52 protein-coding genes are annotated in these 53851 nt (G+C 65.1%); 18 read left to right on the top strand and 34 right to left on the bottom strand.

Features of this window, described 5'->3' with window-relative positions; genetic code table 11:
* The first annotated feature begins 80 nt into the window (after positions 1-80).
* On the top strand, positions 81-620 hold the full coding sequence (locus HNW77_RS09675) for a Spy/CpxP family protein refolding chaperone (RefSeq protein WP_172157276.1): 540 nt from the start codon (positions 81-83) through the stop codon (positions 618-620).
* 147 nt (positions 621-767) lie between these two features.
* On the opposite strand, the gene zwf is transcribed toward HNW77_RS09675, so the two are convergent.
* Complete coding sequence (gene zwf / locus HNW77_RS09670; RefSeq protein WP_172157275.1) at positions 768-2312, bottom strand: glucose-6-phosphate dehydrogenase; 1545 nt, start codon at positions 2310-2312, stop codon at positions 768-770.
* A 281-nt stretch (positions 2313-2593) separates the two neighbouring features.
* On the opposite strand from zwf, the gene HNW77_RS09665 reads away from it, so the two are divergent.
* The 6 genes from HNW77_RS09665 to HNW77_RS09640 all read left to right on the top strand — a co-directional run bounded on the left by HNW77_RS09665 (position 2594) and on the right by HNW77_RS09640 (position 8158).
* Entirely contained in the window at positions 2594-3613 is a 1020-nt protein-coding gene (locus HNW77_RS09665; protein WP_172157274.1) for an aspartate-semialdehyde dehydrogenase, read from the top strand.
* Positions 3614-3856: 243 nt separating this feature from the next.
* Positions 3857-4249 (top strand): succinate dehydrogenase, cytochrome b556 subunit, encoded by a 393-nt coding sequence (gene sdhC, locus HNW77_RS09660; RefSeq protein WP_078525751.1) that lies wholly within the window; start codon positions 3857-3859, stop codon positions 4247-4249.
* 2 nt (positions 4250-4251) lie between these two features.
* Complete coding sequence (gene sdhD, locus HNW77_RS09655; RefSeq protein WP_172157272.1) at positions 4252-4683, top strand: succinate dehydrogenase, hydrophobic membrane anchor protein; 432 nt, start codon at positions 4252-4254, stop codon at positions 4681-4683.
* A 97-nt stretch (positions 4684-4780) separates the two neighbouring features.
* The gene (gene sdhA, locus HNW77_RS09650; RefSeq protein WP_172157271.1) at positions 4781-6592 is read left to right on the top strand and encodes a succinate dehydrogenase flavoprotein subunit; all 1812 of its coding nucleotides are present in this window, start codon (positions 4781-4783) and stop codon (positions 6590-6592) included.
* 26 nt (positions 6593-6618) lie between these two features.
* Positions 6619-7401, top strand: a complete 783-nt coding sequence (locus HNW77_RS09645) for a succinate dehydrogenase iron-sulfur subunit (protein WP_130731862.1) — start codon at positions 6619-6621, stop codon at positions 7399-7401.
* Positions 7402-7495: 94 nt separating this feature from the next.
* Entirely contained in the window at positions 7496-8158 is a 663-nt protein-coding gene (locus tag HNW77_RS09640; RefSeq protein ID WP_172157270.1) for a tyrosine-protein phosphatase, read from the top strand.
* 12 nt (positions 8159-8170) lie between these two features.
* Here the strand turns inward: HNW77_RS09640 and HNW77_RS09635 are convergent, their stop codons facing one another.
* From HNW77_RS09635 to HNW77_RS09615, 5 genes are all read right to left on the bottom strand, one after another.
* Entirely contained in the window at positions 8171-8614 is a 444-nt protein-coding gene (locus HNW77_RS09635; protein WP_172157269.1) for a helix-turn-helix domain-containing protein, read from the bottom strand.
* A 268-nt stretch (positions 8615-8882) separates the two neighbouring features.
* Positions 8883-10421 (bottom strand): apolipoprotein N-acyltransferase, encoded by a 1539-nt coding sequence (lnt, locus tag HNW77_RS09630; protein WP_172157268.1) that lies wholly within the window; start codon positions 10419-10421, stop codon positions 8883-8885.
* Positions 10422-10457: 36 nt separating this feature from the next.
* Positions 10458-11303 carry a GNAT family N-acetyltransferase gene (locus HNW77_RS09625; protein ID WP_172157267.1) on the bottom strand — a complete coding sequence of 282 codons (846 nt, stop codon included), beginning with the start codon at positions 11301-11303 and terminating at the stop codon, positions 10458-10460.
* Positions 11300-11791, bottom strand: coding sequence for a Fur family transcriptional regulator (locus HNW77_RS09620; RefSeq protein WP_172157265.1), 492 nt, complete (start codon positions 11789-11791; stop codon positions 11300-11302). The genes HNW77_RS09625 and HNW77_RS09620 overlap by 4 nt, the downstream gene beginning before the upstream one ends.
* Before the next feature lie 57 nt (positions 11792-11848).
* The gene (locus tag HNW77_RS09615) at positions 11849-12256 is read right to left on the bottom strand and encodes a MucR family transcriptional regulator (RefSeq protein ID WP_172157263.1); all 408 of its coding nucleotides are present in this window, start codon (positions 12254-12256) and stop codon (positions 11849-11851) included.
* A gap of 93 nt (positions 12257-12349) precedes the next feature.
* On the opposite strand from HNW77_RS09615, the gene HNW77_RS09610 reads away from it, so the two are divergent.
* The gene (locus HNW77_RS09610; RefSeq protein WP_172157261.1) at positions 12350-12598 is read left to right on the top strand and encodes a sulfurtransferase TusA family protein; all 249 of its coding nucleotides are present in this window, start codon (positions 12350-12352) and stop codon (positions 12596-12598) included.
* On the opposite strand, the gene rimI is transcribed toward HNW77_RS09610, so the two are convergent.
* The 13 genes from rimI to hrcA form a co-directional block, all read right to left on the bottom strand.
* Positions 12579-13022, bottom strand: a complete 444-nt coding sequence (gene rimI / locus HNW77_RS09605) for a ribosomal protein S18-alanine N-acetyltransferase (RefSeq protein ID WP_172157260.1) — start codon at positions 13020-13022, stop codon at positions 12579-12581. The genes HNW77_RS09610 and rimI overlap by 20 nt on opposite strands.
* On the bottom strand, positions 13012-13728 hold the full coding sequence (gene tsaB / locus HNW77_RS09600) for a tRNA (adenosine(37)-N6)-threonylcarbamoyltransferase complex dimerization subunit type 1 TsaB (protein ID WP_172157259.1): 717 nt from the start codon (positions 13726-13728) through the stop codon (positions 13012-13014). Before tsaB ends, rimI begins: the two co-directional genes overlap by 11 nt.
* Positions 13729-13731: 3 nt before the next feature.
* Positions 13732-14316 carry a malonic semialdehyde reductase gene (locus HNW77_RS09595; RefSeq protein ID WP_172157258.1) on the bottom strand — a complete coding sequence of 195 codons (585 nt, stop codon included), beginning with the start codon at positions 14314-14316 and terminating at the stop codon, positions 13732-13734.
* Between the two features lie 35 nt (positions 14317-14351).
* Positions 14352-14915, bottom strand: coding sequence for a NifU family protein (locus HNW77_RS09590; RefSeq protein ID WP_172157257.1), 564 nt, complete (start codon positions 14913-14915; stop codon positions 14352-14354).
* Between the two features lie 132 nt (positions 14916-15047).
* The gene (locus HNW77_RS09585) at positions 15048-16319 is read right to left on the bottom strand and encodes an ATP-binding protein (protein ID WP_241694387.1); all 1272 of its coding nucleotides are present in this window, start codon (positions 16317-16319) and stop codon (positions 15048-15050) included.
* A gap of 97 nt (positions 16320-16416) precedes the next feature.
* Positions 16417-17190, bottom strand: a complete 774-nt coding sequence (locus HNW77_RS09580) for a response regulator (RefSeq protein WP_172157255.1) — start codon at positions 17188-17190, stop codon at positions 16417-16419.
* Between the two features lie 239 nt (positions 17191-17429).
* Positions 17430-18653, bottom strand: a complete 1224-nt coding sequence (locus tag HNW77_RS09575) for a tetratricopeptide repeat protein (protein WP_408886811.1) — start codon at positions 18651-18653, stop codon at positions 17430-17432.
* Between the two features lie 197 nt (positions 18654-18850).
* Positions 18851-19618 (bottom strand): MotA/TolQ/ExbB proton channel family protein, encoded by a 768-nt coding sequence (locus HNW77_RS09570; RefSeq protein ID WP_172157254.1) that lies wholly within the window; start codon positions 19616-19618, stop codon positions 18851-18853.
* Positions 19619-19726: 108 nt separating this feature from the next.
* Complete coding sequence (locus tag HNW77_RS09565) at positions 19727-20056, bottom strand: hypothetical protein (protein WP_241694384.1); 330 nt, start codon at positions 20054-20056, stop codon at positions 19727-19729.
* Positions 20057-20277: 221 nt separating this feature from the next.
* Positions 20278-21409, bottom strand: a protein-coding gene (gene prfB / locus HNW77_RS09560) for a peptide chain release factor 2 (protein ID WP_172157253.1) whose coding sequence is annotated in 2 segments (ribosomal slippage) — positions 20278-21339 and positions 21341-21409 — 1131 coding nt in all. Because the reading frame shifts where the segments join, the coding sequence is not laid out codon by codon here.
* Positions 21410-21477: 68 nt separating this feature from the next.
* The gene (locus HNW77_RS09555) at positions 21478-24042 is read right to left on the bottom strand and encodes a penicillin-binding protein 1A (RefSeq protein WP_172157252.1); all 2565 of its coding nucleotides are present in this window, start codon (positions 24040-24042) and stop codon (positions 21478-21480) included.
* Between the two features lie 120 nt (positions 24043-24162).
* Entirely contained in the window at positions 24163-25050 is an 888-nt protein-coding gene (locus tag HNW77_RS09550) for an aldo/keto reductase (protein WP_172157251.1), read from the bottom strand.
* 111 nt (positions 25051-25161) lie between these two features.
* Positions 25162-26241, bottom strand: coding sequence for a heat-inducible transcriptional repressor HrcA (gene hrcA / locus HNW77_RS09545; RefSeq protein WP_172157249.1), 1080 nt, complete (start codon positions 26239-26241; stop codon positions 25162-25164).
* A 127-nt stretch (positions 26242-26368) separates the two neighbouring features.
* On the opposite strand from hrcA, the gene rph reads away from it, so the two are divergent.
* Positions 26369-27097, top strand: a complete 729-nt coding sequence (gene rph, locus HNW77_RS09540) for a ribonuclease PH (protein WP_172157247.1) — start codon at positions 26369-26371, stop codon at positions 27095-27097.
* A complete protein-coding gene (gene rdgB, locus HNW77_RS09535) occupies positions 27094-27708 on the top strand; it encodes an RdgB/HAM1 family non-canonical purine NTP pyrophosphatase (RefSeq protein WP_172157245.1) in 615 nt (204 codons plus the stop codon). The genes rph and rdgB overlap by 4 nt, the downstream gene beginning before the upstream one ends.
* Before the next feature lie 137 nt (positions 27709-27845).
* Here rdgB and HNW77_RS09530 read toward each other — a convergent pair whose 3' ends face one another.
* The 4 genes from HNW77_RS09530 to truB form a co-directional block, all read right to left on the bottom strand.
* The gene (locus HNW77_RS09530) at positions 27846-29264 is read right to left on the bottom strand and encodes an NAD(P)H-dependent flavin oxidoreductase (RefSeq protein ID WP_172157243.1); all 1419 of its coding nucleotides are present in this window, start codon (positions 29262-29264) and stop codon (positions 27846-27848) included.
* Positions 29265-29357: 93 nt separating this feature from the next.
* A complete protein-coding gene (pnp, locus tag HNW77_RS09525; RefSeq protein ID WP_172157241.1) occupies positions 29358-31496 on the bottom strand; it encodes a polyribonucleotide nucleotidyltransferase in 2139 nt (712 codons plus the stop codon).
* 304 nt (positions 31497-31800) lie between these two features.
* A complete protein-coding gene (gene rpsO / locus HNW77_RS09520; RefSeq protein ID WP_159263630.1) occupies positions 31801-32070 on the bottom strand; it encodes a 30S ribosomal protein S15 in 270 nt (89 codons plus the stop codon).
* 24 nt (positions 32071-32094) lie between these two features.
* Positions 32095-33015, bottom strand: coding sequence for a tRNA pseudouridine(55) synthase TruB (gene truB, locus HNW77_RS09515; protein WP_172157239.1), 921 nt, complete (start codon positions 33013-33015; stop codon positions 32095-32097).
* A gap of 253 nt (positions 33016-33268) precedes the next feature.
* Here truB and HNW77_RS09510 point away from each other — a divergent pair, with 253 nt between their 5' ends.
* Positions 33269-34240, top strand: coding sequence for an MlaD family protein (locus tag HNW77_RS09510; protein ID WP_172157237.1), 972 nt, complete (start codon positions 33269-33271; stop codon positions 34238-34240).
* An 87-nt stretch (positions 34241-34327) separates the two neighbouring features.
* On the opposite strand, the gene HNW77_RS09505 is transcribed toward HNW77_RS09510, so the two are convergent.
* The 6 genes from HNW77_RS09505 to rimP all read right to left on the bottom strand — a co-directional run bounded on the left by HNW77_RS09505 (position 34328) and on the right by rimP (position 40922).
* Positions 34328-34804: a hypothetical protein gene (locus HNW77_RS09505; protein ID WP_172157235.1), complete on the bottom strand. Its 477-nt coding sequence runs from the start codon at positions 34802-34804 to the stop codon at positions 34328-34330.
* Positions 34805-34939: 135 nt separating this feature from the next.
* Positions 34940-35359: a 30S ribosome-binding factor RbfA gene (gene rbfA, locus HNW77_RS09500; protein WP_172157279.1), complete on the bottom strand. Its 420-nt coding sequence runs from the start codon at positions 35357-35359 to the stop codon at positions 34940-34942.
* 23 nt (positions 35360-35382) lie between these two features.
* Entirely contained in the window at positions 35383-38079 is a 2697-nt protein-coding gene (gene infB, locus HNW77_RS09495; RefSeq protein WP_172157233.1) for a translation initiation factor IF-2, read from the bottom strand.
* Positions 38076-38708: an RNA-binding protein gene (locus tag HNW77_RS09490; RefSeq protein ID WP_172157231.1), complete on the bottom strand. Its 633-nt coding sequence runs from the start codon at positions 38706-38708 to the stop codon at positions 38076-38078. The genes infB and HNW77_RS09490 overlap by 4 nt, the downstream gene beginning before the upstream one ends.
* 34 nt (positions 38709-38742) lie before the next feature.
* Positions 38743-40281, bottom strand: coding sequence for a transcription termination factor NusA (nusA, locus tag HNW77_RS09485; RefSeq protein WP_172157229.1), 1539 nt, complete (start codon positions 40279-40281; stop codon positions 38743-38745).
* A gap of 20 nt (positions 40282-40301) precedes the next feature.
* Positions 40302-40922 (bottom strand): ribosome maturation factor RimP, encoded by a 621-nt coding sequence (rimP, locus tag HNW77_RS09480; protein WP_408886806.1) that lies wholly within the window; start codon positions 40920-40922, stop codon positions 40302-40304.
* A 175-nt stretch (positions 40923-41097) separates the two neighbouring features.
* Here rimP and HNW77_RS09475 point away from each other — a divergent pair, with 175 nt between their 5' ends.
* The 3 genes from HNW77_RS09475 (at position 41098) to HNW77_RS09465 (ending at position 44012) form a co-directional block, all read left to right on the top strand.
* Positions 41098-41736: a hypothetical protein gene (locus HNW77_RS09475; RefSeq protein WP_172157225.1), complete on the top strand. Its 639-nt coding sequence runs from the start codon at positions 41098-41100 to the stop codon at positions 41734-41736.
* Positions 41733-43004: an AAA family ATPase gene (locus tag HNW77_RS09470; protein WP_172157223.1), complete on the top strand. Its 1272-nt coding sequence runs from the start codon at positions 41733-41735 to the stop codon at positions 43002-43004. Before HNW77_RS09475 ends, HNW77_RS09470 begins: the two co-directional genes overlap by 4 nt.
* A gap of 66 nt (positions 43005-43070) precedes the next feature.
* Positions 43071-44012, top strand: a complete 942-nt coding sequence (locus HNW77_RS09465; RefSeq protein WP_172157221.1) for a hypothetical protein — start codon at positions 43071-43073, stop codon at positions 44010-44012.
* 110 nt (positions 44013-44122) lie between these two features.
* On the opposite strand, the gene HNW77_RS09460 is transcribed toward HNW77_RS09465, so the two are convergent.
* Both HNW77_RS09460 and acnA read right to left on the bottom strand, forming a co-directional pair.
* Positions 44123-45019 (bottom strand): LysR family transcriptional regulator, encoded by an 897-nt coding sequence (locus HNW77_RS09460; protein WP_172157219.1) that lies wholly within the window; start codon positions 45017-45019, stop codon positions 44123-44125.
* 225 nt (positions 45020-45244) lie between these two features.
* On the bottom strand, positions 45245-47938 hold the full coding sequence (acnA, locus tag HNW77_RS09455) for an aconitate hydratase AcnA (RefSeq protein ID WP_172157217.1): 2694 nt from the start codon (positions 47936-47938) through the stop codon (positions 45245-45247).
* A 282-nt stretch (positions 47939-48220) separates the two neighbouring features.
* Between acnA and ccmA the strand changes: the two genes are divergently transcribed.
* Together ccmA and ccmB are read left to right on the top strand one after the other, a co-directional pair.
* The gene (gene ccmA, locus HNW77_RS09450) at positions 48221-48865 is read left to right on the top strand and encodes a heme ABC exporter ATP-binding protein CcmA (RefSeq protein WP_172157278.1); all 645 of its coding nucleotides are present in this window, start codon (positions 48221-48223) and stop codon (positions 48863-48865) included.
* Positions 48862-49542, top strand: coding sequence for a heme exporter protein CcmB (gene ccmB, locus HNW77_RS09445; protein ID WP_172157215.1), 681 nt, complete (start codon positions 48862-48864; stop codon positions 49540-49542). The genes ccmA and ccmB overlap by 4 nt, the downstream gene beginning before the upstream one ends.
* A 13-nt stretch (positions 49543-49555) precedes the next feature.
* Here ccmB and HNW77_RS09440 read toward each other — a convergent pair whose 3' ends face one another.
* Together HNW77_RS09440 and HNW77_RS09435 are read right to left on the bottom strand one after the other, a co-directional pair.
* A complete protein-coding gene (locus tag HNW77_RS09440; protein ID WP_276592084.1) occupies positions 49556-49951 on the bottom strand; it encodes a copper resistance CopC family protein in 396 nt (131 codons plus the stop codon).
* Between the two features lie 123 nt (positions 49952-50074).
* Entirely contained in the window at positions 50075-51205 is a 1131-nt protein-coding gene (locus tag HNW77_RS09435; RefSeq protein WP_172157213.1) for a type III PLP-dependent enzyme, read from the bottom strand.
* 385 nt (positions 51206-51590) lie between these two features.
* On the opposite strand from HNW77_RS09435, the gene HNW77_RS09430 reads away from it, so the two are divergent.
* Positions 51591-52523, top strand: coding sequence for a YihY/virulence factor BrkB family protein (locus HNW77_RS09430; RefSeq protein ID WP_408886810.1), 933 nt, complete (start codon positions 51591-51593; stop codon positions 52521-52523).
* A gap of 26 nt (positions 52524-52549) precedes the next feature.
* Here the strand turns inward: HNW77_RS09430 and HNW77_RS09425 are convergent, their stop codons facing one another.
* A complete protein-coding gene (locus tag HNW77_RS09425) occupies positions 52550-53092 on the bottom strand; it encodes a septal ring lytic transglycosylase RlpA family protein (protein WP_172157209.1) in 543 nt (180 codons plus the stop codon).
* Positions 53093-53225: 133 nt separating this feature from the next.
* Here HNW77_RS09425 and aroQ point away from each other — a divergent pair, with 133 nt between their 5' ends.
* Positions 53226-53681, top strand: a complete 456-nt coding sequence (gene aroQ / locus HNW77_RS09420) for a type II 3-dehydroquinate dehydratase (RefSeq protein WP_129551555.1) — start codon at positions 53226-53228, stop codon at positions 53679-53681.
* Positions 53682-53851 lie beyond the last annotated feature (170 nt).

The raw sequence follows: 53851 nt of genomic DNA, 5'->3' as shown, positions 1-53851 counted from the left end.
CCTATTACCCCTATGGCGGCGGCTACTGACCGCCTGACATCCCACGCATCCACACCCACCCGCGAAGGAAAAGACACAACATGATGTTCCGCCGGTTTCTCCCTGCTGCCGCCCTCATGATGCTGCCCGCCATGGCCATGGCGGCCGACCCGCAGGCCCCTGCTCCTGCGGCCCCCGCAGCGCAGGGTGCGCCCAACTCCACCGCATCGCTCGCCCACACGCCCCACGACCCGGCCCCCGATGAGGTCGAGGCCCACATCAAGGCCCTGCATGACGAGCTGGGCATTACCAAGAAGCAGGAAACCCTCTGGACGCCGTTCGCGCAGGACATGATGGACAACGCCCAGCGCCTGCATGACGCCATCGAGGCCCGCCGCGACAAGCTGCCCAAGATGAACGCGGTGGAGAACATGCAGTCCTATGCCGACCTCGTGGCCGAGCGCGCGCATGACATGCAGACGCTCAACAGCGCGTTCGCGCCGCTTTATGGCAGCTTCTCCAAAAAGCAGCGCAAGCATGCCGATACCCTGTTCGTGCAGGGTGACAACGAACACGCCGAGAAGCAGCAGGAACGGGCCGCCGCAGCCCAAGGCGCAACAGCCGCCCCCGCCGCGCAGTAAGATCGCCTGCACGCCCGCAAAAAGCCCGCGCCATGATGGCGCGGGCTTTTTTGTCAAATGCAAAAGTTTTTGGTGAAGCTTTTTTCAAAAAGCTTTGAAAGAACATCGCTTTTTTAAAAAAAGGCGGCACCCGGCAACTTCGTTCCCTCAGGCTTTGTCCAGCGGGTACCAGGCCCGTCCGTCACGTGCCAGCAACGCATCCGCGCCCTTGGGGCCGGTCGTGCCTGCCTCGTACAGTTCGGGGCCGGTGCTGTCCTGCGCCCAGGCCTGCAGGACGGGATCGACCGCCTTCCAGGCCGCCTCGATGTTGTCGGCGCGCTGGAACAGGGTCTCATCGCCCATCAGGCAGTCATAGAGCAGGGTCTCGTAGCCTACATTGGGTGAGCTGGTGAACACGTCCTCGTAGCGGAAGCGGGCCTGCACATCGGTCAGGTCCATTTCCGGCCCCGGCTTTTTTGCGCCGAGTTCCACCGTCAGCCCCTGGGCGGGCTGGATGTTGAGAATGATGCGGTTGGGTGGCAGGTCCTCGGTCTCGGTACCGCGGAACATGAGCATCGGCGGCTTGCGGAACTGCACCACCACCTCCGTGCGCCGACCGCCCAGCCCCTTGCCGGTGCGCAGGTAGAACGGCACGCCCGCCCAGCGCCAGTTCTCGACATGCAACTTGAGCGCCACATAGGTCTCGGTATTGCTGTGGGGCGCAACACCCGGGCTTTCGCGGTAGCCCACCATGGGCTTGCCCTCCACCGTGCCGGCTGCGTACTGGCCACGCACGGCATCACGCGGGTCGATGGGGGTGACGGCCTCGAACAGCTGTTCCTTGGCGTTGCGCACGCTCTCGGCATCAAAGGTGTTGGGCGGCTCCATCGCCACCATGGCAAAAAGCTGGAACAGGTGGTTGGGCACCATGTCGCGCAGCGCGCCGGTGGGTTCATAGAACGCGCCGCGCTGCTCCACGCCAATGGTCTCGGCGGCGGTGATCTCGATATGATCGACATATTCATTGCGCCATAGCGGCTCGAAGATCAGGTTGCCGAATCGCATGGCCAGAATGTTCTGCACCGTCTCCTTGCCCAGGAAATGGTCGATGCGGAACACCTGCGACTCGTCCAGCACCGAGAGCACGCGGCGGTTGAGTTCCTTCGCGGAGGCGAGATCCGAGCCAAACGGCTTTTCAATCACCACGCGGCGGAAAGCGCCGTCCTTCTGCGCCACGACTCCGGCGGCCCCCAGCGTTTCCACCACGGTGGCGAAAAAGCGCGAGGGAATGGCGAGGTAGAAGATGGCATTGGCAGGCAGCCCTGCGCCAAGCGCGCGGATGGCCGCCACATCGCTGAAATCCGCCTTCACGTATTCCAGCCGCTGCGCCAGCCAGTCCCACTGCGCGGCATCGATGCTGGCGGGGTGGAATTCGGCATTGGGGTCGTGGGTAAAGGACTGCATCATGGCATTCAGCCCGTCGCGCCACGCTGCCGTGGTGCTGTCCACCCGGTCCACCCCGATCACGCGGAAATCCGGGTCCAGCAGGCCGCTGCCCACCAGGTTGTACAGCGCGGGCACCAGCAGCCGCTTGGTCAGGTCGCCATGCGCGCCGAATATGACCAGCGTGCACGGCGGGGCACGGTGCGCGCCTGCGGGGGTGACCGGCAGCGCCGGGGCCGGCGTTGCGGAACTATCAGTTGATGGGGCCATGATCTCTTTAACCGTCCTTGCCTGCGCGGCCGCCGGGCGGGCCATGAAGGCCCCCACGCACGGACGCGATGGGTCAAGCGTGCCTCAGGCACGCGGTACGCCACAAGACCTAGCACTGCCAGCACGCCGCCACCTTGACCTGCCCCCGATTCGATTCCGCCCGCTGCGGGCGGCACAGGCTGCTTGCACGTTGGCGGCGCAGGCTCTAGGTGTCCCTACAGTGACGGAAAACGGCCCGTTCGGCGCGAATGGACCGGCATGACAGGACAGGAAAGACGATTATGGGTTACCGCGTTGCGGTGGTGGGCGCCACCGGTGCTGTAGGGCGCGAAATCCTCAAGACGCTGGCCGAGCGCCAGTTCCCTGTGGATGAAATCGTGGCCCTCGCCTCCGCCCGCTCGGCGGGCAAGGAAGTCTCGTTTGGCGATAAAAAGGTGCTCAAGGTGCAGAACCTCGAGACCTTCGACTTCACCGGCTGGGATGTCGCCCTCTTCTCCCCCGGCGGCGCGGTCTCGGCCGTGCATGCGCCGCGCGCGGCCAAGGCGGGCTGCATCGTGATCGACAACACATCCCACTTCCGCATGGAGCCCGACGTGCCGCTCGTGGTGCCCGAGGTCAATCCCAACGATGTGAAGAAGGCGAAGCGCGGCATCATTGCCAACCCGAACTGCTCGACCATCCAGATGGTGGTGGCGCTCAAGCCGCTGCACGACCTGTTCACAATCAAGCGCGTGGTGGTGGCCACCTACCAGGCGGTTGCGGGTGCGGGCAAGAGCGGCATGGACGAGCTGTTCAACCAGGCGCGTGGCAGCCTGGTGGGCGACCCGCTCAAGGCCGAGCAGTTCACCAAGCAGATCGCGTTCAACTGCATTCCCCATATCGACCGCTTCATGGATGACGGGGCGACGAAGGAAGAGTGGAAGATGACGGTCGAGACCCGCAAGATCCTCGACCCCGACATCGCGGTTTTCGCCACCTGCGTACGGGTGCCGGTATTCATTGGCCATGCCGAGGCCATTACCGTGGAATTCGAGGAACCCGTTGATCTTGCACGCGCCCGCGAGGCCCTGCGCGAGGCACCCGGCGTGGTGCTGCACGACAAGCGCGAGGATGGCGGCTACGCCACCCCGCTCGAGATCGTGGGCGAGGATGCAACCTATGTCTCGCGCCTGCGCATCGACCCCACCGTGCCCAACGGACTCGGCTTCTGGTGCGTTGCCGACAACCTGCGCAAGGGCGCTGCCCTGAACGCGGTGCAGATTGCCGAGACCATGGTCGCCCTCGACCTGCTCGGGCACTGAAGGGCGGGCCTGTAGTGGCGGCGCAGCGCGGCTGTACCGCCACCACAGCGGGGGCCAGGTCTCTCAACCTCGTGTTCCCCGCCTGCGTTGACCCCGCCCGCCGTGGGGCGTAGGACCGAATTCAGACAAGGCGACGGAACAAACCGAAGCCATAACAGGGAAATTGACGAGACGACCATGCAGGATGTCCGTGATGCGCTCTATGTAGGGCAGCGAAGCGACGGAACTCTGACCAGGCGGCCTATGTCCCCACACCTCCAGGTCTACCGCTTCCGTCTTTCCATGTTCCTTTCAATCGCGAACCGCGCCGCCGGTGTCGCCGCCGCAGGCGGTTCGGCACTTGGCCTGTGCTGGATCAGCGCGGCGGCAAAGGGACCCAAATCTTTCAGCAAGGTCCAGAAGGTGACCGGCAACCCGCTCGGCCAGATGCTGATGGCAGGCTGGGCGCTGGCCCTAGTCTACCACTTCGTGGCGGGGCTGCGCCATCTGGCGTGGGATAGCGGGTACCGCTTCTCCAAAAAGGAAATCAACGAGGATGGTCCGGTTGCCGTGGGTGTCACGGTCGGCACCACGCTCGCACTCGTCGCCGGTATCGTTGGCGTTGCGATCTGTCGCTCCCGCAAGAAGGCATCCTGACCATGAGCAATCCAAAGAAGCCACATGTCACGGTCATGCGCTCGCAGCTTTCACGCGCGCGCGGCCTGGGTTCGGGGCAGGCCGGAGTCGGCCACTGGTGGGCCGAGCGCGCATCGGCGGTGGCCCTCGTGCCGCTGTCGGGCTGGTTCGTGATCCAGGTGTTCCGCCTTGCTGGCGCATCACAGCCGGAAGTGGCGAAGTGGGGGGCACGCCCCTTCAACACCACCATGATGCTGTCGCTGGTGATCCTGACCTTCTATCACACCCAGCTTGGGCTGCAGGTCATCATTGATGACTACGTGCACGGCAAGGCACACCTGCCTGCCGGCCTGCTGATGAAGGGGATCGTCTTCCTTCTGGGTCTGTTCGGCGCCGTTTCGGTACTGAAGCTGGCACTGGCCGGCAGCAGCCGGAGCACGATCGCCGCGCGCTGAGCCGCGCGCCATCGCCTGAGCAGAACATGACATTCGCGGACCGGCGGGCCGCACTTCCGGCTGGCCGTCCGAACGAGCATCGGGACACGTCCAAGAAATGAACGCGACCACTTCACCACTCACCGGCTCCTACAGGATCGTTGACCACGCATATGACGTGGTTGTCGTAGGCGCTGGTGGCTCCGGCCTCCGGGCCACGCTGGGCATGGGGGCCGCTGGCCTCAAGACCGCCTGCGTGACCAAGGTTTTCCCCACACGCAGCCACACCGTTGCAGCCCAGGGCGGCATTGGTGCCTCGCTTGGCAACATGGCCGAGGATAACTGGCGCTGGCACATGTACGACACCGTAAAGGGGTCGGACTGGCTGGGCGACCAGGACGCCATCGAATACATGTGCCGCGAGGCCGTGCCCGCCGTGCAGGAACTCGAGCACATGGGCGTGCCGTTCTCACGCACGGAAGATGGCAAGATCTACCAGCGCCCCTTCGGTGGCCACATGCGCAACTATGGCGAGGCCCCGGTGCCCCGCGCCTGCGCCGCAGCCGACCGCACGGGCCATGCCATCCTGCACACGCTGTACCAGCAGTGCCTGAAGCATAACGTCGAATTCTTTGTCGAATACTTCGCCATCGACCTGATCATGGATGAGGAAGGCGCCTGCCGCGGCGTGATGGCCTGGTGCCTGGAAGATGGCACGCTGCACCGCTTCCGCGCGCAGAAGGTGGTGCTGGCCACCGGCGGCTATGGCCGCGCCTATCATTCGTGCACCTCGGCGCATACCTGCACCGGCGATGGCGGCGGCATGGCGATCCGCGCGGGCATTCCCATGCAGGACATGGAGTTCGTGCAGTTCCACCCCACCGGCATCTTCCCCGCAGGCTGCCTGCTGACCGAAGGCTGCCGTGGCGAGGGTGGCTACCTCACCAACTCCAAGGGCGAGCGCTTCATGGAGCGTTACGCGCCCACCGCCAAGGACCTTGCCTCGCGCGATGTCGTCTCGCGCGCCATGACCATCGAGATCAACGAAGGGCGTGGCTGCGGGCCGGAGAAGAACTACATCATGCTCCATCTCGAGCATCTTGGCCCCGAGATCCTGCATGAGCGCCTGCCCGGCATTTCCGAGACCGCGCGCATCTTCGCGGGCATCGACGTGACCAAGGAGCCGGTGCCGGTCCTGCCCACGGTGCACTACAACATGGGTGGCATCCCCACCAACTACCATGGCGAGGTCATCCGCCCCACGGCTGATGATGTCGATGCGGTGGTGCCCGGCCTGATGGCCGTGGGCGAAGCGGCCTGCGTGTCCGTGCATGGCGCCAACCGCCTTGGCACCAACTCGCTGCTCGACCTTGTGGTGTTTGGCCGTGCCGCAGCCCAGCGCGCCGCCGCCACCATCAAGAGCGAGGAAGTGATCCGGCCGCTGCCCGAGGGCGCGGGTGATGCCGCGATCGCGCGCTTTGACAGGCTGCGCTTTGCCAAGGGCAAGACCCATGTGGCCGACATGCGCTCCAAGCTGCAGCGCACCATGCAAAAGCACGCCGCCGTGTTCCGCAATACCGAGAGCCTCGCGCAGGGTGTGGAGAAGATCAAGGAAATCTGGTCGGAACTGCCTGACATCTCGATCAACGACCGCTCGCTGATCTGGAACAGTGACCTGATGGAAGCGCTCGAGTTCGAGAACCTGCTGGCCAATGCCACCGTGACCATGGCAGGCGCCGATGCCCGCCACGAAAGCCGCGGCGCGCAGGCCCATGACGATTACCCCGATCGTGATGACAAGAACTGGATGAAGCATACCGTCGCCCACATGACCGACGCGGGCGATGTCACGCTGAGCTACCGCCCCGTGCACATGAAAACGCTGACCGACGATGTGCAGGTCTTCCCCCCCAAGAAGCGCGTCTACTGACGTAACGGCGGAAAAGGAACGAGACGATGGTCGAATTCAGACTGCCAAAGAACAGCACGGTGGGCAAAGGCCGCATTTTCACGGCAGCCCCCGGTGCCTCCAATGTCAAGAACTTCCGGATCTATCGCTGGAGCCCGGATGATGACAGCAACCCCGTGGTCGATACCTACGAGATCGACCTCGACAAGATCGGCCCGATGGTGCTCGACGCGCTGATCCACATCAAGAACGATGTGGACTCAACGCTCACCTTCCGCCGCTCGTGCCGCGAGGGCATCTGCGGGTCGTGCGCGATGAACATCGCGGGCGAGAACACGCTGGCCTGCCTCAAGCCCATCCGCGATATCGAGGGCGACGTGGCGATCTACCCGCTGCCGCACATGCCGGTGATCAAGGACCTGGTGCCCGACCTTGACGGCGCCTATGCCCAGTTGCGCTCGATTGACCCGTGGCTGAAATCCGACACCGCGCCGCCGCCCGATTCCGAGCGCCGCCAGAGCATCGAGGAACGCGCCGAGCTTGATGGCATGTGGGAGTGCATCCTGTGCTTCTGCTGCTCCACCTCGTGCCCGTCCTACTGGTGGAATGGCGACCGCTACCTTGGCCCGGCAACGCTGCTGGCGGCTTACCGCTGGATTGCCGACAGCCGCGACGAGCATGCGGGCGACCGGCTTGATGCGCTGGAAGATCCGCTCAAGCTCTATGCCTGCCGCACGATCATGAACTGCACCCAGACCTGCCCCAAGGGCCTGAACCCCGCCAAGGCGATTGGCCGGATCAAGGAACTGCAGCTTGAACGCAAGGCGTAAGCCTTCTTCCTTCATTCGTGATTGACGCGGAAAGCGCTGGATGTGAAAAATCCAGCGCTTTTTTCGTCTCCACCCGTTTGAAAGGACAAGGCCGGTGTTTGAGGGAAACCTGTCCACCCCCGCTGGCCGAAGCCGCGCGTGGATCGACAGCCTGTTCGTTGACCACGCGATCCTGCGCCAGACCTGGACCAATTTCCGCACGGTCATTCCCGGCCGGGTCTATCGCTGCAACCACCCAACCCCGTGGCGGCTGCGGCTGGCCACGCGCCGGCTGGGCCTGAAAACGCTGGTCAACCTGCGCGGGCACCGCAAATGCGGCTCGGATGCGCTCTCACGCGAGGCGGCGCATGCCCTTGGCCTGCGGCATATCGACATGGCGTTTGAAAGCCGCAACGCCCCGCACCGCGACCGCATCGAGCGCTTCGAGCGGATTTACCGCGACATCCGCTTTCCCATGCTCATGCACTGCAAGTCGGGTGCGGACCGCACCGGGCTTGCAGCGGGACTGGTGATCCTGTTCGAGGGCGGCACGGCTCAGCAGGCGCTACGCCAGCTTTCATGGAAGAACGGGCATTTCAATTCATCACGCACCGGCGTGCTGGACGCCTTTTTCCTGCGCTATCAGGCGGAAGCGGAAGGGCGCATCCCCTTCATGGACTGGGTGCGCACGGAATATGATGAAGACCGCCTGCGCCACGACTTCCGCGCAGGCAAGATCGCGTCCTTCATGACCGATCAGGTGCTGCGGCGAGAATAGGCGGCCCGGCCCTTACGCGCCCATGGAGCGCACGAGGTCGAGCACGCGGCGGCGCGTGCCGCTATCCTCGATGCCGTAATAGGCGCGCACCAGATCGATCGTCTCACGGCGCGACAGCAGGGCAAGATCATCGACGGGCGTCTCGCCTCTGCCCGCTTCCTTTACGCCAGGAATCGGGGCCACGTCGGCCACAGGCTCAGCCATGCCCGCGCCCTGCTCCATGCCCCGATCGGGCAGGCCATCAAAAAAGAAGGCCACCGGCACATCGAGCACGCAGGCAAGGTCATACAGACGCGACGCACCAACCCGGTTGCGACCGCGCTCGTATTTCTGCACCTGCTGGAATGTGAGGCCAAGGGCATTGCCCAACCGCTCCTGTGACATGCCAAGCAGGGTACGGCGCAGGCGGATACGGTTGCCAACATGCACATCCACCGGATTGGACGCAGAGGACATTTTCCCGATCACAGTAATAGCCTTACCTTTCCTGTCTCATACGGCACAAACCGCTGGAACGTGCGGATACCCATCAGATGAGGGCCGGGCGTTAACCTTTTTTAAAACAACACCGGATACAATACATACGCTATTTCCTGCACTGTCTGCGCCCAAATGAGGCAGGCATGCATAAAACTTTCCCACCGCGCGAGGCAGGGGAAAATTAGGAAAATATTCATGCATTTTTAACGCATGAATAAAGAATGGGCTTATCCTAAAGTGGTATTCAAAAACCTTCTTTAAGGCCCCGCCGGTAGCAGACCAGCCCTGCAACCCCCGTCAGCAATACCAGCATCAGGGGCACAAGACGGCCATAACGACCAAAAAACGTACACGGCAGCGCATCGGGCAGCGCATGGACCAGCACGCCCTGCCGGTCCCAGCCCAACCGGGCCAGCTCCCGGCCGCGCCCGTCAAAAATGGCTGAAATACCGGTATTGGCAGCACGCGCCACCGGCAGGCCTTCCTCCACGGCGCGGATGCGCACGGCAGCAAGGTGCTGGCGGGGGCCTGCGCTGTTGCCATACCAGGCATCATTCGTGCTGTTGAGCAGCCAGGTGGGACGATCATGCGGATCGACAACCTGACCGGAGAAAATCACCTCGTAGCAGATCAGCGGCCCGACCGGGGCTACACCCGGCAGGTGCCAGGTCTGCACGCCAGGGCCGGGGGTCAACCCATCCCCCGGCACGACATGAAAGGGCAGGAACGCGGGCTGGTATTCACCAAACGGCACCAGATGCGCCTTGTCATAGGGGGGGGCGGGCTGGCCGCCCGGCAGCAGGGCCACCATGCTGTTGCGCCAGTGCCTGTCCTCCAGCCAGCGTAGCGTGCCGATCACGCCTGCTGCCGCCCCCTGCCCTGCCTGCATGATCATGGGGCGTGCGATGTCATCTTCCAAAAGCAGGCCGGGAAAGGCGGATTCCGGCCATGCGAACACGACCGGCCTGCCATCCGCCTCGCGCAGGCCAGCCTGCACGCCTGCATGCGTCAGGTCCAGATAGCGCCGGAATACCGCGACATCGGAATCGCGTGATATCTTCTCGGTCTCGGGCACGTTGCCCTGCACCAGCACCACCTCGGGGTTGTGGCCATAGGTGTCATGAATGCTGGCAACCCGCACCGCGCCACAGGCCACCCACGCCCCCAGCACGCCCGCGCAGGCCAGCCGCCCCGTGCGGCCATAAAGCGGGGCCAGCGCGAGCAGGCAGGTCAGCAGTGTCAGCCCATCCACCCCGATCCACGCCGCAGGCTGGAGCATGACATCGCCCGCCAGCCCCGGAAACGCCCACACGCTGCCGGGCGGATTCCACGGAAAACCGCTGAACACGTAAACCCGCGCCATGTCCGTCAGCGTCCAGAGTGCGGCCAGCACCACCAGCCGCCCGGTGCCGCGCGGCACAAGGCGACTCACCCCGGCCGAGAACGCGCTGAGCGGTGCGAGGATCACCGCGCAGCCCGGCGAGGCCAGCGGCACCAGCCACCAGAAATCATCCGCCCGGAGCAGGATGGCGTACATGAGCCAGTACAGGCCCACGGTATAAAGCCCCATGGCGAACATGAAGCCCCGCCGCGCGGCTTCCTTCCAACCCACGGCATGATCAATGGCCAGCGCCAGCAGGCAGAAGGCCACCGGCAGCACCACCACCGCATGCACGGGCGGAAAGCCCAGCGCGAACAACCCGCCCGCCAGCACCATGACAAGGTCCGCGCGCCAGCCATGCTGGCGCGACAGCCTCATATACAGATCACGGAGAAACCTCATGCAGCGCCACGATCCGCGCTGGGGGGGAGGACGCGCCTAGTCCAGCGCGTCACGCAGGCGGCGCTCGTAATGGCGGTAATACTTGTCAGCCAGCAGTTCGCTCTTGACGAGCACGGCCACGTCAATGGTGTTGAACTGCTCATCAATCACCGCGCCATCGCCCACATAGCCCCCAAGGCGCAGGTAGCCCTTGATCAGGGGCGGCAGGCGTGCGAGCGAGCGGCGGTGGTCGAGGGTCTGCGGGTCGGTACGCAGCATTTCCACCCGGCGCTCCGGCACGGCGCTGATGCGCAGCGCGGGCGGGGCAAGGTGGTTGTGATACAGGTAGGTCAGTTCATCAGACAGCGCATCGGGGTTGGTGCCGGGCAGGCTTGCGCAGCCGAACAGCACGTCAATGCGGTGCAGGAAGATGTAGGAGGCAATGCCGCGCCACAGCAACTGCATGGCCGCGCGCCCGCGATAGTCCTGATCCACGCAGGAGCGACCCACTTCGAGCAGCCGACCGGGAAACTCGGTCAGGCGCGAGATGTCATATTCGCCCGATGTATAGAATTTGCCCAGCTTCTTCGCCGCATCGCCCTGCATGAGCCGGTAGGTGCCCACAACGCCCTTCGCACCCGATGAAATGGCATGGTCGATCACCAGAAGGTGATCGGCATATTCATCGAATTCATCAATATCCCGCTTCAGCCGGGCAGTACGGGAATCGGGGCGGGCGCCCATTTCCTCATAGAAGACACGGTAGCGCAGCGCCTGGGCGGCGTCGCGCTCTTCATCCGTCGCGGCGATCCGGACGCCAAGGTTCCCCCCCCGCAGCTCGGGAAAACCGTTGCGCTCAAGGTCCAGAGTGGAAAGGGACTGTATGGTTTTCTCGATACTCAAGGCCGTGACCCGCCCTTCTGCTCCGTTTGTACCGTATGATCCGTCTGTTCTTGTGCCACGTCGGGCAGCTTTCGCGCAAACAGTTCCAGCCGATGGGACACCAGTTCGAACCCCAGGGAAGCCGTGATCTGGCGCAGCAGTTCGGCATGGGCGGCATGGGTGAACTCAACGACCTGCCCGCTTTCCACGTCGATCAGGTGATAGTGGTCGCCTTCCTCCGTCGCCTCGTAGCGCGCACGGCCACCGCCAAAGTCACGGCGTTCGAGAATGCCGTTTTCTTCCAGCAGGCGAACGGTGCGGTACACCGTGGCAACCGATATGCGCCCGTCCAGCGCCGCGGCCCGGCGGTAGAGTTCCTCCACATCCGGGTGGTCATGGGCTTCGGACAGCACGCGCGCGATGACACGGCGCTGGCCTGTCATCTTCAGGCCGCGCTCCATGCACATGCGCTCGATGCGCGTCTGTAGTCCGTTACGATCTGTTGCCATGCCTATGGACGTAGCCGATTGCGTCGATACCTGTCCATATGACCACCCGGCATGGGGTCAGTCCTCGCGTTGTTTCGTGCCAAGCCCGATCTTGCGGGCCAGGGTGGAGCGGTGGCTGGCGTAGCTTGGCGCCACCATGGGGTAGTCATGCGGCAGGCCCCAGCGCTCGCGGTATTCATCGGGCGTCATGTTATAGGCGGTCTTGAGGTGACGCTTGAGCATCTTGAGCTTCTTCCCGTCCTCGAGGCAGACGATATAGTCAGGGAAGACCGACTTCTTGAGCGGCACCGCGGGCACCGGCTTCTCGGGCACCGGCTCGGCGCGCCCGAGCGAGGCAACAGCCTCGTAGACCTGATGAATCAGATCGGGGAGGGTCTCCGCATCGATTTCATTGCGCGAGACATATGCCGAAACGATTTCGGCAGCGAGTTCGCGCACTTCAACTTCTGCCGCTGCATCAGCCATTAATCTGATCCTGTCACTCTGGAATAATGTTGCATCCTATATAAATAATTCCAGAAGGATCGCAACCGGTCACAGCAGAGGGTTCATGGTAATATGTCTGATATAGAGATGGCGGAACTGGATATCACCCATGAAGTGTGCCCCATGACTTTCGTGCATACGCGTCTGGCCCTTGACAGACTTCCAGCAGGGAAAAAACTGCTGGTCCGCCTGCGCGGCGCGGGTCCGCTGGACAATGTTTCGCGCAGCCTGAAGCTGCTTGGTCATGTCGTGGAAGAAATACAGACAGAAACAGATGGCATAACCCACCAGCTGACCGTGCTCAAATCGCGCGCTTCATGACACAGGCATCGGCGCCATCGGGATAGTAGCGCCGCCTTACCCCCACCACCGCGAATCCCGCCGCGTGGTACAGCCCCAGCGCGGCCACGTTATCATCCGCCACCTCCAGGAACAGGCTTGCCGCCCCTGCGCGCGCGGCCTCGTTCACGCACCGTGCCAGCAGGGCGCGGCCAATGCCCTGCCCCTGCCAGGCGGGGTCCACGGCAAAGGTCAGGATCTCGGCTTCATCCAGCAGGGTGCGGGCCATGATGAAACCTGCATCGGGGGGAACACCCTCACCCTGCGCAAACAGCACGAACACGCCGGGCATGGCCAGCAGGGCCGCCATGGCCTGCGCATCCCACCGATGCACGGGGGGGAAGGCTGCCGCATGGATTCGGGCCAGCAGGCCAGCCTGCCCGGCCAGCGCGGCATTATCCGTCATGGGGTAACGGGGCCGGGCGCAGGCCGGCTGCGGGCAGCCTGGCTTCCGGCGCATCGACATAAAGCGGCTGGGCCGCGCGGGGGGGCAGGTGCGCATGCAGGCGCAGCAGGGCGGCGGCGGCAATGGCCTGCGGGTCGGGTGGCGCATCGGGCAGCAGGTGCAGGCCGTCGCGCCCGCCCGCGGCCTCCATAACCGCCTGCGCGCCATTGCCTGCCAGCAGCAGCGGCCCCGGCGGCAGGGCGAGCGCCTCAAGCATGCAGGCACGGACCTGCCCCGGTGCGGCATCGGTGCCCAATGTTTCAAGAAACACGCGGCCCCGGCGGGCCATGGTGCAGTGCAGGGCCGTAGCGCCGAGCGGAGCGGTCGCCGCACGCAGGGCCGGGGCCATGACCTCGCCGCCGGTCACGCCCACCACCGTGCAGCCCGAACCGGCCGCCAGCCCGTGGGCGAATGCCAGCGAGGCGCGCAGCCCCGTAAACGATCCCGGCCCCACCACCACGCCCGCAAGGTCCGGCATGGCATGGCCCCAGCCACATTGGGCGAACAGTTCGGTGGCCAGCAGCGGAAACTGCTCGGCAGCGCCGCGCCCGGTGGCGATACGGGTGGCGAGCAGGGTGGGCGCGCCCGCCGCATCCGGTGCCAGGCAGGCGATCAGGGCCTGCGCCTGCGCCCCGGTCGCCGCCCCATCCATGACCACAATGCGCATGGGTCAGACAATCACGCAGGCATCATCAAAGCCAAGGCGCGGCGCGCGCGCGGTGTCTGGCGGCCCGTCGCAATACCCCAGGCAGAGCAGGAAATTGGCCTGCCAGCCCTGATCGGCCAGGAAGGCATCTTCCACCATGGCGGCATCAAAACCCGAAAGCGGCAGCGCCGACAGGCCAAGCGCGCGGGCGGCCATGATCATGTAGCCGCCTTGCAGCGTGCCGTTGCGCTGGGCGGTTTCCTCGGCCAGGCCCACATCGGCGGCGAACCACTGGCGCACATGGGCCTGCGGGTTCAGCGTGTCCATGCGATCGAAGAACAGCGGGTCATGCGCCACGATCACCGTAACCGGCGCGGTCATCATGCGCTGCACGTTGCCTGCCGAGAGTGCCGGGCGCAGGCGCTCGCGCGCGCCCTCCGTGGTCAGGAACACGAAGCGCGCGGGGCAGCAGTTGCCCGAGGTCGGCCCAAGGCGCACCAGATCATAAAGCTGGCGCAGCGTATCGGAGCCGACGGGCCGGTCATTCCACGCCACCGGCGTGCGTGCGTTACGGAACAGAAGATCAAGCCCAGCGTCATCAAGCGCCATGAAACATTCCCAAGCTTACGCGCAAGACCTGCCGATCAGGCCTCGACCTGCTCCACCGATACCACTTCCGGCACGTAATGGCGCAGCATGTTCTCGACCCCGTGCTTGAGGGTGGCGCGTGATGACGGGCAACCCGAGCACGCGCCCTGCATGGTCAGGCGCACCACGCCATCGCGGTAGCCACGGAACACGATGTCACCGCCATCGCCCGCCACGGCGGGGCGCACGCGGGTATCGAGCAGTTCCTTGATCTGCTGCACGATTTCCTCATCACCCGGCGCGATCAGGTCTTCAACCACCACGGCTTCGCTTTCCACCACGGGCTGTTCGGTGGCGAGGTAATCGGCCAGCACCGCAAGCACCTGCGGGCGCAGGGCCTCCCACGCGGCGGCATCGGCGCGGGTCACGGCCACGAAGTCATTGCCAAAGAAGACGCGGGCCACGCCATCGAGGTCGAACAGCAGTTCGGCCAGGCGCGAGCGGCCCGCCACGGAATCGGGGCTGATGAAATCCGCCGTCGCCCCGCTGGCCATGATCTCGCGCCCCGGCAGGAACTTCAGGGTGGCGGGATTGGGTGTGTCTTCCGTTTCGATGAACATTGCTCGGTCTTCCAGACATGACGGGAAAGGGGGGACAGGCAAAAGTACTTCCCGGGTCCTGTTATATGATCGACCCGCGCGCAAATCCAACCCCACGCACACGCGCGGCGTGCATTTACGCCCTGTGGCCTATCACGGCATGCGCGGCAGGACAATTTCCGCGCACAACCCGCCCCCCAGCCGGTTGAACAGCCGGAACCGCCCGCCGCCACGCGCCACCTCGCGGCTGACAATGGCGAGCCCCAGCCCCAGCCCGCCCGTGCTGCGCGAGCGCGAGCCCTCCACGCGGTAGAACGGCGTGGTCACGCGGTCGAGTTCGACCTCGGGCAGGCCGGGGCCGTTATCTTCCACGCGGATGCACAGGGCATCTTCCATCAACGTCAGGCTGACATGGGCGTTGCCGCCATAGTTCACGGCATTGTCAATCAGGTTGCCCACCACGCGCTTGAGCGCCAGCGGGCGCACCATGGCCTGCGCCTGGTCGGGGCCGTCATAGGTCACGTTCCGGCCCTGATCGGCCTCGTCATCCACGCGCGTGGCCAGAATGGAGGCCACGTTGACCGAACGCGCGGGCTCGGGGTCCTTCTCGCCTGAAAGATAGGCCAGCACGCCGGTGATCATGGCCTCCATCTCGGTCACGTCGGCCTCGATCTCCTTCTGCGCATTTGCATCTTCCAGAAAGCCCGCGCGCAGGCGCAGACGGGCGAGCGGGGTGCGCAGGTCGTGTGATACGGCGGCAAGGGCTTCGGTGCGGTCGGCGATCAGGCGGTTGATGCGCTCCTGCATGGCGTTGATGGCACGGGCCAGGTAGCGCACCTCACGCGGGCCCTTGTCGGCCAATGGCACCCACCGGCCCGAGCCGACCGTATCGGCCACATCGGCCAGGGCGCGCAGCGGCATGCTCAGCGCTCGCACCAGCATGCCCGCCGCCCCGATGACCGCGCCCGCCAGGATGGCCGCCGAAACGAGCCCGCGGCGCATGTGGTGCGGCTCAAGGATATCGGGGGCGAGAAAGCCCATGTAGCTGCCATCGGGCAGGCGCAGCGTGCCGCGCACATCCGCCGTGCCCATGATGGTGCCCGCAAGGTTGAGCGCATCGCCCTGCAGCACCGGCAGGGTGCCCGCCAGCCGGTCATGCAGCTTGCGCAGCGAGGGCGGCTCGACCTTGAGCGCGCCCTGCTGGCCCTGGTTGCGCCAGTCCACCGTCAGATCGCTGGTGGAGAGCATGGCGGCCAGCACCATGCGCTGCGATGTGGGCGTTGCCGCCAGCACGCGCGCATCGATCACCAGCCGCTCGCCCACCTGTTCAAGCTGGGCGTCGTCTATGGTGTAGGTCTCGGCTTCCTCATAGAAAACGGAACTGCCCACGAACACGAGCGCCACCGCCACGAGCAGCACGAACATGACGCGCCCGACCAGCCCGCGCGGCCATAGCGTGATGCGCCTTGCCGCCTGTGGCACCCGACCGGCCTGCACGCTCCCCTGCCCCGCCACGGCGCGCTCAGACCCGCTCCACCTCAGCGGTGAAGATGTAGCCCATGCCGCGCACGGTGCGGATCAGCCCATCCGAATCCGGCCCCAGCTTGCGCCGCAGGCGGCTGACCAGCACATCCACGCTGCGGTCGGACACATCGCCCAGCCGCGTGCGCGAGAGTTCGAGCAACCGGTCACGCCCGATCACGCGCTGCGGATTGTCAAGAAAACTGGTGAGCAGGTCGTGCTCCGCCCCCGATATCTCGACCGCCATGCCCGAGGGGTCGGTCAGTTCGCGCCGCCGCAGGTCGAGCATCCATCCGCCAAAGCGCACGGTTTCCTTGCGCTGCCGCCCGGCACTTGGCGTGGTCACGCCGCCGCCGCGCCTGCGCAGCACCGCGCGCACGCGGGCGAGCAGTTCCTTCTGGCCAAAGGGCTTGGGCACGTAGTCATCCGCGCCGAGTTCAAGGCCCTGCACGCGGTCGAGTTCCTCGCCCCGGGCGGAGACGATGATGACCGGCACCTCCGTCAGCGGGGCCTCGCCCGGCACCGAGGGATCGGCCTGCGCGCGCAGGCTGCGGCACAGGTCCAGCCCGTTGGTGCCCGGCAGCATCACGTCAAGGATGATGAGATCGGCGGCCTGCGCCTTGAGCGCATCCCACATTTCAGGACCATCCTGCACGCCGCGCACGCGGTAGCCATCGCCCTGCAGGGCACGGACGATCAGGGTGCGCATGCCGGGATCGTCTTCCACCACGAGGATGCGGGCGGGCAGATCGGCTGTGGCGGGTGTCTGTGTCATTCTCTTGGCCATGTTCCGGTTCTGGGGCAGGCATGATGCCCTGCATGCAACAGCGCCCAGCATAGCCAACGCGCGGCATGGGGATAAGGCCAGCGATCATATCATAAAATGTCTGCCCCACATGCAAACGGGGCGCCGGATGATCCGGCGCCCCGTCTGGCAGACAAGCTGTAAAAGATCAGAAGTTTTTGTCTTTCGAAGCTTTTTGAAAAAAGCCTCCCCGAAAACTTCTGTCCTTATCAGTGCGCGGCAGGCGCTGCGTTCAGCTTGAGCACCCAGAACTGCGCGATGTCACGCGCGCCATTGGTGCCTGCCACGCTGTTGAACGTGGTAATGGCAGCCGCCTTCTGGCCCGCTGCCGCCTGCGCAAGCCCATAATGCAGGCGACCGATATTGATGTCGGACGGCCCCTTGGCCAGACCCTGCTGCATCAGCGCCAGACCCTTATCGGCCTGGCCATTGAGCACGTAGTTGTAGCCTGCCGTGAGCATGGCATTGCCGGTTGCGGCCTGGCTGGCCGCCGTGTCGAGGTTGGCCTTGGTGCTCTCGGCACTCTGGGCCACCATTGCCTTCAGCTTCTCGCTGCGCGGGGCGGAGGCGTCATGCCCCACCACGCCGCTGGCATAGCCCTGGTTGATGATGTCGAGCGCAAGCTGCGGCAGGCCCGCCTGCATGGCCAGTTCGGTAATGTCCATATACTCGGCCGAGGTCTTGACCAGACCGGACTCAAGGCGCACGCGGTCGATGTCAAGCCGCAGGCCCGGCGCCATGTTGGGGTTGCTCAGCACGGAATGGACCACCTGCGCCCAGTAATCGGGCTTGGGGTAGTAGGTAGCGAGCATGACGTAGGTCTTGGTCAGCGCCGCGTTGTCCTTGAGCTGCGCCTGGCAGGCGGCGAGCAGCTGGAGCTGGTTCTCGGTGGGCTTGCCGCCTGCCTTGATGGTGTCATCGATCTGGCCCTGCTGCACGCGGGCTGCGTTGGCGAAGTCATGCTGCAGGTAATAGGCCTGGATCAGGATGGTCAGCATCTGCGGGTTCTTGCCACCCGCCTTGATGTATTTCTCGCTCACCGCAACGGCGGTGGGGTAATCCTTGGCGGTGAAGGCCATGCTGCCTTCGGCCAGCGCCATCTGCTCCTTGGTGGCCGCAGGCGTGCGGGGCGAGGCGATCAGCTTGTCATAGGCCGCGATGGCGGCCGGCACGTTGCCCGACTGGGCCGCAACGGCCGCGCGCATCTGGGCGATGGTGTAGGATTCGTAATCGGACTTGCCGCTTACGGCGTCCGCCTCGTCCACATCGGCCATGGCCTGCGGGTATTTCTTGGCGGCAAGGTCGGTCTGGGCCTTCTGCAGCGCCGTGCCCACCTTCTGGCCAAGCTGGTCAGCCGCGTGCGCGCCGTGCATGGGCAGGACGCCCGCCACCGGCAGCGCCATCATGACGCCAGCCAGCAGGCGGCCACGCAGCCGGAACAGCGATTTGGATGTGATGTTTTTCAACTGTGATGTCCTTCCATGAACGGGTCATGGCCCGAATGATCGGCCAGGGCATCACGATGGACCCGTGCGGCCCATCATTCAATCCGCCCCCGACCGCTGGCGCGGCGGCTCCGTGGAGCCGCCGCGCCGTGACATTGAAATCAGGTTACGTGCGGACGGCAGGCTTATTCCGCCGGGTCGTGCGCTTCATGGCGGTAACCGCCAATCAGGATGGACTGCACATCGGCGGCAAAGTTGCGCACCTCGTCAAGCGCGCCCTTGTTGCGGCGCACCAGCATGTTGTAGCCGAGCACCGCGGGCACGGCGGTGCCGAGGCCGATGGCGGTCATGATCAGCGATTCACCCACGGGGCCTGCAACCTTGTCGATCGAGGCCTGGCCCGCGATGCCGATGGCCGTCAGCGCGTGATAGATGCCCCACACGGTGCCGAACAGACCCACGAACGGCGAGGTCGAACCCACGGTGCCGAGGAAGGCAAGGCCGCCCTGCAGGCGGTTCTGGATGAAGTCCACCGAGCGCTGGATGGACATGGTGGTCCAGGAATACAGGTCGATCGTCTCCTGCATCGTGCCTTCGTGGTGCTCGGCGGCGGTAATGCCGGTATCGGCGATGTAGCGGAAGGGCGATGCGGTATCGAGCAGGGCAGCACCCTCCTTGATGTCATGCGCGGGCCAGAACTTGGCCTTCACTTCCTTGGCGGCCTTCATCATGCGGGCCTGCTCGAGGAATTTGGTAATCATGATGTACCAGGTCCCGACAGACATCACGACCATGATGATGAGCACGGTACGGGCGATGAAATCACCATTCGACCACAGCGCGCCCAGGCCGTAGGGATTATCGGCGGCGGCGGCGGGCGTGGCGTAGGCCAGTGCCGAAAAGGCGGTCAGCAGCGCGGCCGCCATGACTGGTTTACGATGCTGTCGGGTCATTTACCTCAAATCCTCTGACGAATAGGGCCATGCTTTAGGCCTGCAACACATTTGATGACTGTTATCTGACCAGTCCGGACGCTGAAAATCAATCCACCTGTATCGTTTTCAGAACAATTCCGGCTGACGGACCCTGTTATCACGCCCGATGACCGGGGCGGGAATGACCGGGGCCACCGGCACGACCATGACCGGGCGCACCGGCGGCGGCGCGGGGGGCACGGGTGGTGGCGGCTCGGGGATGATACGGATCGCGAGCGGCGGCAGGGGGCGGTACGGCTCGGGAAACATGGGCTTGGCCTTGGGCCGCAGCCCGTAGGCCAGCGCCGACACGACAACGACATGGACCAGCACGATCACCCCCGCCACGCGCAGGTACGGCGTGCGCCGTCGCTGCCTGGCGGCATAATCCTTTCCCATGACTTCGTCAGACCACATGCCGCTCCTGTCCAGCCCCTGCGCGGCAACCCGCGCGGGCGCCTGCTGTTCAAATTGCCCTGAGCGGAATTGGGCGTGCTCAGGGGCGCTGTGTCAAGCATCATATAACACAGGTTCGAAACAATTTTCCCTTGGCAGAACAATGCCCAACGCCCACGGCATGAAAAAACCCCGTGGCTCCGGGCCACGGGGTTGCCGGCCTGCACGCCCCGGTTGCGGCGTTACTGCGCCTGGGCGCTGGCTTCCGAGCGGGTGGCCCCCACGCGGGCGGCAAGGGCGGCTGCCATGAAGTCATCGATGTCACCATCCAGAATCGCGTCCGGGTTGGTTTTCTCGACATTGGTGCGCAGGTCTTTCACCAGCTGGTAGGGGGCCAGCACGTAGGAGCGGATCTGGTGCCCCCAGCCGATATCGGTCTTGCTGGCCTCGGTCTGGGCGGCGGCGGCCTCGCGGCGCTGGAGTTCCTGCTCGTACATCCGCGCCTTGAGCATGGTCATGGCGGTGGCGCGGTTGCGGTGCTGCGAGCGGTCAGTCTGGCACGCCACCACGATGCCGGTGGGGATGTGCGTGATGCGGATGGCCGATTCCGTCTTGTTGACGTGCTGGCCACCAGCGCCCGAGGCGCGGAAGGTATCGACCCGGAGGTCGGCCTCGTTGATCTCGATCTCGATCGAGTCATCGACCACCGGATAGACCCACACCGACGCAAACGAGGTCTGCCGCCGTGCCGCGGCATCGAACGGCGAGATGCGAACCAGCCGGTGCACGCCCGCCTCGGTCTTGAGCCAGCCATAGGCGTTGGGGCCGGTGACCTGGATGGTGGCGGACTTGATGCCCGCCTGCTCGCCCTCCGAGCTTTCCATCATGGTGACCTTGTAGCCATGCTGCTCGGCCCAGCGGGTGTACATGCGCAGCAGCATCTCGGCCCAGTCCTGCGCCTCGGTGCCGCCAGCGCCCGCATTGACCTCGAGGTAGCAGTCATTGCTGTCGGCCTCGCCCGAAAGCAGGCTCTCGGTCTCGCGGCGCTTGGCTTCCTCGGCCAGGGCGCGCAGGGTGCCGAGCGCCTCGGCCACCACGGCCTCGTCACCTTCCATTTCAGCGAGTTCGACAAGTTCGATCGTGTCGTTCACATCGGCTTCAAGCCGCTGCACGCCCTCGATCTGGCCAGCCAGCATGGTGCGCTCGCGCATGAGTTTCTGCGCTGCGTCCGAATCGTTCCACAGGTCGGGGTCTTCGGCCCGGTTGTTCAGTTCCGCGAGGCGGTCGATTGCGACATCCCAGTCAAAGATGCCTCCTCAGCAGCGCCACCGACTGCTTGATCTGGTCGTTCAGGGCCTCTGTCTCGGCAGACATGGGCTTGCTCCTTGGTCAACGGTCAACAGTGCGGGCGTGCGCCATGTCACGCCCGGCCATGAACGGCGTCAATACAGCCCGCCCATGCCAATGTCACCCCCGGAAGGCTGCGTGGCGGGTGCGGCCGCAGGGGCTGCGGGGTGGCCTGCCGATGTCGTGCCATCAGGCACGGTGGCGGGGCTGGCGGGCATCGTGGCCATGTCGTTCTCGGAATCGGGCATGTTCTCCGCCCCCGTATCCGCCGCCGTCAGCGCCATGCCCGAGCCCGCGCCCAGGTCCACGCTCTCACCGGGCACCTGGCCGGGCTTGAAGGCATCGATCGCGACCCCCATGCCGGTATCGTAGCGTGCAAGCTGCACGCCATCAGGCACGCGGAAATCAAGCCGGGGGCGGGTGGCGAGTGCGGCCTTCATCACCTGGTTCCAGATCGGGCCTGCGATCACGCCGCCGGTCTCGTTCTTGCCCAGCGACTGCGGCGTGTCGAACCCGATCCACACCACCGTGACCAGATCGGGCGAAAAACCCGCGAACCACGCATCATTGAAGTCCTGGCTGGTGCCGGTCTTGCCGGCTATGGGCCGGTCGATGCCAGCCCCCGCGCGCACGCCCGTGCCCCGGCGCACCACATCCTGCATCATGGCCACGATCTGGGCAGCACTGGTGGCGGAGACGACCTGCGGGCGGGTATCGGCCACCTGCGGGCCGGTGGCGGGCGTGCTGCCGGGCTGCCACCCAATGCCCTCGGGCCGCCACACCACGTTGCCGTTGCGGTCCTTGATGTCATCGATCAGCGTGGGGGTGACCAGCCTGCCGCCATTGGCGATGGTGGCATAGGCGCCCGCCTCCTTCATCACGGTGGTCTCGACCGCGCCAAGGGCCGCGGGCAGCACCAACGGCATGGAATGCACGAGGCCAAGGCCCTGCGCGAGGCTGGCCACGGGCTTCATGCCGATCTGGGCGGCAAGGCGGATGGTGACGAGGTTGCGCGATTCGCGCAGCGCGTCATGCAGGGTGGTGGGGCCCCAGAAATCCTTCTCGTAGTTGTTGGGATGCCACTCGCCGTAGCTGACCGGGGAATCATCGAATTTCTGTGAAGGCGAGATCCCCTGCTCCATCGCCGCCAGATAGACGAACGGCTTGAACGAGGACCCCGGCTGCCGCGCCGCCTGGATGGCGCGGTTGAACTGCGATTCGCGGAACGACCAGCCCCCCACCATGGCCAGCACGCGCCCGGTGCGCACATCGATGGTGGCAAGGGCGCCCTCCACGCGCGGCACCTGGCGGATGGCAACGCCGCTGCCATCGGCCTGGGGCTCGACCAGCACCACGTCCCCCGCCTGCACGCCCTTGCCGGTGCGCATCCATGCCATGTCACGCGCCAGCACCGTGCCGGTATGGGGCATGACGGGATCGCGCCCCTCAAGCCAGCCCACCCGGCCCGTGGCGGCGGACAGCACCACGGCCACCCGCCACTGCTCCAGCATGGCGGCGGGCGCCGTGACATGCGCCAGCGCATTGGCCCAGTCGCCCGCCACGTCAGCGGCCTCGACATGCGCGAACGCGCCCCGCCAGCCGCCATGGGCGCGGTCATAGCGCAGCAGCCCCTCGCGCAAGGCGCCGGTGGCCAGCTGCTGCAGGTGCGAATCCAGCGAGGTATGGACCGAAAGCCCGCCCTCCATGGTGGTGCCGATGCCGTAGCGCTCGATCAGTTCGCGGCGCACTTCCTCGGCAAACCATTCCGAGCCGGGCACGGGGCCGGGGCGGGTGAAGTTGGCGGGCACGAGGGGCTCGAGCTGGGCCGCGCGCGCCTCCTGTGGTGTAATGACCTTGAGGTCGGCCATGCGGTCGAGCACCCAGTTGCGCCGGTTGGTCGCCGCCTGCACGTAGCGGTGCGGGTTGTAGTTGGTGGGTGATTTGGGCAGCGCGCCAAGGAAGGCGGCCTCGGCATTGTCAAGCTGGTCGAGCGGCTTGTTGAAATAGGTCTGGGCGGCGGCACCGATGCCGTAGGCGCCCTCGCCCAGATAGATCTCGTTGAGGTAGATCTCGAGAATCTGCTCCTTGCTCAGCGTCTGCTCCAGCCGCATGGCCAGCAGCGCTTCCTTGATCTTGCGGTCAATCGACACCGCATTCGACCCCAGCAGCATGATGCGCGCGACCTGCTGCGTGATGGTCGAGGCCCCGATGGGGCGGTGCTTGGTGCCGTGCATCATCATGTCGGTGATGCCCGCGCGCAGGATGGCCAGCGGGTCCACGCCGCCATGGCTGAAGAATTTCTGGTCCTCCGCAGCCAGGAAGGCGCTGCGCACGCGCTCGGGTATGGCGCTGTAGGGCACGAAGATGCGCCGCTCGGCGGCGAGTTCGGCCATCACCTGGTCATCACCGGAATACAGGCGGCTCATGACGGGGGGCTGGTAGGTGCGCAGGCCATCGACGGTGGGCAGGCCCTCGCTCAGGCGCTCATATTCATACCAGCCCACAATGCCCGCGCCGCCGCTGCCCAGCAGCAGCACCGCCAGCGTGGTGCCCGCCAGCCAGCGCACCATGCGGTAGCGCGGGCGGCGCGGGCCACCCCCACCGGGGCGGGAGGGTCCATCCATCCGGCCATCGCGGCCTGATCCGTCAGCAAGCGTCATCCGGTGTCCAATAAGGAGAGAAAGGGGCTGTTCTGTGTCGTAAGGCCCCTGTCTAGCATTGTCCCGCGCTGCCGTCGCCCCCGATCCGCCCGAGCCTGGTCCGCCCCTGCCCGCGCCCGCTCAGCCCGCGTTGCGGCTTGCCCATTCGGCCCGGCCGTCATTATCAAGCTGGCGGAATTCCTCATCGCTCAGTTCGATCGCGGCGGCCGCTGCGTTATCGGCCACATGCTCGGGGCTGGACGTGCCGGGAATGGGCAGCATGACCGGCGCGCGGCGCAACAGCCACGCCAGCGCGATCTGGCCGGGCTGCACGCCCTTCTCGCCCGCAAGGCGCGTGAGCACGGTATCACCCCTGGTCAGGCCGCCCGCCGCCAGCGGCGCCCACGGAATGAAGCCGATATTCTCGCGCGTGCAGTAATCGAGCACGTCCTCCGAATAGCGGTTGACGAGGTTGAAGCGGTTCTGCACCGTCGCGACCGGGAAATACAGCCGCGCGCGCTCGATCATCTCCACCGTCACCTCCGACAGGCCCACATGGCGGATCAGGCCCTGCGCGCGCATGGTGGCAATGGCCTCGAACTGCCGCTCGGGCGTGCAGTCGGCCCCCACGCGGTGCAGCTGCCACAGGTCGATGCGCTCCACGCCCAGCCTGCGCAGGCTCATCAGCACGCACTGGCGCAGGTAGTCGGGATTGCCCACGGGCTTCCAGATATCCGGCCCGTGGCGCGTATGGCCGCCCTTGGTGGCAATGAGCATGCCCTCATAGGGGTGCAGCGCCTCGCGGATGAGGTTCTCGCTCACCTCCGGGCCATAGGCATCGGCGGTATCGACAAGATTGATGCCGAGTTCGGGCAGGCGCCTGAGCGTGGCGAGCGCTTTCGCCCGGTCGGCAGGCTCGCCCCATATGCCCGGCCCCGTAATGCGCATGGCCCCGAAGCCGAGCCTTGTCACCTCGATATCGCCCCCGATCATGAAGGACCCGGACTGGCGTGCATCAGGCGTGAACATGGCTTTCTCCCTGCGTGATGGGCATGCCCGCGCCAGTATGGCGGGCGTGCGGTTGGTGCCTGCCCACCATAAGGGCGCGCGGGGGGCGGGGTTGCATGAAGATGCAGCAGCTCAGCCCAGCAGGCGGCCGATCACGCGGGCGGTATAGTCCACCACCGGGATGATGCGGCCATAATTGATACGCGTGGGGCCGATCACGCCAATGGCGCCCACGATGCGGTTGGTGTCGGTGCGCGCGGGTGCCACCACCACCGACATGCCCGCCATGCCGAACAGCCCGCTTTCCGCCCCGATGAAGATGCGCACCCCCTCCGATTCCCGCGCAAGGTCGAGCAGGCGCAGCATGGTCTCCTGCGTTTCCAGCCGCTCGAACAGCATCTGGATGGTGGTCAGGCGCTCGATCTCGGTCACATCGGCCAGAAGGCGCCCCTGCCCGCGGATGAACAGCGTGCCGCCCCGCTCCTCCGCATCGCTCCATGTGGCAAGGCCGCTGGCCACCACGCCTGCCGTCAGGTGGTCGAGCGCGTTGCGATTGGCGGTCATGTCGGTGCTGACCGTCTCGCGCAGGCGGTCGAGCGTCTGGCCCGACAGGTGGGCGTTGAGGTAGTTGCCCGCCTCGACCAGCGCCGAGGGCGGCAGGCCGGGCGGGGTCTCGATCACGCGGTTTTCCACCTGCCCGTCGGCGCTGACCAGGATGACCAGCGCGCGCCCCGGACCAAGGGCCACGAATTCGATATGCTTGATGGTGGAGGAATCACTCTTGGGCGCCATGACCAGCCCCGCCGCCGAGGACAGGCCCGACAGCATGGACGACGCCTGCGCCAGCATGTCCTCCAGCGAGCGGCCCTTGACATCGAGCGTGCCCGCGATGCTCTCGCGCTCCTCCTCGCTCAGGCTGCCGAACTGCAGCAGCCCATCGACAAACAGCCGCACCCCCTTCTCGGTCGGCAGGCGGCCCGCCGAGGCATGGGGCGAGAACAGCAGCCCCGCATCGGTCAGGTCCGCCATGACATTGCGAATCGTGGCGGGCGAGAGCGAAAGCGGCAGGCGCTGCGACAGGGTGCGCGAGCCCATCGGCTCGCCCGTTTCCACATACTGTTCCACGATCTCGCGCAGGATCGCGGCGGAACGCGCATCAAGCCCGGACAGCAGGGCCGGCTGCGATACCGGTGATCGGGTTTCCATCGCCATGCCTCCTTTGCACGCAGTCATCCGCAAGTCTCCATCATAACAGATCCCGCACGCCCGTGCCCACGCGGGACTGGAAATAGGAGTGGATTGCGCGCTATGCCGCCCCCTTACCTTGCGGAGTTGCCCCATGCGCCCATCCGGCCGCGCCCCCGACGCGCTGCGTCCCGTCTTCATCCAGACCGGCTTTGCCCGCCACGCGGAAGGCTCAGCCCTGATCCGCATGGGCGGCACCGAGGTGCTGTGCGCGGCCAGCATCGAGCCGCGCGTGCCCTCCTTCCTGCGTGGCAAGGGGCAGGGCTGGGTCACGGCGGAATACGGCATGCTGCCGCGCGCCACCCATAACCGTGGCCCGCGCGAGGCGGCGCGCGGCAAGCAGAGCGGCCGCACGCAGGAGATCCAGCGCCTGATCGCCCGCGCGCTGCGCGCCGTGGTGGACCTCAAGGCACTGGGCGAGATCTCGATCACGGTGGATTGCGACGTGCTGAACGCCGATGGCGGCACGCGCTGTGCGGCCATTACCGGCGCATGGATCGCGCTGCGCCTGGCGCTGGAAAAGCTGGTGCGTGAGGGCAGGCTGCCCGTTGTTCCGCTCAAGGGGCAGGTCGCGGCCATATCCTGCGGGCTGACCGAGGCGGGCGCCGTGCTCGACCTTGACTATGATGAAGACAGCACGGCCAGCGCCGATGCCAACTTCGTGCTGACCGCCGATGGCGGCATTGTGGAAATTCAGGGCACGGCGGAAAAAGATCCCTTTACCGAGGCACAGTTCAACGCGCTCATGCGCCTGGCCCGCACCGGCACCGCCGAACTGTTCCATATCCAGACCGTAACCGTGAACGAGGCGCTTGCATCATGACCCTCCCCCACCTCAACCGTGGCGATACGCTGGTGCTTGCCACACATAACAGGGGCAAGATTGCCGAATTCGCGGCCCTGCTGGGCGGCTACGGCATCCGCGTCCTCTCCGCGGGCGACCTGTCGCTGCCCGAACCGGACGAGACGGCGGACAGCTTTGCGGGCAATGCCGCCATCAAGGCTGTTGCTGCGGCCAAGGCTGCCAACCTGCCCGCGCTGGCCGATGATTCGGGCTTCTGTGTTGCAGCCCTTGGCGGCGCGCCGGGCATTTTCTCGGCCCGCTGGGCTGGCCCCGCCAAGGACTACCCCGACGCCATGCGCCGCATTCATGAGCAGATGGGCGACAGCCCCGACCGCAGCGCGTGGTTCATTTCCGTGCTGTGCCTGGCCTGGCCCGATGGCCGCACCGAAACCTTCGAGGGCCGGATTGATGGCCACGTCATCTGGCCGCCGCATGGCACCAATGGCCACGGCTATGACCCGCTTTTCGCCCCCGGCACCGGCACCCGCAGCTTTGCCGACATGACGGACGCCGAAAAGAACGCCATCAGCCACCGTGGCCTGGCCTTCGCGCTGTTCAGCGAGGCGTGCCTGCCCAAGGCAGAAGATTAAAAGTTTCTGGGTGCCGCCTTTTTTTAAAAAGGCGGCGTTCCTTGAAGCTTTTTGAAAAAAGCTTCACCAAAAACTTTTGCATTAAAAAAGGCCGGTCCCTTTGAGGCACCGGCCTTTTTTGCGTGATCCGGTCAGGCTCAGCGCCCGGTCATGATCCGCTCAAGCAGTTGCGCCACGGTGGGCACAAAGCCGTTGGCATAGAACGGGTCGGTGGCAAACCGCCACGCATTGGTGCCGCCGAACATGAGGTTGTGGTCGATCACCTCGGCCTGGTCCGGCCCATGGGCGTGGGCGGCATCCTGAAGGGTTTTCTGGATGCAGTAGGAACGCGGGTCTGCCTTATGCCCGTTGGAATAGGCCGGCGGCTTCTGCGACCAGTTGGAAAAGCGGCACTCCGACAGGCAGCCCATGCAGGCCCCCTGGTCGGTCAGGATTTCACGCGCGCGCGGGGGTGAGACGAACACCAGCGTGTTGTCCGGCGTGCGCATGGCCTCGGTGTGGCCTTCTTCCATCCACAGATGCGCGCGCTGCCCATCGGCGGGGGTGACGAATACCTGCCGCCCGCGCGCGCCAATGGCCAGCGCCATGGTGTGCTCGCCAAGGGCTTCGGGCGAGAACGGGATCTGCCGCTCCGAGCGCCCGCGCAGTTCGCGCAGGAAGCTGTTGTTGACGGCGGAGGAGTAGAAACCCGTGGGCGAGAAGCGGTTGAGGAACACATCCCCCTTCTTCAGCGTCAGCAGGCGGTCTTTCCAGGCCTGCGGAATCGGGCTCTCCTGCGTCAGCAGCGGGCGGGTGCCGAACTGGAACACGATCGGCCCGAGTTCGGGGTTGTCGATCCAGTCCTGCCATTCCTCCAGCCACCACACGCCACCGGCCATGATGATGGGGGTCTCATCCAGCCCGAAGGCCCGCATCTGCTTGCGCAGCGCCAGCACGCGGGGGAACGGGTCCTCCGGCGCCAGCGGGTTCTCGGTGTTGGACAGGCCATTATGCCCGCCTGCCCGCCACGGGTCTTCATACACCACGGCGCCCAGCAGTTCGGCGGTCTTGTGATACGACCGCCGCCACAGGGCGTTGAACGCGCGGGCGGATGAGACGATGGGATAGTAATGGATGCCGAATTTCGCCGCGATGTCCGACAGGCGGTACGGCATGCCCGCGCCACAGGTCAGGCCCTGGATCAGGCCCGGAGCGCCTTCGAGCACGCCATTGATGACCCGCTCCGCCCCGCCCATTTCCCACAGGATATTGGCGTGGATGCGGCCCTTGCCACCAGCGATCTCATGCGCGATGCGCGCCTGGGCAATGCCGCCGCGAATGGCGTAATCGACCAGTTCCTCATGGCGCTCGCGCCGGGTCTTGCCGTGATAGACCTGCGGCACGATGTTGCCGTCCGCATCATAGGAGTCAGCATTCACGATCGAGACCGTGCCCGCCCCCCCGGCTGCCGCCCAGTGCCCGGCGGAAACGCCAGTCGAGATCGAGACGCCCTTCCCCCCCTCGACCAGGGGCAGAATATCCGTCCCGCCCATACGGATCGCATTGATCGGCTTCATCACCATTCCATCGTCATGTGTCTACCCGGCCATGGGCGCACGCACGGGCGTCGCGTCATGGCCGGGCTGTCTTGTAGGCCGGAACCCGCGCGCTTAGCGTGCGGCGGGCGCGCGGCCGGGCTTGGCGCCCACGGTCTCGGTGATGTCGGCACCGGTTTCCTGATCAACCACGCGCATGGACAGCTTCACCTTGCCGCGGTCATCAAAGCCCAGAACCTTCACCTTCACCTCGTCACCCTGCTTGACCACGTCCGTCGTCTTGGAGACGCGGCCCTGCGCCAGCTCGGAGATGTGCACCAGACCATCACGCGGGCCGAGGAAGTTGACGAACGCCCCGAAATCGGCGGTCTTGACCACCTTGCCGTTATAGATGTGGCCCACTTCGGGTTCAGCCACGATGCCACGGATCCGCTCGATGGCCTTGGCGGCCTGATCGTCGGAGGACGCGGCAATCATGATCGTGCCGTCATCGTTGATATCGATCTTGGCACCCGAATATTCAACGATCTCACGAATGACTTTACCGCCCTGGCCGATCACATCACGGATCTTTTCCTTCGGCACGGAGATCGTGGTGATCTTCGGCGCGGAGGAGGAGACATCCGTGCGGCCTTCGGTCAATGCCTTGGCCATCTCGCCCAGGATGTGCATGCGGCCCTGACGCGCCTGGCCCAGCGCGATCTTCATGATCTCGGGCGTGATCGACGTGATCTTGATGTCCATCTGCAGCGCGGTCACGCCCTGCTCGGTGCCCGCCACCTTGAAGTCCATGTCGCCAAGGTGATCTTCATCGCCAAGGATGTCGGACAGCACGGCGAAGTCGTCGTCTTCCTTGATCAGGCCCATGGCGATGCCGGCCACCGGGCGCTTGAGCGGCACGCCCGCATCCATCAGCGCAAGCGAGGTGCCGCACACCGTCGCCATCGAGGACGAACCGTTGCTTTCCGTGATCTCGGACACCACACGCATGGTGTACGGGAAGGTGTCCTTGCCCGGCAGCAGCGGGTGGATGGCGCGCCATGCCAGCTTGCCATGACCGATTTCGCGGCGGCCCGGCGAGCCCATGCGCCCGCACTCACCCACCGAGAACGGGGGGAAGTTGTAGTGCAGCATGAAGTTGTTGCGGTACTCGCCTTCCAGCGCGTCCACGATCTGCTCGTCCTGCCCGGTGCCAAGGGTTGCCACCACAAGGGCCTGCGTCTCGCCACGGGTGAACAGGGCGGAGCCATGCGCGCGCGGCAGGATGCCGACTTCGGACACGATCGGGCGGATCGTCTCGAGGTCGCGGCCATCGATGCGGTAGCCGGTGTCGAGCACCTCGGTGCGCACCACGTCGGCCTCGAGATCCTTGATCATCGGCTTGGCGGCATCGGCCTCGGCCTCGCCGATCTTGGCCAGGATCGCCTCACGGGCGGCGGCGACCTTCTTGTAGCGCACCTGCTTGGCGCGTTCCTTGTAGGCCTCGGCGATCAGGGCGCGACCGGCCTTGTCCACCTTCTTGCGCAGCTTGATTTCCTCTGCCGTCGGCTCGGCCAGGTCCCACGGGGCCTTGGCGGCATCTTCGGCAAGGTCGATGATCAGGTCGATCACCGGCTGGAAGGCTTCATGGCCGAACGTCACGGCGCCGAGCATCACGTCCTCGGACAGTTCGACCGCCTCGGACTCGACCATCAGCACGCCTTCGGCAGTACCCGCCACGACCAGGTCAAGCGCGCTGTCCTTGAGCTGCGAGATGGTCGGGTTCAGCACGTATTTGCCATCGGAATAGCCCACGCGCGCCGCACCCACCGGGCCGAAGAACGGAATGCCCGACAGCGTGAGCGCTGCCGAGCAGCCGATCAGCGCCACGACGGCGGGATCGTTTTCCATGTCATGGCTGAGCACGGTGGCCACGACCTGAACCTCGTTGCGGAAGTTCTCGGGGAAGAGCGGGCGCAGCGGGCGGTCGATCAGGCGCGAGTTCAGCACCTCGGCCTCGCTCGGGCGGCCTTCACGCTTGAAGAAGCCACCGGGGATCTTGCCCGCCGCGTAGGCTTTTTCCTGGTAGTTGACCGTGAGCGGGAAGAAGTCCTGCCCCGGCTTGACGCTTTTGGCGCCAACGGCCGTGCACAGCACCACCGTATCGCCATAGGTTACGACCACCGCGCCATCGGCCTGGCGGGCGACCTTGCCCGTTTCCAGCACCAGCGGGCGACCGCCCCATTCCATTTCCTTGCGAAAATAATTGAACATCCAGACAAACCCTGTCCGTTGACTGCCGCAATGCAGGCGGGCCGGACATTGGAACGTATGATGGCAGCGCCTCGGACGGCATGGAGCGATGGCGGCACATACCGCCAGAACACCATGTGGCCTGAAACGCTGCGATCCGGTCCGGACATCTCCGCCGTGGCCTCGGCAGCGTGTTGGTGGCGCCCGTCAGGGGCGCCTGAAAAATGCGGCCCGAAGGGGCACGGCCATGCCGTTGCATGCGCCGTGCCCGCATGGGCCACGCGGGAGAGCAGGCATTATGCCCGCCCAGCCGCGCGGTCGCAAATCAGCGACGCAGGCCGAGGCGCTTGATCAGCGTTTCGTAACGGGCCACGTCCTTGCGCTTGACATAGTCAAGCAGGCGGCGACGGCGGCCAACGAGCATCAGCAGGCCACGGCGGGAATGGAAATCCTTCGCGTGGGTCTTGAGGTGCTCGGTCAGGTTCACGATCCGCTCGGTCAGCAGCGCGACCTGCACTTCCGGCGAGCCGGTATCGGTGGCAGCGTTGCGGTATTCACCAATAAGCGCCGTGCGGCGTTCAGCAGTAATCGACATCATTCTCTCCATTGATCATTCGGTTCACAGCATGCGCACTGATCGGAGCCACCCTTCGACAGGGCGGCACAGCCCGACCACACGCGCCCCGTCCATCGCACGCACGACCCCGCTCCGGGGGTCGGTGTGCTCCGGCATCCGGTCTGCCAGTTGCGCCAGGTCGATCGCCTGGCCAAATGACAGGGCATCCGCTTCCTCACGGGTCAGGGCCAGCGCCGGGATGTCGGCCAGCGCGGTCGCGACCGGAAGGAGCAGATCCGGTGGAGCAGGCGCGTTGTCGGCGCTTGCGACAATTTTGTCCAGCGGAATCGCATGGGATTCATCAAATGGCCCCACGTTCAGCCGCCGCAGCGCCGCCACATGCCCCACCGTGCCGCAGGCCAGCGCAATGTCACGCGCAAGTGCCCGCATGTACACGCCCTTGCCCGATTCCACCTCGAACACGGCCGTATCGGCATCGGGGCGGGCAATCAGCTCGAAACGGTCGATGCGCGCGGGCCTTGGCGCGAGTTCGGGGGCATTGCCCGCGCGCGCCATGTCATACGAGCGCTGGCCGCCTACCTTGAGGGCCGAGAACACCGGCGGCACCTGCATGATGTCGCCCCGAAAGGCGGCAAGGGCGGCCTCGAACGCGGCGTTTTCTGGCCGCACATCCGATGTGGCGGTGACTGTGCCTTCGGCATCATCACTATCGCGCGCCTCGCCGATGCGCAGGGTGAAGTGGTAGCGCTTGGTGCCGTCCATGATGTAGGGCACCGTCTTGGTGGCCTTGCCAAAGGCGATGGGCAGCAGCCCGGTGGCCAGCGGGTCGAGCGTGCCGCCATGGCCCGCCTTGGCGGCATCGAACAGGTAGCGCGCACGGCCCACCACCTGCGTGGAGGTCATGCCCAGGGGCTTGTCGATGATCAGCCAGCCGTCAAGCGGGCGGCCACGTCTGCGTCGCATTGCACGGCACCTTGCATGGAATTGGGGGGTGCCGTGCGTTTAGACGAGGCACGCATGCACGGCAATGCCCCATTCCACCACGGGGGCTGGCTGCCTGCGCCACACATGTTAAAAGAACGGGCGGGCACATGCCTGCCATCCCTCCAGCCTGCTTGGCCATCGGGGCATGGGGTGCCATCTTGCAGCAAACGGATGCATGGTTAACCGTGTGCCACAGTATTTTTCATTCCGCGTCTAGGGAGACCTGAACACCATGGCTGAACGGCAGACCACGGTCGGTGCATTTGTGTTGGGTGGAGCCCTGCTTGGTGTGACGGCCATAGCGCTGTTCGGACAGTTTCATCCCTTTTCGCCCACCAATCGCGCCGTGGTGGTTTTTGACAGCCCGATCAACGGGCTGGGCGTGGGCGCGCCGGTTACGTTCGATGGCGTGCAGGTTGGCCATGTGGACCATATCGCCGTTCAGTTCGACCCGCAGACCCACCAGGCCTATATTCCGGTCACGGTGGAGCTTGAGGCCAATGGCGCGCGCATGGCGGGCTCGCACGGGCGCGCGCTCGATGCCAACGAACTGCCAAAGCTGATTGAAAACGGGCTGCGTGCCGAACTGCACATGCAGAGCTTCGTGACCGGGCAGGAAGAAATCGACCTGACCTTCGACCCCGGCATTCCCGCCCACCTGCATCCCGGCCTGAGCCCGCTGATCGAGATCCCGACCCGCGAATCGGAAATGCAGAAGCTGACCGATGCCCTCACGGCCCTGCCGCTCAAGAACATTGCCAACAATGCCGACGCCATGCTGGTGAGCATCCGCACCCTGGCCGACAAGCTCGACAAGGACCTGCCGCCGCTGGTGGATAGCGTGCGCGCCACATCCGACCATACGCGCGTGACCGTTGATACCGCGACCGACACCATCCGCGATCTCGACAAGCGCCTCGACACCACGCTGGCCTCCATCGACCATCTGGCCGATACTGGCACCGCCCAGCTTGATGCGCGTGGCGGCGAACTGCACACGCTGCTGGTCAACTCCAACGATACGGTAACAGAAGCGCGTGGCGCGCTGGCCGGGCTGCATGACATCACGGCCCCGAGTTCGGCTGACCGCTCCAATATCGATTCGTCACTGCGTGACCTGGCCGCCGCCGCCGCCGCCCTGCGCGGGTTCGCGACCGACGTGGAGCGCAACCCGCAGCTCCTGCTCATGGGGCGGCGCAACTGAGACGCGGGGCATACACGACATGACAGAGGCCGGTGGAGAATGCTCCGACCGGCCTTTTTACTGGAAATGCTTCACCAAGGATGTTTGTCATTCGGTGGAGAGGGAGAACACAGTATCCAGGTCACGGGCGTCTTTATAGAACTCCAGGATAAACCGGACCATTCCTGAAATGATCTGAATGGCCTGTTCTTTTTTCCATCCATCAAGACCGATCATATATAAGACGTAATTCTCCTTGACCTGCCATGTCACAAACAGATTATGTCCCGGTTCCCGCCAGAACTGGACATTTTTCAGGCATCCATTTTCAATATCACGGTAAAAATCGTCTATGCTGCCTTTGTGGAGGCAATCCAGATCCCGCTGGAAGTAATCCGGAATTTCATTTCCCGGAACATTCCATATCGCGCCATTATGACCGCCATCAAAAACAAGAGAGATAATAATACCGTTATGATCAAATAAGGAAAATCCTGCTTCCTTCATAAGATCAACCATGCGGCAGAATGCTTCTTTTTCGCTGCCGGTCATTTTTATTTCGCAATTAAACTTCATATCAACCACCCGCGCTCTTTCCAATCGGACTTTATTTCAGAACAGCCATATTCAATTGGCAAAAAGCCCGAAAAAAAACGGCCCCCTGAAACGTCAGGGGGCCGTCGGCATAGACAGGACAGAACGTGATCCGCGCCTTGGCGTTCAGTCTTCATCCTTGAGGTCGCGCAGCACTTCAGGCTGGCGCAGCATGGTATCGACTTCCATGGCGTAATCGAGCGCCGTGTCCGGCTGAAAGTGCAGGTCCGGCACGCCGCGCAGCCTGAGCGCGTGCGACAGGCGGGTGCGCAGGAACGGTGTCACGCGCTTGAGCGCGGGCAGCAGTTCCGCCACATCGCTCCGGCCCAGCCGGGCCACGAAAACCGTGGCATGCTTGAGGTCGGGCGAAATACGCACTTCGGTGACCGTAATGCGCACGTCGGCCAGATCCGGGTCACGGAATTCGGTGCGGGCAAATATTTCCGCCAGCACGCGACGGACTTCTTCCGCCACGCGCAGCTGACGCTGCGAGGGACCAGACGCGGAATGGCCGGCAAGTTTCCCTGCCGGCCCGCTCTCGCTCATCCCTTTCCTGGATGAATTGCGGCTCATGCCGGGACGAGTTCCATTTCATAACACTCGACCACGTCACCCTCGCGCAGGTCGTTATACCCGGCAAAGGACAGGCCGCATTCATACCCGCGCGCCACTTCCTTGACGTCATCCTTGAAGCGCTTGAGCTGGCTCAGCTCGCCTTCATGGATCACGACGTTGTCACGCAGCAGGCGCACGCCACAGCCACGCTTGACCACGCCTTCGGTCACGTAGCAGCCAGCAACCTTGCCAACCTTGGTAATTTCGAAAACCTTGCGGATCTCGGCATAACCCAGGAACTTCTCGCGATGCTTGGGCGCAATCTTGCCGCGCACCAGCTGCTCCACGTCATCCGCCACCTGGTAGATGATCGAGTAGTAGCGGATGTCCACGCCTTCGCGCTGCGCCAGTTCGCGGGCCTGTGCGGTCGCACGGACATTGAACGCGATGATGATCGCGCCCGACGCCTTGGCCAACTGCACGTCGCTTTCGGTAATCTGGCCCACAGTGGCGTTGAGCACGCGGATCTTGACTTCCTCATGCTCAAGCTTCTGCACGGTGGCTTCAAGCGCCTCCGCCGAACCCTGCACGTCAGCCTTGATCAGGACGGCAACTTCCTTCTGCGCGCCAGCCTGAATGCGGGCGAGCATCTGGTCGAGCGTGCCGCGTGCGGCGGTCTGGCCAGCGGCCATGCGCTCCTTGATCACGCGCTGGCGGAACTCGGAGATTTCGCGGGCGCGATTCTCGTTTTCCACCACCACGAACGGCTCGCCTGCGCCCGGAACCCCGGTAATGCCCAGGATCTCGACCGGCATGGACGGACCTGCCTCGCCAAGCTGGCGGTTGCGGTCGTCGATCATGGCGCGCACGCGGCCCCATTCGGCCCCGGCCACCACGATGTCGGTGCGGCGCAGCGTGCCCTTCTGGACGAGAACGGTCGCAACCGGACCACGGCCACGGTCAAGGCGGCTTTCAATCACCGAACCTTCGGCCACCCGGTCGGGATTGGCCTTGAGGTCAAGGATTTCGGCCTGCAGCAGGATCGCTTCCTCAAGCTTGTCCAGACCCGTGCGCTTGAGCGCCGAGACCTCGACATCCTGCGTATCGCCACCCATGCTTTCCACCACGATCTCGTGGTTCAGCAGTTCCTGGCGCACGCGGTCGGGGTTCGCACCCGGCTTGTCGCACTTGTTGATGGCCACGATGATCGGGGCGTCAGCCGCCTTGGCGTGCTTGATGGCCTCGATCGTCTGCGGCATCACGCCATCATCGGCGGCCACGACCAGAATGACCACGTCCGTCACCGAGGCGCCACGGGCGCGCATGGCGGTAAACGCCTCATGGCCCGGCGTATCGATGAAGGTGATCTTCGCACCCGAGGCCAGCGTGACCTGATACGCGCCGATATGCTGGGTAATGCCACCGGCTTCGCCATTAGCGACATCGGTGGTGCGCAGCGCGTCGAGCAGCGAGGTCTTGCCGTGATCGACATGACCCATCACGGTCACGACCGGCGGACGGGGCTTGAGGTCTGCTTCGCTGTCCTCGATGCCCTCGATGCCGATCTCGACATCGCTGTCGGAAACACGGCGCACGCGGTGGCCGAATTCCTGCACGATCAGTTCCGCCGTGTCCGCGTCGAGCGACTGGGTCACGGTGGCCATCACGCCCATTTTCATCAGCGCCTTGATGACCTCGCCCTGACGGGCGGCCATGCGGTTGGCGAGTTCCTGCACCGTAATGCTCTCGGGCAGGACCACGTCACGCACCACGCGCACCTGGTCGGAACGCAGGCGCTCAAGTTCGGCCTGACGGCGCTCGCGTTCACGCTGGCGGCGGACCGAGGCGAGCGAACGGGTCTTGTCGTCATCCCCCTCGATCGCGGCCTGCACGTCAATGCGGCCAGCGCGACGGCTGTCGTTGTTCTTCTTGGCACCACCCGAGGGGCGGCGATTCGGCACGGCATTGCCGGGGCGACGGCTGGGACGACGTTCTTCCTCGCCACCATCCGCACGGCCCGTGCGCAGGCGCAGCGTCTCGCCAGCACCGCCCGCGGGGCGTGCCGTGGTCGCGGCACCACCCCCACCGGCGGGGCGCGACGGCCGCAGCGGCTGGGCGGGCATGATCGCGCGCTCGGCCAGCGGGCGCAGGCGCTGCATGGGGGGGGCGAGCGTCACCTCACCCGGAATGGGCACGGACGAGACGACCGGCCCCGCCGCATCTGTCGCGTCGGGCGCAGCCGGGGCCGGCGCGCTGCTGGCCTCCTGCTTGCGGGCTTCCTCGGCCGCAGCGGCGGCATCCGCCTTGGCGCGTGCCTCTTCCTCGGCACGGCGGGCATTTTCCTCTTCAGCGCGGCGGGCTTCCTCCGCGGCGGAGAGGATCGTGATCTTCTCCTGCTCGCGGGCCTCTTTCTCGCGCTGGATGGCGGCACGGCGCTGCTCATCAAGCACGCGCTGGCGTGTCGCCAGTTCCGCTGCCGTCAGCGCGCGACCGCCCCGACCACCGGCGCGACCGCCAGCCGGCCCCGATCCGTTACCTGCGGCCCCGGCCCCGCGCTTCTTGCGCACCTCGACCTGAACCACCTTTGAACGACCATGGCTGAAGCTCTGTCGCACGGAACCGGCATCCACCGTCCGTCCGACCTCCCTGCGGCCCGCCGGCCGCAGAGACAAGCGTCCCTTACCCTGATCCTGATCGTTGCCTTCGCTCATGTACCCGCCTGTTCACACCGTCCGGCGGAACGATCCGCCGAATTCGGGCCAGTCCTGCCGGACAGACCCGCAAAACGTTCACTCTCGATACGGAAACGGCGCGCCAGTTCACCATGCAGAATCGCTGCATGAACAACATGGTCGCGGCCAAATGCCGCACCCAGACCCGATGCCGTAGGAACAGCCACAACCGGCAGTTCCCGTGCACCAGACAAAACTCTCTTCCTCTCGTCGGGGCTGCCATCGGCCGCCTGTATGACCAGACCGGCACGACCGCCCACAACCCACTCACGCACCTTGGCAAAACCGCAGACAATCTGCCCGGCCCGCCGTGCCAGCCCCGCGACATCCATCATGCGCCGCAGAAGCCCATCTCGCACAAGATGGGTCAGGTCAGGGGGAATAACAACCCTTCCCCTCGCCGCGCGGGCAAAGACGCCACGAGTGCGTGCTGTTTCTAACACATCCGCGCGTGCGCTCAACCAAATTCCCCGTCCGGGCAGCCGTGCGGAAAGATCAGGGATCACGACTCCATCGGGGGAAATGACAAACCGGATCATTTCCTCCCTGGGCAGCCGGAGCCGGGTCACGGCGCAACGGCGCAGCGGCCCGCGCTCTTCCGGCTCCATGCCTTCCGGCGCTTCCGCGTTCAGGTCGGTTTGCTCAGACGTCGGACGTCTCCTCTTGCGCGGGCTTCGCCTCGTCACCATCGAACCAGTGCGCACGCGCCGCCATGATGATCTCGTTGGCCGCGTCCTCGTCGATGGCATCGCTGCCCAGGATCTCGACAAGTTCGTCACCGGCCAGATCGGCCAGGTCATCGAGCGTCTTCACGCCCTTTTCACCCAGCGTCACCAGCATCTGGTTGGTGAACACGCCCAGTACGGCAATATCATCGCTCACGCCCAGCGTGCGGCGCCTGTTGTCAAGCTCCTCTTCCTGCCCCGCCAGATAGCCTTCGGCGCGGCGGACCAGTTCGCTGGCCACGTCCTCGTCAAAGCCTTCGATGTTGGCCAGTTCCTCGGGGTCGGCAAAAGCCAGTTCCTCGATGGAATGGAAGCCCTCGGTCACGAGCAGGCCCGCAATGACATCATCCACGTCCAGCGCCTCGACAAAGAGGTTGCTGCGGCGACGGAATTCTTCCTGGCGGCGCTCCGATTCCTCGGCCTCGGTCAGGATGTCGATGTCCCAGCGCGTCAGCTGGCTGGCAAGGCGCACGTTCTGGCCACGGCGGCCGATGGCCAGGCTGAGCTGGTCATCGGGCACGACAACCTCGACGCGGCCCGCCTCCTCATCCATCACCACCTTACTGACTTCAGCCGGGGCAAGGGCATTGACCACGAAGGTCGCGGCCTGCGGGCTCCATGGAATGATATCGATCTTCTCGCCCTGGAGTTCCTTGACCACTTCCTGCACGCGGCGGCCGCGCACGCCCACGCAGGCGCCAACCGGGTCGATCGAGGCATCACGCGAGATGACGGCCATCTTGGCGCGCGAGCCGGGGTCACGCGCCACGGCCTTGATCTCGATGATGCCATCATAGATCTCGGGCACTTCCTGCGCGAACAGCTTGGCGAGGAACGCCGGATGCGTACGCGAAAGGAAGATCTGCGGGCCACGCGGCTCGTCGCGCACGTCATAGATATAGGCGCGCACGCGATCGGAATTGCGGAAGCTTTCACGCGGGATCAGTTCGTCACGGCGCAGCAGGGCCTCGGCATCGCCGATCTCGACGAGCAGGTTGCCATATTCCGTGCGCTTGACGGTGCCGTTGACGATCTCGCCCACGCGGTCCTTGAAGTCATTGAACTGGCGGCGGCGCTCGTATTCACGCACGCGCTGGACAATGACCTGCTTGGCGGTCTGTGCCGCGATGCGCCCGAAATCGATGGGCGGCAGCGGGTCGATCAGGTATTCGCCAAGCTGGATCTCGGGCTTGAACTTGCGCGCGATGTAGAGCGGGATCTGGGTTTCCTCGTTCTCCACCGCCTCGACCGCCTCGGTCCAGCGCGACAGGCGCACATCGCCGGTGCGGCGGTCGATGGTGGCGCGGATATCCTTTTCATGGCCGTATTTCGCGCGGCCGGCCTTCTGGATGGCCTGCTCCATCGCTTCGAGCACTTCCTCGCGGTCAATCGACTTTTCCCGCGCTACGGCATCGGCCACCAGCAGCAGTTCGGGACGGGCAACGGACGTATCCATCAGTGTCTCCACAACATCGTTCAATTGGCCTTGCGGGCCGACTTGCGACCCGGCTTACCAGCGGGCTTGCGGTCTTCAGCCGGGGAAGGGTCTTCCTCCAGGCCAGTCTCCTCGGGGCTTGCGGCCGGCTTCATCATCCGGGCACTCGCCTCGATCAGTTCATCGGTCAGGACAAGGCGGGCCTTGCGCATTTCGGCGAAAGGCAGCGCAACCTCACTCCCGTCCTCAAGTCGCATCAGGCCGCATCCATCACGCGCGCCGAGCACGATCCCGGCAAAACGCTTGCGGCCCTCAAGGGGCATGTTCATCTCGGCGCGCGCGAGGTGGCCGGCAAAACGCTCCCAGTCCTTCGCGCGCGTCAGCGGGCGGTCGATGCCCGGCGATGAGACCTCCAGCGTCCATGCGCCGGGCAGCGGGTCTTCCACATCCAGTATCGCGCCAACTGCATGGCTGATCTGCTCGCAGTCCTCGATGACGAGGAGCGTGCCATCCATGCGATCGGCCATGATCTGCACGGTAGGGGATTCGCGACCCAGCACCGCCACGCGCACGAGGTCGAACCCCATGTCGGCCAGCGCGGGGGCGACCATTGCGGCGATGCGGGCATCGAGGCCCGACAGGAAAGGCAGATCAGCGTCCAATGCAAAAAAGGCAGCCCTGCGGCCACCCCCCAAAGAAAAAACCATAGATGAAGGAATAATCGGTAACATAGGTCACGCCATGCCTGACCGCAAGGACTATATGGGCACGCAGGGGTTACATTTCCTCTCTCTTAACATCTTGCCATACGCCCCGCCCCGCACACATTATGTACGAATGATGCCCACGCCCTCCCCGCCGGAACCGACACGGGAACGCAGCGAACGCTCGTCCAGCCGCAAGCTGGTCGTGGTGGGGCTGATCGCGGCCGTGGTGGCGGGCGGCGGCCTGGGTGCAGGCGGCTTCCTGACCCCGCAGGAGGGCGGCAGCGGCAGCCAGACGCCGCCCGTCGCGGCCGAGGCCGGTGGCGGGGGTGGCGGCGGCGGCAATCACCTGACGCTCAACGCGCCGGTGCAGGGCAAGCCCGACATGATGGGCGAGATGCCCATGATCTCGCCCGAGCGCGCGGCGGAAATGCTGCGCCAGACAGATTTTACATTGCAGCAGCAGGCCGAGATCATGGCGGCATTACGACGGCGCGAGATCATACTGGCCGACATGCCGATGTATGACATGACAGGCAGCGGAGCAGTCGTGAACGTGGAGTCCCTTGGTCTCGTGCAGACCGTGCATCTCGGGCCGCAGCCCCGCAGCGTGATCCTGCCCATCCGCATCGCAGGCGACGTGTCGATCACGCCAGCGGGTGATCCGGGGCCGATGGGCGTACATGCCGGGGCGGTGTTCGTGCCGGGGCCCACGCCGCTGCCGGTGCTGACGCGCGGGACCCGTCTTGTCATCGGGGTTGTGGTGCAATGAAGCCGCTCTATCCAATCCTGATGGAACGGATCGTGCCGATCGCCATGGTCATTTTTCTGGTGCTCGGCAGTTTTCAGGCCGCGATGGCGTTGCATCTTTCGCTCGCCAGCATACGGCATTTCATGGAATGGTGCGCACCGGCCTATCCGGTCATAGCGGCGGCGAGCGCCCTGCTGGCGCTGAGCGGGCTGTGGTTCGAGAGCCGGGCCGAGAAACTCGCCCGCAAGGGAATCCGACGCAGACGGGGATGGATGATGGACGTACTGGCCAGGCTGACCAATCGTAGCGCGCTTGAAGAGATGCTGGCGCGCGAACAGAAAGAAACCGTGATCGATGCCGAGGAACTCGCCGCAAGCCTGCGCGCGCGCGTGATCGGCCAGGACCAGGTATGCGAGGACGTGGCGACCCAGCTGCGCCGCCGCCTGGCGCTGCAGGTGCGCGGCAAGCCGGTGGGCATCTTCCTGCTGGCAGGGCCGCCGGGCACGGGCAAGACCTATCTTGCCAAGCAGCTTGCCCGCCAGCTCGACCGCCCGCTGCTCAACTTCGACATGACGCAGATGAGTTCGCCTCATGCCGCAACACAACTGTTCGGCTCGCCCAAGGGCTATGTCGGCTCGGACACCTACGGCAAGCTGACCGGCGGCCTGAAGGAAAAGCCCGATGCGGTGGTCCTGCTCGATGAAATCGAGAAGGCGCACCCCGATGTGTTCAAGAAATTCCTCACCGCATGGAATGACGGGCACGTGACCGAGGCCTCGACGGGGCAGCAGATCTCGACCGTGCGTTGCATCTTCATCCTGACATCCAATATCGCCACCGATGCACTGTCCGAGATCGCGGACCGGCTGGCGGATGAACCCGACAAGATGCGCGCCGAGTCGGTCGAGGCGCTGCGACAGGCCGGTTTCGCGCCTGAAGTCCTCAACCGCCTGGACCGCATCTTCGTGTTCCGCCCGCTGGAGGGGCTGGATATCGCCCGCGTTTCCGCGCTGGAAATCGAGTCGATGATCGACAGCTATGGCCTCAAGGTCGAGACCGGGGGCATCGACCCTGCCCTGCTGTTCGAGGTCATGCGCCGCCAGGACCGCATGGGCCCTGCCGCGAGTGCGCGCGACCTGGCCCGCTCGATCGAGGACATGATCAGCGACTCGCTCATCACCGCCCGCCAGCAGGGTGCAAAGCTGGTGCGCGTGGTGCAGAACGAAGATGGCATCGTGGCCGAAATCGCGGACAAGAGCGACGCGCAGCAGGCCCGGATCAGTTCCTGACCCATGGCTGCGCTGTTCCGCCCTGCCCCTGTGGCCTCCTGCATGGCGAAAGGCATGGCCTGCTGAATGTCCGCTTTTTCGCGCCTATGGTATCGTGCGCCGCTATGGCGGCTGTGCCTGTACCTCATCGTGCCCTTCGTGGCGCTGACCTTCGTGTTCCCGCCCGCGTACCTGACACGCAGGCTGCCCCGCATGGCGCAGATCGCCACGGCCATCCACCACCGTCTGGGCATGCAGGACACGCCCGCCGATGCTGACCAGGCCGGTGGCGGCAACCCGGGGGACGGGGTCGTGACGATGATGCCCATGACCGACCGGCTGACCAAGGCCATTCCGTTTGCCGGGCGCATCCTGCCGCTGCCTGCCGGCGTGTGGCACCCGATCATCAACGTGATTGAAGGCCCGCATGGCGAAGTACTGGAGAACGTTCTGGTGCGGGTGCAGGGCCATATCGTGACCGGCCTGATCGTGGCCAGCGGCACGACGCAGCCCGTATCGGCCGCCGCCAACCCGGCAATGGACATGGAATGCCATGACGACCGCAACTACATGTCGCATATCGGCGCCAGCCATCCACCCGTAACGGAATGCTGGCTTACGCGCCTGGTCGATCCGGCCTCCATCAGCCACATGAACGTCATTGCCAGTCGGCTGAAAGAAGAAGGCATCGTGCTGCCGCCTGTCCTGCTCAGGGCAAACTGGATCAACACCACGCCTGCTGCCGATGACAGCCTCAATGCCGAGACGGTGACCATCTATCTCAACCCGGTCAATGCCAACGAGACCAAGATCCTGCGTTCACCCGATTTCTGGACCAAGGAGGCGCTGGCGCAGCAACCGGCCGCCAATGACTTCGTCAAACGCATGAATACATGGATGGCAGGCTGGGCGCCGGTGCTGCATGATGGCTTCAACAGCGACATGCTGGCCTCGAGCGAGGAGCAGCGCGCCCGGCTCTCGCTTGATCCGGCAGCCCCGCGCCCCGGCGAAGCCAATCCGCTGGACTGAACAGGGCATGAAACCCTGAAGGCGCCCGGGCGCTGCCTTTCTTTCAAAAAGGCAGCATTCTCTTGGAGCGTCTTGAAAAAAGCGTCACCGAAACCTTGTATGCCTTTTGATCAGCCCTGACGCAGCACGTCCGAGATCTCGATCAGGAAATCGAGCACCGTGCGCGTGCGCAGCGGCAGGGTACGCGGGCCGGTATGCACGGCATAGAACGGCAACTCGGGAATCGTCCATTCCGGCAACAGGTGCACAAGGCGGCCTGCCGCGATGTCCTCCTCCACCTGGAATGTCGGCAGCATGCCAATGCCAAGCCCCGCCCGCACGGCCTGCAGCACGGCCTCGCTGCTATTGGCGCGGAAGGGCCCGTTGGCGGCCACGGTGGTCTCGCTCTCGCCCTTGCGGGTGAACTGCCAGTCATGCCGCGTGCCGCCATAGCTATAGGCAATGCAGGGATGGTTGAGCAGGTCGCGCGGGTGGGCGGGCGTGCCACGGCGGGCCAGGTAATCGCTTGAGGCGATGACACAGCGATGCACCGAGCCCAGGCGGCGGGCGATCAGCGAGCCCTCGGCAATGGAGCCGATGCGGATGGCAAGGTCCAGCCCCTCTTCCACCAGATCACCAAACCCGTCGCGCATGACCAGTTCGACCGACAGGTCGGGATGTTCCTCCAGCAGGGTGCTCAGCCGGCTGGTCAGGTACAGCCCGAACGCCGTGGTCACGCCCAGCCGCACCAGCCCCGATACCGAAGCCCGCCTGCGGCCAAGCGCGGTTTCCGCCGTTTCAAGGATTTCCAGCACTTCATAGGCATGCGGCAGGAGGCTGCGCCCGTCTTCCGTCATCATCAGGCTGCGGGTGGTACGGGCAAACAGGGTTGCGCCGTAATGGGCCTCAAGCAGGGCAATATGGCGGGAAATGGTGGGCTGGCTTGCCCCCGTCTCCCTTGATACGGCAGAAAATGATCCCGTTGCAGCCACACGGACAAAGCTGTGCAAGGCAGAAAGCAGATCCATGGGGCCCCATCATGTCCGGTATGTTATTACACAATACTGGCTTTAAACGGCATCTCATTTATACACAATATAGAGAAAAAACACCGCCGATATGTGTCAAACGCAGAGGTAACTTATACCACTCACGCATAGATGAACGGCCACAAAAAAACGGCGGCCCGCATGCTACGGGCCGCCGTCTTCATCTTTCCATCCCGGCGCAGGCGGGGACGGTGCTGCCTGTTATCAGGCGGCTTTTGTCATGCCACGCAGCACGGTCTGGAGAATGCCGCCATTGCGGAAATACTCCACCTCATCCAGCGTATCGACACGGCACAGCAGGGGTACGTCCTGCTTGGAGCCATCGGCGCGGGTGATGGTCATGGTCATGGTCATGCGGGGCGTGATCTTGTCGAGACCGCGGATCTCGAAGGTCTCGTCGCCCTTCAGGCCCAGTGTCTTGCGCGTCGTGCCTTCCTCGAACAGGAGCGGCAGCACGCCCATGCCCACCAGGTTGGAACGGTGGATACGCTCGAAGCTCTCGGCCACGACCGCGCGCACGCCCAGCAGCAGGGTGCCCTTGGCCGCCCAGTCGCGCGAGGAGCCCATGCCGTATTCCTTGCCGCCGATCACGACCAGGGGCACGCCCTCCTTCTTGTATTCCATCGCCACATCGTAGATGGAGCCTTCCTTGCCATCGGGGAAGTGCTTGGAAACACCCCCTTCGGTGCCGGGCAGCATCTCGTTCTTGATGCGGATGTTGGCGAACGTGCCGCGCACCATCACGCGGTCATTGCCACGACGCGAGCCGTAGGAGTTGAAGTCCTTCTTCGCCACGCCATGCTCTTCAAGGTACTTGCCCGCGGGCGAGCTTTCCTTGATCGCGCCGGCAGGCGAGATGTGGTCGGTGGTGATGTTGTCACCGAGCAGCGCCAGCAGGCGCGCGCCGATGATGTCGCCACGCGGCTTGGGCTCGGGCGTGATGTCCTGGAAATACGGCGGGTCCTGCACGTAGGTGGAAGACGCATCCCACTTGTAGGTCTCGGAGCCGGTGGCGACCTTCAGCGCCTGCCATTCCTTCGTGCCCTGGCTTACGTGCTTGTAGCGGTTGATGAACTCCTCACGCGTGATGGCGGAGCCCATGAGGGCCGCGATCTCGTGGTTGGTGGGCCAGATGTCCTTGAGGTACACCGGCTTGCCATCCTTGGAGGTGCCCAGCGGCGTGGTGGTGATGTCCTCGCGCATCGTGCCCAGCAGGGAGTAAGCCACGACCAGCGGCGGGCTGGCCAGGTAGTTGGCGCGCACGTTGGGCGAGATACGCCCCTCGAAGTTACGGTTGCCCGACAGCACCGAAACCGCCACCAGCTTGTTGCCTTCGATCGCATCGACGATGTGATCTTCCAGCGGGCCGGAGTTGCCGATACAGGTCGTGCAGCCATAGCCCACGGTGTTGAAGCCCATCGCATCCAGCTCGGCCTGCAGGCCTGCGCGGTTGAGATAGTCCGTCACCACCTGCGAGCCCGGCGCGAGCGAGGTCTTGACCCACGGCTTGGGCTTCAGCCCCAGCGCGCGCGCCTTCTTCGCCACCAGGCCTGCCGCGATCAGTACGGCGGGGTTGGAAGTGTTGGTGCACGAGGTGATGGCCGCGATCACCACGTCGCCGTGGCCGATCTCGTAATTGGTGCCAGCCACCTTGGCCTTCTTGTCCTTGTCGGCCGCGGGCACGCCCAGGCTGCCGGTCAGCTCGGTCTCGAACGCCTTGTCGGCACCCTTGAGCACCACGCGGTCCTGCGGGCGCTTGGGGCCTGCGATCGAGGGCACGATGGTCTCGAGGTTGAGTTCCAGCGTGTCGGTAAACACCGGGTGGGCGGATTCGGCATGGCGGAACATGCCCTGCGCCTTGAGGTATTCCGCCGTCAGCTTGATGCGGTGTTCTTCACGGCCGGTCTGGCGCAGGTAATCCAGCGTCAGGTCATCAACGGGGAAGAAGCCGCAGGTCGCGCCATATTCCGGCGCCATGTTGGCGATGGTCGCGCGGTCGGCCACCGGCAGGTGGTCAAGGGCAGGGCCGAAGAACTCGACGAACTTGCCCACCACGCCCTTCTTGCGCAGCATCTGGGTCACGGTCAGCACCAGGTCGGTGGCGGTCGCCCCCTCGGGCAGCTTGCCCACCAGCTTGAAGCCGATCACATCGGGGATCAGCATGGCGATGGGCTGGCCGAGCATGGCCGCTTCCGCCTCGATGCCGCCAACACCCCAGCCCAGCACGCCCATGCCGTTGACCATGGTGGTGTGGCTGTCCGTGCCGAACAGGGTATCGGGGTAGGCATAGTCCTTGCCGCCCACATTGGCCGTCCACACCGCCTGGGCGATGTATTCAAGGTTCACCTGGTGGCAGATGCCCGTGCCCGGCGGCACGACCGAGAAGTTCTCGAACGCTTCCTGGCCCCAGCGCAGGAAGGCGTAACGCTCGCCATTGCGCTCGAACTCGATGGTCACGTTGTCCTGCAGCGCCTCGGGCGAGCCGGCCACGTCCACCATGACCGAGTGATCGATCACGAGGTTGACGGGAACCAGCGGGTTCACCTTCTGCGGGTCGCCCTTGAGCTTGAGAATGCCGTCGCGCATCGCGGCAAGGTCAACCACGGCGGGAACGCCGGTGAAATCCTGCATGAGAATGCGCGCGGGCTTGAAGGGCACTTCCTTCGTGCTGCGCCCTTCCTTCAGCCATTCGGCGATGGCCTTGGCATCTTCTACGGAGTAGGAATGCCCGTCCTCGAACCGCAGCACGTTCTCCAGCAGCACTTTCAGGCTGACCGGCAGGCGGCTGACGGAACCGATGGTCTTTTCCGCTTCCGGGATTGAGAAATAATGGTAGGTCTTGCCGTCCACGTTCAGTGTGCGGCCCGTTTTCAGTGAGTCGTGCCCAACCGTCTTCATTGGCTTTGTTTCCTCCGAGGCATCAGCAACGGATCGTCCCGTGTGATCGTGTATCCTCCGCTGCCTTTTTTCCTGGCGCGGGGTTTGTGACCTTGTCGGGGACAACCTGCTTGATCTCCCAACGGTGGTAGAACATACCCGGACGCGGTTGCGACACAAGCTGGAGCCGGTAACAAGAAACCGGGAGCAGGCATTTTTTTGCCCTGCCCCCACCATCGACCCATTGCCCGGAGGATTTCCGTCATTCCTGCCTTTACCCCCCCCGGCCGCCCCCTGCTGGAAGTGGAAAACATCTCGGTTTTCCGCGGTGAACGGCTGGTTCTGGACCGTGTCGGCTTTACGCTCGGGGCTGGTGACGCCCTGCTCCTGACCGGCCCGAACGGGGCTGGCAAGTCCACCCTGCTGCGCGTTCTGGCGGGATTGCACAAACCGGAAGGCGGCCATGTGCTGTGGTCTGGCGTGGATGCGCTGGCCGATCGCACCCAGCATGCGGGGCGGGTGGCCTATCTGGGCCACCAGGATGCGCTCAAGCTGGGGCTGACATTGCGCGAGAACCTGACGCTGGCCGCGCGCGCAAGCGGCGGAAATCCTGACTTGTGCATGGAATCACTCAACATTTCCGGCCTGGCCGACCTGCCCGCGCGCATGCTCTCGGCGGGGCAGAAACGGCGCGCGGCGCTGGCGCGCGTGCTGCTGGCGCAGGCCCCGCTCTGGCTGCTCGATGAGCCGAGCCTGGGGCTGGACATCAACACCATGGGCCTGCTGGGCACCCTGTTCGCCGCCCACCGGCAGGCTGGCGGAATTGTGATTGCAACCACCCATGTTCCCCTGCCCCTGCCCGATGCCCGCACGCATGCGCTGCCGGGGCTGAACGAATCCGACATCCCCCAGCCGCTGGAGGATTTCCCCGAGGACGACCTGCTGTGACACTCCGGATTCCCGCCCTCATCACCGCCATCCTCGAACGCGACCTGCGGCTGGCGCTACGCCACGGGGCCGACACGCTGGGGGCGGTGCTGTTCTTCATCCTCGCGGGCGCGCTGTTTCCGCTGGCCCTTGGCCCTTCGCCCGAGCTGCTGCGGCGCATGGCACCGGGAATCGTGTGGGTGTGCGCGCTGCTCGCCGCCCTCCTGCCGCTTGACCGGCTGTTCGGCTCGGAGCTGGAAGATGGCTCGCTCGACCAGTTGCTCATGACCGGCCTGCCGCCCTCGCTCATCGCGCTGGCCAAGATGATGGCCCACTGGCTGACCACCGGCCTGCCGCTGCTGCTGGCAGCCGGCCCGCTGGCCATCATGCTCGGCATGCCCACGAGCAGTATGGTGGTGCTGCTGACCGGGCTGCTGCTCGGCACGCTCATCCTCTCGCTTATTGGCGGCATGGCGGCATCGGTCGTGCTCGGCGCGCGACGCGGCGGCGTGCTGCTGCCGCTGCTGGTACTGCCGCTGACCACGCCCGCGCTGATCTTTGGCGCGGCAGCGCTCGATGCGGCGCAGACCGGCCTGTCATGGGGGCCGGACCTTGAACTGCTCGGCGCGTTCCTGGCCGCGGCCCTGCCGCTGTGCCCGCTTGCCGCGGGTGCCGGGCTGCGGGCGGCAGTGGAATAAGGGAACAGGGCGGCTATTTTCCGCCCGCAGGCGCAGGCGTGCCTGCGGGGTCGACATCAAAGGGCACGTTGCCTTCCGTGGGTGAGCCGCCTGGCGCGCGCATGCGCCAGTGCAGCACGTAATGCCCCGGTGTCAGCGCCACGGTGGTGGCCAGGCCCTGCTGCTCATCATCACTGGGCGAGGCCGCAAGCAGTTGCGGCACGCCGCTCGGGCCAAGCAGGAGCAGGCGCGCGCGGAAGGGATCGATCACGCTGTTATAGCCCAGCTTGATTGCCACATTGCCCGCAGGCACATGCTGCCCTGCCGATGGCGTGGCATGAACCAGCACGGGGGCTGCAAACGCCCGCGCCGCCACGACGCACCCGAGAAGGGACACGCCCAGCAAACGCAGCGTTGAAACACGGGACACGGGCAAGGAACACCTCCGGCATGGATGGAACTGCCCTGTGTATCCCCCCGATACACGCAGGGCGGCAAGACTTTCGTCCCGCCGCCCTGTTATCCAGACATGTTCAGATGGTGCTGAACGCGATCAGATATAGTGTTCCTCAATGGGCCTGAGGCCATTGAACCCGGTCGAGCAGTAGGTCGAGACATATGCCCCGGTGGAGAGCAGTTCGATCCGGTCGCCCGATTCCAGCCCCAGCGGCAGGGCGTAGGGGGTCTTTTCATACATGATGTCCGCCCCGTCGCAGGTCGGGCCGGCAATGGCGACCGGGCCGGTTGCCGTGCCATCATGCGGGGTGCGGATGCCGTAGCGGATGGCCTCGCCCTCGGTCTCGGCCAGGCCGCCAAAGCGCCCGATATCCAGATAGACCCAGCGCACGCCATCATTCATGCCACGGCGGCTGACCAGCACCACTTCCGATGACACGACACCCGCATCGCCTACCATGAAGCGGCCCGGCTCGATGATCATTTCCGGCAGGTCATTGCCGAAATGCTCGGTCATGGCGTGGCTGATGGCCACGGCAAAGCGGTCGATGCCCGGCACGTCATCACGGTAGCGGATGGGGAACCCGCCGCCGAGATTGACCATGCGCAGGTCAAGCCCCGCAGCCTTGAGGTCGGTAAACAGCATGCCCACGCGGGCGATCGCCGCCTCGTATGCGCCGGTCTCGGTCTGCTGGCTGCCTACGTGAAAGGACAGGCCATAGGGGTCGAGGCCAAGGTCACGCGCGCGCAGCATCAGGTCGCGGGCATTGTCGAGCGTGGTGCCGAACTTGCGCGACAGCGGCCAGTCAGCGCCCTCGTTCTCCACGATCAGGCGGCAGTAAACGCGCGCACCGGGTGCGTGGCGGGCCAGCTTTTCCAGCTCTTCCGCGCAGTCAAAGGCGAACATGTCAACACCAGCGGCAAAGGCGCGGGCGATGTTCGATGCTTTCTTGACCGTGTTGCCGAACGAGACATCGGCCGGGCGCGCGCCTGCCTCGAGGCACATGGAAATCTCTTCCCACGACGCCGCATCGAAGGCCGAGCCGAGACCCACGAGGCGGGTCAGGATCTCACGGGCGGGATTGGCCTTTACGGCGTAGTAGATCCGGGCCAGGGGCAGCGCCTCGCGCAGGGCGCGGTAGCGTTCTTCCACCCGGTCGACATCAACGATAAGGCATGGCGTGGCAGGAGCCTGCTCAGCCAGATAACGAGCGATTTTGGGAGTCATCGCACCCAAATCCCTTCTGTACTGCCGCCCGGATGAACACAATTCTGGAATTGCACAAACGGACAGATGTTGCGAAACGGTCTAACGGACCAGCGACCAATAAGGACCCCCACCATGTGGCGGCCCGATTGCCAGAACGCTTGACGTCGTTGCGTAACCTCAGAGGGCCAGTGGCACGTGCGTTGTTGCGTAGGGAGCGCATATGCGCACAATACGCGCCTGACGCAATAGAAAAATCCTTGCGATCCGAATTTTTCCTTTAGGATCACATGATCGTGGCACAATCCACACAGGCAGCCCCCTCCGCGCCCGGCGTGCCACCGCATAACAGGACAAGAAGCCCGCCTTGATTGGTTCCTCATCTACTGAAATCGATATGACGGACATGCCCCCGCCCGCACATCACCTGCCGCATTTTTCAATGCAGCAGGTCAGGAAAGTGCTGCGCCAGGTTGCCCGCAACATCGTATCCGACCAGATCACGCTGGCTGCGGCAGGCTGTGCGTTCTACGCCACGCTGTCGCTGTTTCCGGCCATGAGCACGCTCATCTCGCTCTATGGCCTCCTGTTCGACCCGCAGACGGTGGAACCCCAGCTGGTGGTGCTGCGCAACGTGCTGCCGCCTTCGGCCTATGACATGATCGGCGCGCGCATCCACCTGCTCGTGGCCGAATCGCACTCATCGCTCACGCTGAACCTGATCATATCCACCACCATCGCCACATGGTCGGCCTCGGCGGCCACGCGCTCGCTCATCCTGGCGATGAACGTGGCCTACAACACACCCGAGACACGCAGCTTCCTGCGCTTTCAGGCCATGGGCATGGCGCTGACCTTCTGCTCGATCTGCGGCGGCATCCTGACGCTGGCCCTCATGGTGGGGCTGCCGTTCCTGCTCGACTACCTGCCGCAGAAGCTCGAACTCGCCCCCCCGCCCGGCTCGGTCGAACTGCTGGTGCGCATGGGCGGGCCCATGCTCATGCTTCTGTTCGTGCTGTCGCTGTGCTCGGTGCTGTACCGCTTCGGCCCCAACCGGCCCCATACCTACTGGCGGTGCATCCTGCCCGGCTCGATCGGGGCCACGCTGCTGTGGCTGCTCTCCTCGGCGGGGTTCTCCTATTATGTCAGCCACATTGCGGGCTACAGCGCCACGTACGGGCCGCTGGGCGCGTTCATCGCCATCATGATGTGGTTCTATGTCTCGGCCTATGTCGTGCTGCTCGGCGCGGAGCTGAATGCGGGACTCGAGATCGAGATGAACCTGCGCTGCTCGCCCGACAAGACCATGGAAGGCTGGACCAAGCACCAGCGCCTCTGAAAGGCCGTGCAGGTCCGCCGCCGCGCCTAGCGCGTGGCGCTGGCCACTTCCTCATCGGCCTCACGCGCGGGTTCTATCTCTACCGTCGAGACGCCACGCCCCATGATGCCAAGCTGCCGCGCGGCCTCGGGCGAGAGGTCGATGATGCGGTGCCCACGATACGGCCCCCTGTCATTGACCCGCACCACGACCGAGCGCCCGGTATTGACGGCATGCACCCGCACCCGCGTGCCCAGCGGCAACTGGGCGTGGGCTGCGGTCAGCGCATCGGGGTCGAACCGCTCGCCCGAGGCGGTGGCATGCCCGCTCTGCCGGTCCGTGCCATACCAGCTGGCCAGCCCGTGCTGGTTCCAGTTCGCGGGCACATGCGCCATGGCGGGCGGCCGCCTGACGCTGGCGCGCGCGCCATGCCGGGTGGGTGCCGCCACATGCCGGGCCGCCGCGTGCGCCGCGCCCAGCACGCCCGACGTGGCCAGCATCAGGCACGCCACCGCCACGGATGCCCCGTAGCGCGCCGTATTGCTGCCCCGTGCGCCGCCCGCGCGCTGGTGATCGGTTTTTGCTGTCATGGCGCCACCATACCATAATTGGACCCGCAGGGCATAATTCAGCCTGCAGGCCGGGCGCAGGCGGCCACGCAAGAAGGGCATGACGCATGATCGGACTTGGAACCGGACGGCGGGCGTGCTAGGCGCGTGCATCATGGAGCGCCCTCTCATTGCCGTGCTGAACGGCCCAAACCTGAACATGCTCGGACTGCGGCAGCCCGAAGTCTATGGCCGTGCCACGCTTGACGACGTGGAACAGGTCTGTGTCCAGGCGGCCGAACGGCTCGACGTCGCCATCGACTTCCGCCAGACCAATGGCGAGGGGGAACTCGTTTCATGGATACAGGAATGCCGGGGCCGCGCACGCGGCATCATCATCAACCCGGCGGCCTATTCCCACACCTCGGTTGCCATACTCGACGCGCTGCTGGCCGTTGATCTGCCGGTGATCGAGGTGCACATCTCCAACATTCACCGCCGTGAAGCCTTCCGTCATCACTCCTACGTCTCCCGCGCCGCCATTGGCGTCATATGCGGGCTGGGCGTACGGGGGTATGCCCTGGCGCTTCAGGCCATGACAGACATGATTCTGGACGAGGACGATCAATGAGCCGACTGCTCGTGGATGCGGATGCCATACGGGCATTGGCTGAAATTCTCACCGATACCGGCCTGACCGAAATCGAGATCGCGGAAAAGGACAACCGCATCCGCGTGGTGCGCGCCGCCGCCCCCGTGGCGCATGCCGTGCCCGCGAACTGGAACCAGCACGGGCTGGCC

The organism is Komagataeibacter melomenusus (assembly GCF_013155395.1).
Taxonomy (GTDB): Bacteria; Pseudomonadota; Alphaproteobacteria; order Acetobacterales; family Acetobacteraceae; genus Komagataeibacter; species Komagataeibacter melomenusus.
Note: the sequence above shows the minus strand (reverse complement) of the source record. Positions and strands in the feature narration are given on the sequence as shown.

Excerpts from the sequence above, each read along its gene's own strand:
- infB (WP_172157233.1), bottom strand. The coding sequence starts at position 38,079 with ATGAGCGAAGGCAACGATCAGGATCAGGGTAAGGGACGCTTGTCTCTG.
- HNW77_RS09675 (WP_172157276.1), top strand. The coding sequence starts at position 81 with ATGATGTTCCGCCGGTTTCTCCCTGCTGCCGCCCTCATGATGCTGCCC.
- zwf (WP_172157275.1), bottom strand. The coding sequence starts at position 2,312 with ATGGCCCCATCAACTGATAGTTCCGCAACGCCGGCCCCGGCGCTGCCG.
- pnp (WP_172157241.1), bottom strand. The coding sequence starts at position 31,496 with ATGTTCAATTATTTTCGCAAGGAAATGGAATGGGGCGGTCGCCCGCTG.
- hrcA (WP_172157249.1), bottom strand. The coding sequence starts at position 26,241 with ATGGCGATGGAAACCCGATCACCGGTATCGCAGCCGGCCCTGCTGTCC.
- HNW77_RS09490 (WP_172157231.1), bottom strand. The coding sequence starts at position 38,708 with ATGGAGCCGGAAGAGCGCGGGCCGCTGCGCCGTTGCGCCGTGACCCGG.
- HNW77_RS09435 (WP_172157213.1), bottom strand. The coding sequence starts at position 51,205 with ATGACTCCCAAAATCGCTCGTTATCTGGCTGAGCAGGCTCCTGCCACG.
- HNW77_RS09590 (WP_172157257.1), bottom strand. The coding sequence starts at position 14,915 with ATGTTCATCGAAACGGAAGACACACCCAATCCCGCCACCCTGAAGTTC.
- HNW77_RS09475 (WP_172157225.1), top strand. The coding sequence starts at position 41,098 with ATGATGCCCACGCCCTCCCCGCCGGAACCGACACGGGAACGCAGCGAA.
- acnA (WP_172157217.1), bottom strand. The coding sequence starts at position 47,938 with ATGAAGACGGTTGGGCACGACTCACTGAAAACGGGCCGCACACTGAAC.
- HNW77_RS09530 (WP_172157243.1), bottom strand. The coding sequence starts at position 29,264 with ATGAAGCCGATCAATGCGATCCGTATGGGCGGGACGGATATTCTGCCC.
- rimI (WP_172157260.1), bottom strand. The coding sequence starts at position 13,022 with ATGACGGATAATGCCGCGCTGGCCGGGCAGGCTGGCCTGCTGGCCCGA.
- rbfA (WP_172157279.1), bottom strand. The coding sequence starts at position 35,359 with ATGAGCGAGAGCGGGCCGGCAGGGAAACTTGCCGGCCATTCCGCGTCT.
- tsaB (WP_172157259.1), bottom strand. The coding sequence starts at position 13,728 with ATGCGCATTGTGGTCATGGATGGGGCGGCGACCGGGGCGCAGGCGCAG.
- HNW77_RS09580 (WP_172157255.1), bottom strand. The coding sequence starts at position 17,190 with ATGACACAGACACCCGCCACAGCCGATCTGCCCGCCCGCATCCTCGTG.
- rpsO (WP_159263630.1), bottom strand. The coding sequence starts at position 32,070 with ATGTCGATTACTGCTGAACGCCGCACGGCGCTTATTGGTGAATACCGC.
- HNW77_RS09565 (WP_241694384.1), bottom strand. The coding sequence starts at position 20,056 with ATGTGGTCTGACGAAGTCATGGGAAAGGATTATGCCGCCAGGCAGCGA.
- aroQ (WP_129551555.1), top strand. The coding sequence starts at position 53,226 with ATGGAGCGCCCTCTCATTGCCGTGCTGAACGGCCCAAACCTGAACATG.
- sdhD (WP_172157272.1), top strand. The coding sequence starts at position 4,252 with ATGAGCAATCCAAAGAAGCCACATGTCACGGTCATGCGCTCGCAGCTT.
- HNW77_RS09570 (WP_172157254.1), bottom strand. The coding sequence starts at position 19,618 with ATGACCCGACAGCATCGTAAACCAGTCATGGCGGCCGCGCTGCTGACC.
- HNW77_RS09595 (WP_172157258.1), bottom strand. The coding sequence starts at position 14,316 with ATGGCGCTTGATGACGCTGGGCTTGATCTTCTGTTCCGTAACGCACGC.
- HNW77_RS09635 (WP_172157269.1), bottom strand. The coding sequence starts at position 8,614 with ATGTCCTCTGCGTCCAATCCGGTGGATGTGCATGTTGGCAACCGTATC.
- HNW77_RS09430 (WP_408886810.1), top strand. The coding sequence starts at position 51,591 with ATGCCCCCGCCCGCACATCACCTGCCGCATTTTTCAATGCAGCAGGTC.
- nusA (WP_172157229.1), bottom strand. The coding sequence starts at position 40,281 with ATGGATACGTCCGTTGCCCGTCCCGAACTGCTGCTGGTGGCCGATGCC.
- HNW77_RS09510 (WP_172157237.1), top strand. The coding sequence starts at position 33,269 with ATGGCTGAACGGCAGACCACGGTCGGTGCATTTGTGTTGGGTGGAGCC.
- sdhC (WP_078525751.1), top strand. The coding sequence starts at position 3,857 with ATGTCCCCACACCTCCAGGTCTACCGCTTCCGTCTTTCCATGTTCCTT.
- sdhA (WP_172157271.1), top strand. The coding sequence starts at position 4,781 with ATGAACGCGACCACTTCACCACTCACCGGCTCCTACAGGATCGTTGAC.
- HNW77_RS09585 (WP_241694387.1), bottom strand. The coding sequence starts at position 16,319 with ATGTTCGTGCTGCTCGTGGCGGTGGCGCTCGTGTTCGTGGGCAGTTCC.
- HNW77_RS09665 (WP_172157274.1), top strand. The coding sequence starts at position 2,594 with ATGGGTTACCGCGTTGCGGTGGTGGGCGCCACCGGTGCTGTAGGGCGC.
- truB (WP_172157239.1), bottom strand. The coding sequence starts at position 33,015 with ATGCGACGCAGACGTGGCCGCCCGCTTGACGGCTGGCTGATCATCGAC.
- HNW77_RS09620 (WP_172157265.1), bottom strand. The coding sequence starts at position 11,791 with ATGGCAACAGATCGTAACGGACTACAGACGCGCATCGAGCGCATGTGC.
- HNW77_RS09425 (WP_172157209.1), bottom strand. The coding sequence starts at position 53,092 with ATGACAGCAAAAACCGATCACCAGCGCGCGGGCGGCGCACGGGGCAGC.
- HNW77_RS09610 (WP_172157261.1), top strand. The coding sequence starts at position 12,350 with ATGTCTGATATAGAGATGGCGGAACTGGATATCACCCATGAAGTGTGC.
- rdgB (WP_172157245.1), top strand. The coding sequence starts at position 27,094 with ATGACCCTCCCCCACCTCAACCGTGGCGATACGCTGGTGCTTGCCACA.
- HNW77_RS09645 (WP_130731862.1), top strand. The coding sequence starts at position 6,619 with ATGGTCGAATTCAGACTGCCAAAGAACAGCACGGTGGGCAAAGGCCGC.
- HNW77_RS09465 (WP_172157221.1), top strand. The coding sequence starts at position 43,071 with ATGTCCGCTTTTTCGCGCCTATGGTATCGTGCGCCGCTATGGCGGCTG.
- HNW77_RS09615 (WP_172157263.1), bottom strand. The coding sequence starts at position 12,256 with ATGGCTGATGCAGCGGCAGAAGTTGAAGTGCGCGAACTCGCTGCCGAA.
- HNW77_RS09460 (WP_172157219.1), bottom strand. The coding sequence starts at position 45,019 with ATGGATCTGCTTTCTGCCTTGCACAGCTTTGTCCGTGTGGCTGCAACG.
- HNW77_RS09470 (WP_172157223.1), top strand. The coding sequence starts at position 41,733 with ATGAAGCCGCTCTATCCAATCCTGATGGAACGGATCGTGCCGATCGCC.
- lnt (WP_172157268.1), bottom strand. The coding sequence starts at position 10,421 with ATGAGGTTTCTCCGTGATCTGTATATGAGGCTGTCGCGCCAGCATGGC.
- HNW77_RS09550 (WP_172157251.1), bottom strand. The coding sequence starts at position 25,050 with ATGTTCACGCCTGATGCACGCCAGTCCGGGTCCTTCATGATCGGGGGC.
- rph (WP_172157247.1), top strand. The coding sequence starts at position 26,369 with ATGCGCCCATCCGGCCGCGCCCCCGACGCGCTGCGTCCCGTCTTCATC.
- HNW77_RS09555 (WP_172157252.1), bottom strand. The coding sequence starts at position 24,042 with ATGACGCTTGCTGACGGATCAGGCCGCGATGGCCGGATGGATGGACCC.